This window comes from Christiangramia qingdaonensis, from assembly GCF_048381525.1.
Taxonomy (GTDB): Bacteria; Bacteroidota; Bacteroidia; order Flavobacteriales; family Flavobacteriaceae; genus Christiangramia.
Genome location: NZ_JBLWIM010000012.1, coordinates 550250 through 598462, shown reverse-complemented (window position 1 = coordinate 598462; position 48213 = coordinate 550250). Strand labels below are relative to the sequence as shown.

General features: G+C 39.2%; 41 protein-coding genes, 1 tRNA gene and 1 pseudogene. 17 read left to right on the top strand and 26 right to left on the bottom strand.

Annotated features, from left to right (window positions below):
- The 5 genes from ACNI3T_RS07635 to ACNI3T_RS07615 form a co-directional block, all read right to left on the bottom strand.
- On the bottom strand, positions 1–929 hold a 929-nt coding region (locus tag ACNI3T_RS07635; RefSeq protein WP_418227309.1), incomplete at its 3' end, for a PKD domain-containing protein.
- A 14-nt stretch (positions 930–943) separates the two neighbouring features.
- Entirely contained in the window at positions 944–3055 is a 2112-nt protein-coding gene (locus tag ACNI3T_RS07630; protein WP_418227308.1) for a hypothetical protein, read from the bottom strand.
- A gap of 24 nt (positions 3056–3079) precedes the next feature.
- Positions 3080–4552, bottom strand: a complete 1473-nt coding sequence (locus ACNI3T_RS07625; protein WP_418227307.1) for a RagB/SusD family nutrient uptake outer membrane protein — start codon at positions 4550–4552, stop codon at positions 3080–3082.
- 4 nt (positions 4553–4556) lie between these two features.
- On the bottom strand, positions 4557–7577 hold the full coding sequence (locus tag ACNI3T_RS07620) for a SusC/RagA family TonB-linked outer membrane protein (RefSeq protein ID WP_418227306.1): 3021 nt from the start codon (positions 7575–7577) through the stop codon (positions 4557–4559).
- A 240-nt stretch (positions 7578–7817) separates the two neighbouring features.
- The gene (locus ACNI3T_RS07615) at positions 7818–10607 is read right to left on the bottom strand and encodes a helix-turn-helix and ligand-binding sensor domain-containing protein (protein ID WP_418227305.1); all 2790 of its coding nucleotides are present in this window, start codon (positions 10605–10607) and stop codon (positions 7818–7820) included.
- A gap of 199 nt (positions 10608–10806) precedes the next feature.
- Between ACNI3T_RS07615 and ACNI3T_RS07610 the strand changes: the two genes are divergently transcribed.
- Positions 10807–14421 (top strand): metallophosphatase, encoded by a 3615-nt coding sequence (locus ACNI3T_RS07610; protein ID WP_418227304.1) that lies wholly within the window; start codon positions 10807–10809, stop codon positions 14419–14421.
- Positions 14422–14470: 49 nt separating this feature from the next.
- Here ACNI3T_RS07610 and ACNI3T_RS07605 read toward each other — a convergent pair whose 3' ends face one another.
- The 3 genes from ACNI3T_RS07605 to ACNI3T_RS07595 all read right to left on the bottom strand — a co-directional run bounded on the left by ACNI3T_RS07605 (position 14471) and on the right by ACNI3T_RS07595 (position 15903).
- A complete protein-coding gene (locus ACNI3T_RS07605) occupies positions 14471–15136 on the bottom strand; it encodes a haloacid dehalogenase type II (protein ID WP_418227303.1) in 666 nt (221 codons plus the stop codon).
- A 75-nt stretch (positions 15137–15211) separates the two neighbouring features.
- Positions 15212–15439 (bottom strand): hypothetical protein, encoded by a 228-nt coding sequence (locus tag ACNI3T_RS07600; protein ID WP_418227302.1) that lies wholly within the window; start codon positions 15437–15439, stop codon positions 15212–15214.
- Between the two features lie 392 nt (positions 15440–15831).
- A tRNA-Arg gene (locus tag ACNI3T_RS07595) sits at positions 15832–15903 on the bottom strand.
- 98 nt (positions 15904–16001) lie between these two features.
- Here ACNI3T_RS07595 and ACNI3T_RS07590 point away from each other — a divergent pair.
- Genes ACNI3T_RS07590 through ACNI3T_RS07580 form a run of 3 tightly spaced genes read left to right on the top strand, consistent with a single transcriptional unit; the run spans position 16002 to position 18554 of the window.
- Positions 16002–16985, top strand: coding sequence for a DUF1028 domain-containing protein (locus ACNI3T_RS07590; protein WP_418227301.1), 984 nt, complete (start codon positions 16002–16004; stop codon positions 16983–16985).
- 9 nt (positions 16986–16994) lie between these two features.
- Positions 16995–17354, top strand: coding sequence for a hypothetical protein (locus ACNI3T_RS07585; RefSeq protein ID WP_418227300.1), 360 nt, complete (start codon positions 16995–16997; stop codon positions 17352–17354).
- 45 nt (positions 17355–17399) lie between these two features.
- Entirely contained in the window at positions 17400–18554 is a 1155-nt protein-coding gene (locus ACNI3T_RS07580; protein ID WP_418227299.1) for a DUF3095 family protein, read from the top strand.
- Positions 18555–18577: 23 nt separating this feature from the next.
- Here the strand turns inward: ACNI3T_RS07580 and ACNI3T_RS07575 are convergent, their stop codons facing one another.
- Entirely contained in the window at positions 18578–20134 is a 1557-nt protein-coding gene (locus ACNI3T_RS07575; RefSeq protein WP_418227298.1) for a M20/M25/M40 family metallo-hydrolase, read from the bottom strand.
- A 143-nt stretch (positions 20135–20277) separates the two neighbouring features.
- Here ACNI3T_RS07575 and ACNI3T_RS07570 point away from each other — a divergent pair, with 143 nt between their 5' ends.
- Together ACNI3T_RS07570 and ACNI3T_RS07565 are read left to right on the top strand one after the other, a co-directional pair.
- Complete coding sequence (locus tag ACNI3T_RS07570; RefSeq protein WP_418227297.1) at positions 20278–22647, top strand: S9 family peptidase; 2370 nt, start codon at positions 20278–20280, stop codon at positions 22645–22647.
- Positions 22644–23876 carry a cysteine desulfurase-like protein gene (locus ACNI3T_RS07565; protein ID WP_418227296.1) on the top strand — a complete coding sequence of 411 codons (1233 nt, stop codon included), beginning with the start codon at positions 22644–22646 and terminating at the stop codon, positions 23874–23876. Before ACNI3T_RS07570 ends, ACNI3T_RS07565 begins: the two co-directional genes overlap by 4 nt.
- On the opposite strand, the gene ACNI3T_RS07560 is transcribed toward ACNI3T_RS07565, so the two are convergent.
- The 3 genes from ACNI3T_RS07560 to ACNI3T_RS07550 are packed head-to-tail and all read right to left on the bottom strand — an operon-like array spanning position 23873 to position 27873.
- Entirely contained in the window at positions 23873–24475 is a 603-nt protein-coding gene (locus ACNI3T_RS07560) for an outer membrane beta-barrel protein (RefSeq protein ID WP_418227295.1), read from the bottom strand. The genes ACNI3T_RS07565 and ACNI3T_RS07560 overlap by 4 nt on opposite strands.
- 54 nt (positions 24476–24529) lie before the next feature.
- Complete coding sequence (locus ACNI3T_RS07555) at positions 24530–26671, bottom strand: glycoside hydrolase family 97 protein (protein ID WP_418227294.1); 2142 nt, start codon at positions 26669–26671, stop codon at positions 24530–24532.
- A 59-nt stretch (positions 26672–26730) separates the two neighbouring features.
- Positions 26731–27873: a cystathionine gamma-synthase gene (locus ACNI3T_RS07550; protein ID WP_418227293.1), complete on the bottom strand. Its 1143-nt coding sequence runs from the start codon at positions 27871–27873 to the stop codon at positions 26731–26733.
- A gap of 153 nt (positions 27874–28026) precedes the next feature.
- Between ACNI3T_RS07550 and ACNI3T_RS07545 the strand changes: the two genes are divergently transcribed.
- A complete protein-coding gene (locus ACNI3T_RS07545; protein WP_418227292.1) occupies positions 28027–28806 on the top strand; it encodes a DUF3298 and DUF4163 domain-containing protein in 780 nt (259 codons plus the stop codon).
- A gap of 33 nt (positions 28807–28839) precedes the next feature.
- Here ACNI3T_RS07545 and ACNI3T_RS07540 read toward each other — a convergent pair whose 3' ends face one another.
- A complete protein-coding gene (locus tag ACNI3T_RS07540) occupies positions 28840–29451 on the bottom strand; it encodes a DUF998 domain-containing protein (protein WP_418227291.1) in 612 nt (203 codons plus the stop codon).
- A gap of 187 nt (positions 29452–29638) precedes the next feature.
- Here ACNI3T_RS07540 and ACNI3T_RS07535 point away from each other — a divergent pair, with 187 nt between their 5' ends.
- Positions 29639–29992, top strand: coding sequence for an arsenate reductase family protein (locus ACNI3T_RS07535; RefSeq protein ID WP_418227290.1), 354 nt, complete (start codon positions 29639–29641; stop codon positions 29990–29992).
- Positions 29985–30884, top strand: coding sequence for a DMT family transporter (locus ACNI3T_RS07530; RefSeq protein ID WP_418227289.1), 900 nt, complete (start codon positions 29985–29987; stop codon positions 30882–30884). The genes ACNI3T_RS07535 and ACNI3T_RS07530 overlap by 8 nt, the downstream gene beginning before the upstream one ends.
- A 51-nt stretch (positions 30885–30935) precedes the next feature.
- On the opposite strand, the gene ACNI3T_RS07525 is transcribed toward ACNI3T_RS07530, so the two are convergent.
- Positions 30936–31433, bottom strand: coding sequence for an acyl-CoA thioesterase (locus ACNI3T_RS07525; RefSeq protein WP_418227870.1), 498 nt, complete (start codon positions 31431–31433; stop codon positions 30936–30938).
- Positions 31434–31514: 81 nt separating this feature from the next.
- Between ACNI3T_RS07525 and ACNI3T_RS07520 the strand changes: the two genes are divergently transcribed.
- From ACNI3T_RS07520 to nadD, 4 genes are all read left to right on the top strand, one after another.
- Positions 31515–32477 (top strand): YheT family hydrolase, encoded by a 963-nt coding sequence (locus ACNI3T_RS07520; RefSeq protein WP_418227288.1) that lies wholly within the window; start codon positions 31515–31517, stop codon positions 32475–32477.
- Between the two features lie 74 nt (positions 32478–32551).
- The gene (locus ACNI3T_RS07515; RefSeq protein ID WP_418227287.1) at positions 32552–33409 is read left to right on the top strand and encodes a YicC/YloC family endoribonuclease; all 858 of its coding nucleotides are present in this window, start codon (positions 32552–32554) and stop codon (positions 33407–33409) included.
- On the top strand, positions 33409–33996 hold the full coding sequence (gene gmk / locus ACNI3T_RS07510; protein WP_418227286.1) for a guanylate kinase: 588 nt from the start codon (positions 33409–33411) through the stop codon (positions 33994–33996). Before ACNI3T_RS07515 ends, gmk begins: the two co-directional genes overlap by 1 nt.
- Positions 33993–34577: a nicotinate (nicotinamide) nucleotide adenylyltransferase gene (gene nadD, locus ACNI3T_RS07505; RefSeq protein ID WP_418227285.1), complete on the top strand. Its 585-nt coding sequence runs from the start codon at positions 33993–33995 to the stop codon at positions 34575–34577. The genes gmk and nadD overlap by 4 nt, the downstream gene beginning before the upstream one ends.
- 140 nt (positions 34578–34717) lie before the next feature.
- On the opposite strand, the gene lysM is transcribed toward nadD, so the two are convergent.
- Complete coding sequence (gene lysM / locus ACNI3T_RS07500; RefSeq protein ID WP_418227284.1) at positions 34718–35218, bottom strand: peptidoglycan-binding protein LysM; 501 nt, start codon at positions 35216–35218, stop codon at positions 34718–34720.
- Between the two features lie 352 nt (positions 35219–35570).
- On the opposite strand from lysM, the gene ACNI3T_RS07495 reads away from it, so the two are divergent.
- From ACNI3T_RS07495 to ACNI3T_RS07485, 3 genes are all read left to right on the top strand, one after another.
- The gene (locus tag ACNI3T_RS07495; RefSeq protein ID WP_418227283.1) at positions 35571–36566 is read left to right on the top strand and encodes an NAD(P)H-dependent glycerol-3-phosphate dehydrogenase; all 996 of its coding nucleotides are present in this window, start codon (positions 35571–35573) and stop codon (positions 36564–36566) included.
- A 129-nt stretch (positions 36567–36695) separates the two neighbouring features.
- Positions 36696–37346, top strand: coding sequence for a hypothetical protein (locus ACNI3T_RS07490; RefSeq protein WP_418227282.1), 651 nt, complete (start codon positions 36696–36698; stop codon positions 37344–37346).
- A gap of 185 nt (positions 37347–37531) precedes the next feature.
- Positions 37532–39226, top strand: a complete 1695-nt coding sequence (locus ACNI3T_RS07485) for an LVIVD repeat-containing protein (protein WP_418227281.1) — start codon at positions 37532–37534, stop codon at positions 39224–39226.
- A gap of 69 nt (positions 39227–39295) precedes the next feature.
- Here ACNI3T_RS07485 and ACNI3T_RS07480 read toward each other — a convergent pair whose 3' ends face one another.
- The 5 genes from ACNI3T_RS07480 to ACNI3T_RS07460 form a co-directional block, all read right to left on the bottom strand.
- Complete coding sequence (locus ACNI3T_RS07480; RefSeq protein ID WP_418227280.1) at positions 39296–39691, bottom strand: hypothetical protein; 396 nt, start codon at positions 39689–39691, stop codon at positions 39296–39298.
- Entirely contained in the window at positions 39688–39864 is a 177-nt protein-coding gene (locus ACNI3T_RS07475; RefSeq protein WP_185739439.1) for a hypothetical protein, read from the bottom strand. The genes ACNI3T_RS07480 and ACNI3T_RS07475 overlap by 4 nt, the downstream gene beginning before the upstream one ends.
- Positions 39864–40883 (bottom strand): phenylalanine--tRNA ligase subunit alpha, encoded by a 1020-nt coding sequence (gene pheS, locus ACNI3T_RS07470; protein ID WP_298528633.1) that lies wholly within the window; start codon positions 40881–40883, stop codon positions 39864–39866. The genes ACNI3T_RS07475 and pheS overlap by 1 nt, the downstream gene beginning before the upstream one ends.
- A 66-nt stretch (positions 40884–40949) precedes the next feature.
- A complete protein-coding gene (locus tag ACNI3T_RS07465) occupies positions 40950–41657 on the bottom strand; it encodes a hypothetical protein (RefSeq protein WP_322301458.1) in 708 nt (235 codons plus the stop codon).
- Complete coding sequence (locus ACNI3T_RS07460) at positions 41658–42014, bottom strand: hypothetical protein (protein ID WP_322301459.1); 357 nt, start codon at positions 42012–42014, stop codon at positions 41658–41660.
- 46 nt (positions 42015–42060) lie between these two features.
- Here ACNI3T_RS07460 and ACNI3T_RS07455 point away from each other — a divergent pair, with 46 nt between their 5' ends.
- Entirely contained in the window at positions 42061–42585 is a 525-nt protein-coding gene (locus tag ACNI3T_RS07455) for a CvpA family protein (RefSeq protein WP_418227279.1), read from the top strand.
- Between the two features lie 60 nt (positions 42586–42645).
- On the opposite strand, the gene ACNI3T_RS07450 is transcribed toward ACNI3T_RS07455, so the two are convergent.
- The 6 genes and pseudogenes from ACNI3T_RS07450 to ACNI3T_RS07425 form a co-directional block, all read right to left on the bottom strand.
- A complete protein-coding gene (locus ACNI3T_RS07450) occupies positions 42646–43269 on the bottom strand; it encodes a carbonic anhydrase family protein (RefSeq protein WP_418227278.1) in 624 nt (207 codons plus the stop codon).
- 45 nt (positions 43270–43314) lie between these two features.
- Complete coding sequence (locus tag ACNI3T_RS07445; protein ID WP_322301462.1) at positions 43315–44889, bottom strand: SulP family inorganic anion transporter; 1575 nt, start codon at positions 44887–44889, stop codon at positions 43315–43317.
- A 95-nt stretch (positions 44890–44984) separates the two neighbouring features.
- Positions 44985–45275, bottom strand: coding sequence for a hypothetical protein (locus ACNI3T_RS07440; RefSeq protein ID WP_322301463.1), 291 nt, complete (start codon positions 45273–45275; stop codon positions 44985–44987).
- A gap of 77 nt (positions 45276–45352) precedes the next feature.
- Complete coding sequence (locus ACNI3T_RS07435) at positions 45353–46102, bottom strand: tetratricopeptide repeat protein (protein WP_418227277.1); 750 nt, start codon at positions 46100–46102, stop codon at positions 45353–45355.
- A 1-nt stretch (position 46103) separates the two neighbouring features.
- Positions 46104–47861 (bottom strand): BatD family protein, encoded by a 1758-nt coding sequence (locus ACNI3T_RS07430; RefSeq protein WP_418227869.1) that lies wholly within the window; start codon positions 47859–47861, stop codon positions 46104–46106.
- A gap of 46 nt (positions 47862–47907) precedes the next feature.
- Positions 47908–48213, bottom strand: a pseudogene (locus ACNI3T_RS07425) (tetratricopeptide repeat protein); the annotation flags it as partial.

Below are 48213 nucleotides of genomic sequence, written 5' to 3'. Positions count from 1 at the left end.
CCACCTGTACCAGCTTGTTGCTGCTCAAAGGGAGTTGTGGTGAATTTCAAGTACCAGGCAAGATCAGGATTGCTTCCTGGAATTGCTCTTACATACATGGTATTTTCAGTAATACTAAGAACCTCGTAATTGCTGGCTCCAATATAGTAGCTCATAAAACCACCGCCACCTAACTGGATTTCAGTTCCGGTCGTAGCATCTGCAGGAACTCCATTTTCTGCAGGAGCCAAAGTAACGGACTTGTCGCCAGAAGTATCGTAATCGATACATTCATCCTGGCCACCGCCACCACCAAATTCAGCAACATAGTCTACATTAAAGAATGTTCGACCCATATTATCCTGATTGTAGGTGATGTTCTCCCCACTTTCAGTAAAAGTCAGCTCATCTGTGTAAAAACATGAAGATATTTCATCACCTGCTTTTTCAAAAGGTGCTGCTTGATAATATTCTGGAAAAGCACTTGCAACTCCGTCTGCTACGAAATTAGGTCCTACTCCAAGATGTCCAGCTTCAACTGCTGCAACATACCAGGTTTTAGAACTTCCTCCAGTAAGAAATTGCTTAGTTTCAGGATCATTGAAATCACTCTCAACTTCGACTTCCAGAGACATCGAGCTACTAACACCACCTTTTCCATAGGCTACTACGGTTACGAGGTAGGTATTGAGTCCTGTTCTGGTGAAACGTTTCGTATAGTTTCCACTTGGAGCAACAGCAGAGGAGCCATCGCTAAAGTTATACTCGTAAGTAATAGCATCGTTGGCGGTAGCATTAAATTCTACCATTCCAGAGCCATCGTCACTAATATTTGTACTCACCTGAAGATCTGTAGGAACTACGATCGTATCGAGGGTGAGATCATCTTCCTGGCAACTCATCATAAAGAGAGTTGCAAACAGGAAGCTTATTAATTTAATATATCTCATAGTTTTTCTTTTTTCTAATTGTGGAAATACACATTGTCTATGTACACAGTAGCTTCAGCTGTAGGGTTTGCAGAGAATATGTACTGTGCAATATTTGATGTATTACTTAAGCCTGTAAAATCTGAAATTGGAATATCAAGCTTCACCCAGGTATTAGGAGTTACTGTAAACTCTATCTCGTGTTCGGTATCATCCCCACCATCAAAAGCGGCATCAGGACCAAAATCAACCAGTTTAACCCTGAACGCAGTAGCATTTCCGGTCCAATAATCTACATGAAAGTGAGTCATTGCCGACGCATCCACCTGATTGGCAACCGTTTCAATACCCACAAAATTAAGTTGGTCATACAATTTTATATTATTCCCTTCTACCGTAGTTTCAGAGTAAACAGCATCAGACCAATCTGTTCTCCAGGTATCTACAGTTACATTTGTGTATGCATCACTAAAAAGTGAAATTACATTTGCTTCAGGTTCTGTAGGTGTTGCTGCTGCAGAAACAGGTTCTGTTGGTGGTACAAGTACTTCATTAGAAAAATACAGGTTATCTATATAGAAGCTTCCTCCATTATCTGGCTGTACGTCAAACTTGAATTGGAATACATCGCTAATATCTAATCCCTGACTTGTAAATTCTGATAATGGGATTTGTATAATATTCCACTGGTTTGGCATAACCTCTAGATTAACCGCATTCTCACCTGTAGAAGAAATTAGAAAGAAAGGAATTGAAGTATAATCTCCAGACCATACAGCAATATTTACGAATTCAAAAGCTGTAGCATCGACACTTTCTCCAATATCAATTCCCTGGTAATTTGCGTTATCGTATTTAATAACGTTGTCTCCATCCAAGGAGATCATCTCGTAAGTAGTAGACTGACCCCAATTTGGGAAATAGTTAATATTTGCAGGATCTGTATAAACATCGCTGAAAATAGAGAATACATTTTCCTGAGCGGCTGTTGGTGCATCAGGTGCTACAGTAGGATCCTTTTGTGCCTCTTCTCCTTTTTTGATATCATCTATGTAAAAAGTACCAGCAGTTGTGCCAGGACCATCGATGAAAATTACGATTGTTGAATATTGACCAGTTGGAACAAATGGCTCACCAACACCTTGAGATCCATCGATAAAGCTTTTAATCGCGTCTGTAGCAAAATCGAAACTCAATACTTCCCATCCTGTACCACCGTGATCTGTGGAAACTTCCGTTTGTCTTTCACCATTAACACCACCTTCAAATTTTAGAAGTACCGGTAAAGCCACATCAGACCAAACCTTCATAGTAATAGTTTTAGAATCTGCACTAAAATCTACTGGTTCACCGAGCGTATAAGCAATACCCTCGAACTGCGCTCCAGAATTTGTTACGGCAGCAACATTAGTTTCTGAAGTATTAGCACCTGAAAGATCAGGATTAACAACAACTTCATAACTAGTACCATTAAATGTTCCAGCAGCATAGTTTACTGTTCCCATATCAAATGTAATAGGAAGCTTTAAAGGATCTGTTGCTTCTGGAACAATGATGATTTCATCTTCTTCCAAAGTAGCCGCGCCAGCTCCACGTGCAATAACTGTCAATTCATATACTCCAGGTTCGTAAGTATGTTCGATAGATTCTCCTGGCATAAGTTGAGCAGGCTCCTCATCATCCATGTCTCCAAAATATACATCGAAAACCGTAGCATTATCTGCAGTAGCAGAAACCGTAATCGTTTTTGGATCAGTGTCCGGTTGATCTACGTTGATCACCAAGTTTTCAGGAGCTTTAAATGAGATATTCAGCATTTGATTGTATTCGCTAGTAAGCCCCGTAGAGCCAACTGCTACAATTTCCACCATATATTCTCCTTCATCATAAACGGTAGTAACCGACTCACCATTTGCGATTTCGGTAGTCTCACCATTTCCAAGATCAATTTGAAAAGTCTGAGCACCAACACCGCTTGGGGTAATTGTTACTGTTCCAGTATCATCCTGGCTAATATCAAAGTCTGCTGTTACATCTGTTGGAGCAGAGATTTCCTGGAACGCGTAGTTCGTAATTTCATCATCTTCACATCCTGTAAAAAGCAGAAGCGAGATGGTAAGCATTGCTAAAATTCTGAATATTTTCATTTTTATTCGTTTTAATGGTAGTTTTTAGTATCCTGGATTTTGCTCCCAATTGTTTCCTGCAAGCTCAATTTCGATAGCCGGGATAGGGAATAATTCGTGTTTTCCTGTAACGAAACCGTCGATTTCATCTGCTGCTCTTCCTGTTCTTACCAGGTCGAAGAAACGATGCCCTTCTCCTACAAGTTCCAGTCTGCGATCTTCATAGATCTGATTTAGCAGATTATTTCCAGAAAATGATACATCTTCCAGTCCGGCTCTGTCTCTTACTCTGTTCAAATAAGTTCTTGCACGATCTTCATTACCAGATTTGAAATTAGCTTCCGAAGCCATTAGTAGCACATCTGCGAAACGAATTGCGCGGTAGTTATTTGGATTTGTAAGGTTTTGATCACCGGTATTCAAATCCCCAGCTCTCGCGATATATTTTCTGTTATAATATCCAGTATGTTCGTATCCTATAGCATAGCTTGCTCCAGTTGCAGCAGCATGTGCTTCGATATCAAGAATAGCTACGTCTTTACGAATGTCATCGTCTGAAAACTCATCGACTACTTCCTGTACCGGAACATTGAAACTAAATCCAGAATCAAATACAGCATTTTCTGGATTTGGATAAGAAATGTTTCTTACACCATTAAATCCAACAGCCACATTTCCTTCTGAACATTGAAGACACCCAAAACCAGCACCTTCTTTATCTGTATACTGAACTTCGAAAACTGACTCCGCATTATTTTCGCCTTCTGGTTCAAATATGAAGTTATAATCCTGCACGAGGGAGTAAGGTCCGCTAATTACAGGTTCGAAAGCAGTAGCCGCTTCAGCAAATTTGTTCTGAAACAAATAAGCTTTTCCTAGCAAAGCCTGAGCTGCTCCCGAAGTTACACGACCTTTTACGCTTTGGACAGCCGGAAGGTTTGCCGCAGCGAACATAAGATCCTGCTCGATCTGAGCATAAACTTCAGCCTTTGGAGTTCTAGGAATATCGAATTGCTCTCCAAACTGGATTCTATTGTCTACCGCTAATGGCACATCTCCAAACCATTTTACCAGTTCGAAATAATAATAAGCTCTTAGAAATCTTGCCTGCGCAATAATTTCAGTCTTACCTTCAAAATTCAGAGCGTCCTGAAATTCAAGCACATAATTTGCACGATTTACACCCGCAAACATCCAGCTCCAGATATCTCTTAGTTGCTGGTTTACAGGAGTATGCTCCATATTGTCAATTTCCTGAATTCCAGGCGTATCGTTCGCACTCTCACCACCCGCAAGGGTATTGTCTGAAGCGATCTCGCCCAGCATCACATTAAGGTAAGTAGATTGAAGCAGGTCATAAGCTCCTACCAGTGCAAGATCATAATCTTCGGGTGTATTAAAGAAATCCTCAGAATTTTCATCCTGGCTATCTACATCCACGAAGTCATCACTACATCCAGATAGCGCCAGAAATGCGAAGGCGAGTATCCAATTGATTGTATATAATTTCGTTCTCATCTAATTAAAATTTCATATTAATTCCTAGCATATAAATTCTTGGCACTGGATAGAATCCCTGGTCTATACCACCACCAATTGGAGCTCCATTAGAAGCTGAAGGATCATACCCGCTGTATTCTGTAAGCGTAAATGCATTATTTACTGAAGCATATACTCTAAACTTCTCTACACCAGTATTCGCAATAAGATCTGAATCCAGGGTGTACCCAACCTGTACATTTTGTAATCTCAGGTAAGAACCGTCTTCTACGAAGAAATCTGAAAACTGGTTATTGCTGGTAGCACCAACGGTCACCCTTGGAAAGCTATCTGTAGTTCCTGGTCCAGTCCATCTACCTAAGAAAGCATTCGTTCTGTTCGTATTAGGCTGATTTCTTTCAAAGTTTCTTACGATATCATTTCCGAGGGAAGCGAAAGCATATGCATTAAAATCCCAGTTCTTGAAGGTGAACCCAATATTTGCGCCCATGGTAAGGTCTGGAATTGGATCTCCAATATCTGTTCTATCATCACTATCTATAACTCCATCACCGTTTTGATCTACAAAACGAATATCTCCCGGTGCAGCGTTTGCCTGCGTTGCAGCAGCATCAACTTCAGCTTGCGTCTGGAAAATTCCATTGGTTTCTAATCCATAGAAATATCCAATAGGTTTTCCAGGCTCCATTCTGGATGGTGGTTCCTGTCCTATTCCAAAAACTCCTCCGGGAATGAATCCACTTTCACTATTTACGTAAAGCACTTCATTTCTAAGAGCTGTAAGGTTATAGTTTACATTAAACTTAAAATTATCATTTACAACCTGATTATATCCAATAGAGAATTCAAGTCCCTCGTTTTCAACTCCACCACCATTTACAAACGGTGCAGAAGATCCAGGAGCAGCAACTCCTAAAATTCCTGATACCTGCGGAATCACAAGAAGGTCTTCGGTTTTCTTTTTAAAATAATCGATAGTAACATCAATACTGGAATTGAAGAACCTGGCGTCAAGTCCAATATCAAGTGTCTTCTGTTTTTCCCATTTAATTTCTGGGTTTCCCAGAGCACCACTTGCTTTTCCGAAGATAATTTCATCATTAAATACATAAGCACCTTCACCGTTCAGTAGAGAGGCATATCTAAAAGCAGGAATTCTATCATTTCCAATGATCCCATAACTACCTCTTAATTTTAAGAAATTTAAAGCTCCGTTGTCATTAATAAAATCTTCATCTGAAATCACCCAACCTACAGAAGCAGATGGGAACCATCCAAATTTGTTTTCAGGACCAAAAGCAGTCGAGCCATCGCGTCTTATTAAACCAGAGAATAGATATTTTCCCTGATAGTCATATTGAACACGTGTGAAGTACGACAATAATCGGGTATCGAAAGTATCTCCACCGTTCTGATAGTTATCTACAACTTCCGCAGCATTTGAAACTCTCGCTGAGCCATATTCATTGGATGGAAGTTCAAATCCTGTTAAGGAAGCAAGATCTCCGGTAGTTTTAAAAACAGACATACCCAATAACCACTTAAGATTATGATCGCCAAAGCTGTCATTATAGGTTAAGAAGTTATCCCAGGTATAATCTCTGTAGATCTCAAAGTTCTCGGTAACATTATTACGGTCTACGTTGAAAACCTTTCCAGATCCGTAGAAAACCTCTGGAGAGAAATATCTTCCATCAACTTCAGAATAGTTAAACTGGAATTGAGTTTTCGCAGTTAATTTATCCCAAATAGTATATTCCAATCCACCAACACCACTAATTTTATCTACACGTGTATCATTGAAAGCGTTGTTGATTTGAGCAAGTGGATTGACAACTTCATTTCCAAGCCCTTCAGCCAGAGAGAAATTTCCATCAGCATCACGCACAGGAATATTTGGATTCATGTTCACCGCATTGAAAAGTACAGACCCAAGGGCATTTTCAGCTAAAGTCTTACGGTTACTATTAGTATAGATTCCGGATAAATTAAGTTTCAGGTTATCTATGATTTCAAGATTATAATTTACACGCCCTGTAAAACGATCATAATTAGACTTGCTTCCACCAACAATACCATCCTGGTTAAAGTAGGAAGCTCCAAAAGAATACTTGGATCGATCTCCACCACCAGAAATATTCAGGTTCATATCAGACATTGGCGCTGTTGTAAAAACCTCATCCTGATAATCTGTCCCTTCACCAAGGTTTCTATAATTTGGATAAGGAGGATTTTGACCAGCGGCTGCGTAAGCTTCGTTAACGATTACTGCATATTCGGTTGCATTCAAAGCAGGTAATCTTCGTGTAGTTTGCTGAACACCTGTATAAGCATCAAATTCAACCTGAAGATCTGCATTGTATGAACCTGTTTTAGTAGTAATAAGAATTACCCCGTTGGCAGCTCTAACACCATAAATACCAGCAGTTGCATCTTTCAACACATTAATGCTTTCAATATCATTTGGGTTAATAACACTAAGGTCTTCGATCACGTTACCATCAACCAGGATTAGAGGTCGGTTATCACCATTGGTACTTATACCTCTAATATTAATTGTGGAAGCACTTCCTGGAGAACCTGAAGTAGAGGTGATATTCACCCCTGCTACTCTACCCTGTAAGGCTTGCTCAACTCGTGCCGGGTTCAAATCCTCTATGGTTTCTGAACCTACTACACTTACCGCACCGGTTATTTCCTTTCTTGACTGAGTACCATACCCAATCACTACTACTTCATTTAATGCTTCTGAATCTGTTTGAAGCGTTACATTGATCGTTTGTTGATCATTCACTGTAATTTCCTGGGTTTGAAAACCTAAATAACTGAACTGAAGTACATCTCCAGAGGAGATATTCTGTATCGTATAATTTCCGTCAAAATCTGTAGTAGTACCTCTTGACTCATTTTTTACGATCACATTTACTCCCAGTAAAGGCATTTTGTTCTCATCGGTGATAGTTCCGCTAACCGAAAACGATTGCGCGTAAGCACCGAAAAACCCGCTTAGAAATAAAATCAAAAGACAGGTAAATTTCCTCATGTGTTTTAAAATTAAATTTGCTTTTACAATATATTAACATGAAGTGCGTAGAGAGGATTTTCAACCTTTACAAAATATCTACAATTATAGATTTATCAATTTTAAGCGCCTCAAATTACAGAAATCGCAATAAGGATAGGCGTTAGATGCCATTTTCAAGAACAGTAGCTAAGGTGTTAAAATTTAGGAATTTAAGCGAATGTAGAGGTAATGTAGAGTTATTTTCTACAGTTGTAAAGGTTATAGAGAAAGAATATATTCGGTTAAATTTGTTTCCCGGTCAAGATCCATCTTCTTACGCAAACGATATCGTTTAATTTCTACACTTTTCACCGAAATATTTAAAAGAGGAGCAATTTCTTTAGAGCTAAGATTTAGTCTCAAATAGGCACATAATTTGAGATCGTTGGAAGTAAGTTCCGGATGTTTTGATTTAATCTTTTTGAAAAAGTCTTTATCAGCATTGCTAAATGCTTTTTTGAAGAATTTCCAGGTGTCTTCTTCGCTAATGTCCTTATCGATGGTATTAATTACCGATTGTACTTTTCCAGTTTTTTCGTATTCCTTCAGTTGATCTTTAATCTTGGTTAGAAACTCGTTCTTCTTGATCAGGCTCATGGTAGTTACCGCAAGTTCCCGGTTTTTACCTGCCATATCCTGTTCCAGTTTCTCATTTTGCAACTTGATGATTTCCTTTTCGGCCTCAAGATTCTTCAGTTTGAGTGCGCGTTCATTTTCTGCCAGGTATTTTCGATGATGTCTCCTGTTCATTAAATGTACCGCATAAAGAATAAGCAGAAAGATCAGGACATATAAAATGATGGCGCCAGTACTTAAATAGAAAGGTCTCTCTACGGTAAATGATATGATTGCAGGTTCAGTTTCAGAATTACCAACCCGGGCTTTAACCTCAAAAATATAATCTCCAAAATTCAGATTTTCGTATGACACTTCATGCTCCTCACTCCATGTACTCCAGTTTGAAGATAGACCAACGAGACGGTAACTGTATTTGGTGTTGGTATATTTCTTAAAAACCGGCGCGCTAAACTCAAATTTAAGGTTATTACGACGGAATGGAAGTTCTATCTCTTCCGAAGAATTTAAAGAAACTCCGAGTGAATCTACAGAGCTTGCTGTAATTCGATCTACGCTGATCTCGAAATCCTCAAAATCCAAATCTGCCGCTGTATCATCAAAGCTTACATAACCATTGGCAACTCCTAGTAAATACCTGTCATTATTTAATTTATTAATGTTCTCATACCCTACCGCAATATTCCTATAGTCCTGGTCAATAAAAATATAGTCAAGCTGGTAATCACTGCCAATTCCCTCAGGCTCAATTGAAAAAATCCCTTCTTCGGAAAACCCCCAAAGAACATCATCTTCCTCCACGATCATTCTACCGGAAACCCTTTCCACATCGCTTACCAGATGATTTAAAGAATTATCCAGATCGAATCGATCTTCAACCTGATCAAATTTGTAAATATTGGTGAGGCTACTATAATATAAACTATCATTGAACTGAAATACTCCGGAAGTTATTCCAGATTCCTCTTCAAACTTGTAGTTGATGGTATTAGAAGCAGCACTTAGCGAATCGTTAAGCTGAAGATTAAAAACTCCTTTATGCTCATTACCTATCCAGATACTGAGATTCTTATCAACCACAATACTTTTGGAGGAATGTGGAAAGTTATTCAGCATAGGCAGATCTTCAAACCCAGAATCCTCTTTCCGTAGAAAACTGATTCCATTATAATGTCCCTGTATATAGAGGTCCTCCTTATACTTCTTAACGATCCAGGTTCCTAGCCGCTCGCTGATCTTATTTGCAGTGGCGCCTTCAACCAGGAACGTCCCACTATTGTGGCCACAAAACAGATTACCGTCGATCTCGTTTAGAAACCAGACCTGTCCATTAGTTCCCGGTATCAGCTGAAATTCTTCGGAATCATCCTCTTTCACATATAGTCCCTGGTTTGTGCCCAGGTATAACAAATCGTCTTTTTTATATGAATCGTAGACTGAGCCAATTTTACCCCTGTTATCCTGAAAAGATCTAAATGTAGACCCAAGGTCAATGACGCTAATTCCGTAATCTAGTCCTGTCCATACATTCCCAGACTGATCAAGGTGCAAATCCAGGGTTGTATTATTTTGCAAAATATTATTCTGATCAAATCTACCAATGATCCTGCCATCCTGCGCGATCTCAATCACACCACTTCCTACTGTTCCCAGTACTAGATTTCCATTATCAAGATCCAGTGCATCGAGCGCATTTGGTTTTCCAATACTTTCACTAAGCTGTCCATAAAACTGTTCCAGCAAACCTGATCGAATTTTATAAAATTCTGAATTCCCGGTAATCATGGAAAGCCCATCCTCGTCGAGATCGTATAAATGCATGATCGCAATATCTCCTAATTGCTCCCCGCTAATAATTTGCCTCGGCTGACCTTTTTCAAATTTGTACAATCCTTCGCCAACAAGCTGAAAGTAAAGTTCTTCTTCAAAATTAAAAATATTGGAAACGGGTTTCCCTGTTGGATTAGCCATTTTCGTAACCTCATCACGTTCCAGGTCGTATAGATATATGCCTGCAAAACTTCTAAAAACAACCTGTGCATCTATATATTCAATATCCCAGAATTGTTCGCCATCATTAAGATCAGGGAACTTTGAGATAAGACTTTGAAAAACCAGCTCTCCGTTATTTGTTGGAGTCCAATATCCCGCTTCCATGTAAGCTCCCGTGAAGATTTTTTCTTTTACAACTTTTACAGATCTAACTATAGATTTATTGGGTACCGGGTATAATCTCCAACGCTCGCCATTATATTCAAGCAAACCTGTGCTATTTGCGAAATACAAGTTCTTGTTATCAGCCTGGGAAATCATCCAGTTCTGATTGCCTGCGGAATAGTCATTGGGGCTGAAATTGGTAACCGGAGGGAGTTCCTGCGCATATGTTTGCAGATCACATACTAAAAGTCCGCTAAGAATAAGCATGAACAGCATTCTTGAATGCTGGATCTCAAAAACATTAAACTTAAACTGAATCCTGAACAATTGCAGATATACCTTAATTAGTAAAAATTTTAGGAGTGGTTGTTAAAGTATTATAAAGAGCTATGACATCCTAAATTAAATGAATTTTTTTGAAGGTTATTAGCAGAATACTACTACTATACTGAATTCAATCAAACTCCTACCTTCAATGAGCATAATTACTAAACTAACCCTACAAACACAAGTCGGCAGCAAAACTTTATTTCTTGGAATTCTATTCGCATTTCTTGGAAATATGACCGGATATTCTCAAACGAATTCGAAAGAGGTCGTGCATTCTGTTTATGTCACTTCCAATACAGGACTTCGTTCTAATGAAGATAATAAGCAAGTACTCGATCAAATCGTAAAGTCCTCTCAGGCAGGTGAATCTAACAGTTTGGTAATGGTCGGAAATATCGTACCACAAAGTGGGTTTCCAGATAAGGATAACGGACGTTCTCGGGTGGAAACAGATTTAAAGAAAAATCTGCTGGATAAGATTAAAGATTTTAACGGAAAGATCATTTATACCCCTGGCTATAATGAATGGCAGGAAGACGCTCCAGATAACATCGATGACCTGGAATCCTTATTACAGGATACCCTGGAATCTGATTTCTGGCCAAATGATGGTTGCCCAATTGAGAGTGAAAGCCTTAGTGACGATGTGCAGCTTATAATGATAGATTCTCAATGGTATATCGAAAACTGGGATGATCATCCTTATATCAATAACAAATGTGAGATCAAAACAAGGCTTCAGTTTCTGGATGAATTTAATGATGAATTAGAGGATAGCCAGAGAAAAACAGTTCTTGTAGCTGTTCATCATCCTGCGATGACGCAAACCAAAATTGGATTTTTAGAAAAGATGTTAGGTCATGGTACCCAAACAAGTCGCAATCCGCAGCTAAAAAAACTGATGGGTAGTCTCGAAGCGCTTGCCAGACAATATAATGATGTCATTTTCCTTTCAGGTAAAGATAAAAATCTTCAGTTCGTACATGATGACGGGATCGAACAGATCATTACTGGGGTCACTAAAGAAATTGAGAAGGCGAGACCAGATAAAGAAGAAGGTGATTTTGTAAGTTATGAACTCGGTTATGCCAAGATCAATATCTACAAGAACGGGGCATCAAACGTAGAATATTTCTCGGTTTCCCCAGAAGGTGAAAAACAGATCTACAGTTACGAAATGGCGAGGGAACGACCAACTCTAGACGAAGTAGAATGGCCAGATACCAAATTAGGTAAAACTACTACCACTTCTGTTTACACTGAAGAAGAAACCAATAAGGACGGACTTTACAAAGCACTGTGGGGAGAACATTACAGATCTTTATACAGTAAAAAATTTGAATTCCCTGTTCTTTATTTAGACACTATTCCGGGGAATATGAAAGTACTGGGTGCCGGAGGTGGACATCAATCAAGATCGCTGGGATTCATTGATGACGATGGACACGAATATACTTTGAGAGCTTTGAAGAAAAGTGCACTTCAGTTTTTGCAGACTACCGTGATCACAAATCACTATGTTGAAGATTATTTAGAAAACACGGTAGCTGAACGATATGTACAGGATTTTTACACTACAGCTTTTCCTTACGGTACTTTCCCGGCAGGAAAATTTATGGACGAACTTAATATTTTCCACCCGAATTCTGAACTTTACTATGTTCCGAAACAGGAAGCATTAGGAGTTTATAATGAGGAATATGGTGACGAACTCTATATGTTCGAAGCACATATTGGAGGAGAAAACAAGGATCTACCAATTTTTGATGGAGCTGAAGATATCCTGAACTCATCAGATCTACTTCTGGAAATGCAGGAATCAAAAGATGCTTATGTAGATGAAGAGATCTACATTAGAGCAAGGCTTCTCGACATGTTCCTGGGTGACTGGGATAGACATGAAGGACAATACGAATGGGCAGAATTCGAGGATAAGGAAGGTATGAAAAGATATGTGCCCATTGCAAAAGACCGTGACCAGGTATTTTCTAAAACTGATGGTTTTATACTATCCTTACTTCGTGTAGGTTTCCCTCAAATTAGAGCGATGGAACCATTTACAGAAACTGTAAAAAGACCAAAATGGTTCAACCATGCTGGATACCCATTAGACAAAGCAGTAATTCGAGACAACAACTGGAATACCTGGAAGGAACAGGCTGAATATCTACAGAATACACTTACAGATGAAATTATTCAGGAAGCTTTCGATGTATTACCTGCAGATATAGCAGATAATGAATACGTAAAGGACATCAAAAGCACTCTTGAGGTAAGAAGAGGGAATATGATGGAGATCGCACGTGAATACTACGATTACCTGGTGAAATTTGATATCTTCCTTGGAACCGAAGATGATGATGCTTTTCTTATTACTCGCAAACCTAACGGTGTTACGCAAATAGAGCTAACCAATGAAGATGGAAAAGTAGTTGCTCAAAAAACTTACGATAGTGATGAAACCAAAGAAGTATGGATCTATGGACTTGATGGTGATGATGAATTTAAGATCGTAGGTGAAGGTTCTTCTCTAGTAAAACTAAAAGTTATTGGTGGCGAAGAGAATGATATTTATGACTTTCAGAATACAAAAAAGGCGAAACTTTACGATTACAAGAGCAAGGATAACACCATAAAAACTTCAGGTGCCAATAAAATGCTTGTAGACTCTTACGATATCAATAACTACGATCCTAAAAAGAGAAAAAGTAACCAATTCACCTTTTTCCCTAGTGCCGACTTTAACTCAGACCAGGGATTCAGCTTAGGGGTTAAAAATACATTTACTACCTATGGTTTGGTTCGTAATCCATTTACATCTCAACATAATCTCTCTGCAAACTACTATTTTGCGACCCAGGGATTTGATGTTGGCTACTATGGCGAATTCGCAAACGTATTCTATAAATGGAATTTAGGAGTAGATGCCTATTATTCAAGTCCGAATTTTGTGATTAACTATTTTGGAACAGGAAATGATACAGAGTATGATGACGACGATGTTTCCAGAGATTTCAACAGGGTGAAAATTGAACAATGGAGACTTGCACCTTCACTTATATATAGAAAGAATAATAATGTATTCTTCAGTATTAAACCAATGATCGAATCGAAACAGGTTTCTTACGATGCAAATAGAATTGTAGCCGAAACTTTTGATCAGGATAATGATGTTTTTGAAGAACAACTTTACGCTGGTGCAGAGGTGAATTACAACTATTATAATAAGGATAGAGTTGCATTTCCATCAAGAGGAATTGAAGTGGATCTAACCGCGGGTTATAAAAGCAATATTGATGAGTTTGACAATAAATTCGCTTACGTAAGACCTATGCTTTCTTTAAATTATCCATTACACGAAAGTGGTTTTGCGGCTATTGCGACAAAAATAGGTGGTGAAGCGATCCTGGGAGATGAGTACGAATTCTATCATGCGGCGACACTTGGCGGCGGAAATAGAAATACGCTTAGAGGTTATCGTAATGAACGTTTTAATGGTAAATACGCATTCTATCAGAATATTGATATTCGAAGTGGGATCGCCCAATTCAGAACTAATTTTATCCCAATTCGTATGGGAGCCAGCATTGGTTATGACTACGGTAGAGTTTGGGTAGATGATGATGATAGTAACGAATGGCATTCCAACGTGGGTGGATCGATCTTCATCAACGCGTTCAAAGCCTTTACCGGAAACATTGGATACTATGTTGGGGACGAAGGAGGTCGTTTGAACTTCACCGTCAACTTTGACTTCTAGTTCTCGATACTATAAATTTAAGCCACACCTTACAGTGTGGCTTTTTTGGTTATAATTCTTTTGCCAGTTCGTCTATAGATTCTACCAATAGATCGGGTTCTTTCGCCAATCGAAACGGAAATTTTCCCGGTCTGCGTACAAAAGCTGTTTGCATTCCAGCCCTTCCTGCTCCGGTTATATCCCATCCATGAGCTGCAACCATCATACAATCGCTTTTATTTACTTCGGAAGCATCTACAATGTATTTATAACTATCAAGATGAGGTTTGTATTTCTTTACGTTCTCAACGCTTACAATATGATCGAAGAAATGATCAATTTCAGCAAATTCCAATTGTTTTTGAAGTACATCTGGCTTACCGTTACTGTAAGCTATCAATTTGAACCCTGAATTTTTCAAACGTTTTAAACCTGGCATCACATCTGGATACGCTTCTAGACTGGTGATTGGTTTCAAAGTTTCTTGTAATTCTTCTTCGGAAAGTTCTAAATCATATTTCAGAGCATTCATTCTTAGTACCTCCTGCGCTATTTGACTAAAGTTGTGATAGGAATCACTTACAGATTCTACAAGGGAATATTGTAAAAGTTCGGCAAACCAGATATCAGCTGCATATTCCTTACCCAGGGTTTTATTGATGCTTTCCTTCAGCGGAGACAGATCGAGAAGAGTTTCGTTCACATCGAAGATGAGTACTTTAGGAGTAGATTTCATTTCGTTTTTTAGATAAAATTACAAATCTTAATCCCGATAGTTAGACCCGGTAACAATAAAGCTAAAGAGTTCTAACTAATAAGGTGCTGGCGGATTCAAAGCCGAAGTATTACTCAACTGCTCTCCCGTGAATTCCTCTTCCTCAATTATGGTAACTGAATCTGAATAGGTACTGGAAGTAATTAAAAATACAAGAAGACTGATAGCGATTAGAAATAGAGCTTTAGTGAGAACAGATAAATACTGAACCTGTCTATCGATTTTAACTTCGTCCTGAAGACTTGCAACTATGGTTGGTTTCATAGCATAAATACTATGTAGCAGATAGGGCACTACAGGTTAATAATAAGTTCTTTCCAGGTAGGGTTAATTTGGATAATTTAAGATAGGAATCTAATTAACTGACTGCAAGTCTATTATCAAATAAAATAAGTAGGATATCAACAGGCAGAAAACTCCAAATTGCTGATGTTTACTGTATTAAACCGACTTATAAACAATTTAAAACTTTACGGGTAAATCGATTAAGTGCAAATTAGACCGATTAAATACACTAGTAGCCAGGTAATTAGAGGAACATAAATCATCAAACAGTATCCTGTTTTCAAACATAAGATTAAGAAGTGCAACTTCGCAATGAAATAACTTAATTAATGAATTTCATAACAATTGAATCCTATTATGAGGAGAAATTGAAGCCTCACCAGGAATCGAACCTGGATCTAAAGTTTAGGAAACTTCTATTCTATCCATTGAACTATGAGGCCGTTGGACGAATTTATAAAAATCGGTGTAGACTTCGATACTACATAATTCTAAAATTTACAGTCTTATTCTATATCTTTAGACTTTAAGTTCGTTAAGTATGAAAAAATTAGTTTTAGCAGTTTTCTGTTTATCAATATTCAGCACTCACGCACAGAATATTGGACATGAAAAGAGCGCATTTGCACATACCTTTTCAATTGTTGCCAGAGATACAGTGACCGGTGAAATGGCTGTAGGAGTTCAAAGTCACTGGTTTTCGGTGGGTTCCATCGTTTCCTGGGGAAAATCTGGTGTAGGAGTGGTTGCTACTCAATCTTTCGTAAATCCGGCATACGGTCCTCAGGGTCTTGAATTAATGGAAAATGGAATGCCTGCCGATATTGCGCTGGCTAAAATGGTAGATGAGGATGAAGGCCGTGCTTTCCGTCAGGTTGCATTTCTGGATGTAAACGGTAACGTTTCTGCCTATACAGGTGATAAATGCGTTCAGGCTGCGGAAGATATACAGGGTAATAATTTTTCTGTACAGGCAAATATGATGCTGAATGAGAATGTAGTTCCTGCCATGGCGAATGCCTATGCTACGAATTCAGATCTCCCTTTAGCTGAAAGAGTAGTTGCAGTGATGCTGGCCGCGCAGGAAGCAGGTGGTGACATACGAGGAAAACAATCTGCTGCTCTTATTGTGGTAGGTCCTGAAAAAACTAACAAAAGCTGGGAGGATAAAAAAGTAGATCTTAGAGTGGATGATCACGAAACACCAATCAAGGAACTTGGAAGACTACTGAAGGTTCATCGTGCTTACGAGCATATGAATAAAGGAGATCTTGCTGTGGAAGCAAACGACATGGAAAAAGCACTTCAGGAATATGGTACAGCAGAAAAAATGTTTCCTGAAAACCTGGAAATGAAATACTGGAAAGCAGTAGCTCTCGCTAATAGTGGAAGGATGGAAGAAGCACGACCAATTTTTGAAAAAGTTTTTGCTGCAGATGAAAACTGGAAAGAAATGACCACAAGATTACCAGCTTCCGGACTACTGAGTATTTCAGAAGAAGAATTAGAGACACTTACTAAATAAGATAGATATATGATGAAATTGATGAAAATTAGTTTTTTAAGCCTTCTGTTTATAGCATTCGTTGCTTGTGAAGAAACTAAAAAAGAAGAAGAGAAAACTTCCGAAGAAAAAGAAACCGTTAGCACTGCCAATTCGATGAAAACGAATATGGAAGCAGATAGTGAGCTAAAATATAATCCTGCTCATGGCGTAGAAGGACATCGTTGTGAACTACCGGTAGGAGCTCCTCTTACAAGTGAGGGAAATACCGCGGCTCAACCTATGACCACGAGTCCTGTTAGAATGCAGAGCGCCACTCCAACGATTAATCCTCCACACGGGCAACCCGGACATGACTGTTCAGTAGCTGTGGGTGCTGAGCTCAATTAGCATTAAAATCCGAAATTTTTATATATCCATTTCGACAGAAGTTCTATGATGGACAAGCATCGTAATTTCTATACCCAAGTCCCGATTAGTGATCTGGCTATTCATGAACTTTTTCGGGATAGAAATAATTTTCAGGAGGTTCCACCAACATGGCATGTCCTGGTTGCAGATATTCGGGATTCTACCCAAGCAGTCAACGATGGCAGGCATGAAGAAGTGAACCTGGTAGCTACCGGCTGTGTGATCGCGATACTTAATTTGTCCATTTCTGAAGGGATCACTGTTCCTTTCTTTTTTGGAGGCGATGGAGCTACATTTTTAATACCTGATAGTCTTACAACTAAAGCTTTATCTGTACTCGAAAAACACAACAGGAACGTTCAGAAGAATTTTAAATTCGAACTTTCATTGGGAACTTATCCCGTAAAAGATCTTTACCGGGATGGGATCGAATTAAAGATAGCCCGAGTAAGTACTACAGAATCTCTGGTGATCCCAATTATCATGGGTCAGGGATTACTAATTGCTGAAAAACTTATCAAAGAAAGACCTAACAGTTCAACTATCGAGGTCGATGAAGTACCTGTTAATCTATCCGGGATGGATTGTAAATGGGACAAGATCAAACCACCTTTGGAAAACCAGGAAGTTTTAAGCCTTCTTATAGCCGGATGCGGCGATGCTAACTATCCTGAAGTTTACTCAGATATTCTCGAAAAGCTCAACGAAATCTACGGTTCCACGCAGCGCAGAAGACCAATCTCTACAGACAAGCTTAAAATGTCCACCAGTTTTGACCGTATTAGCAATGACGTAAAGATGAAGTGGGGTGATACTAATATTCCGGAATTTCTGAAAGGAGTATTGATTAGCCTGTTCGGGGAATTTTATCTTAGAAACACTAATCTTGGTAAAACATACCTAAAGCGAATGGTCGAATTATCTGATAATCTAAGCCTCGATGGCAGAATTAATACAGTGATCACCGGAAGCGCAGACCAAAGAAAAGAACTTTTCAAATACTTAGATAGTATTGAAGATCAAGGCCTCATCAAATATGGTTTTCATATTAGTGAAGAAAGTATTATGTCCTGCTATGTTAGAAACATGAAGACAGATGAACATATCCACTTTATAGATGGTGGAAATGGTGGATATACAAAAGCGGCCAATGTGCTCAAAAAGAAATTGGCAAATTGACCGCTTCCATAATTATTTAATTTTTAATCTTCGTCAAGACCTCCTCTACGAGTTGCATCGCGTGGCTCTGGCCAGGTCATCTGCTCTCCGGTTCTTCGACTTTTTGGTAAGCTAATCTGTTCTCTGGAAGTCTTTTCAGGATCTTCACTAGCCATGTAAGCAAGTACCGCTGTTAGAATTACGTTATTTCTAACATCATCGAAAACGATCTTATCATAAGTATCCCTGTTGGTATGCCATGTGTAATTCCAATAATCCCAGCTCAATGAACTTAGGTTGAATGCTGGTGCTCCAGCCGCTACAAAAGAAGCATAATCAGATCCTCCTCTTCCTGGAGATCCAGGGAAATTGGTTTCAATATGTGTAGTAACGTTTTCTGGTACTTCGTACAACCAACGTCCTAAATAGTCATATGCATGCAGGAATCCATTTCCAGAAATATTCACTACCCTTCCAGTTCCGTTATCCTGGTTAAATAATGCCTGTGTATTTTCAACGATTTCCGGATGATCTTTTACGAATGCTCTGGATCCGTTTAATCCCTGTTCTTCACTTCCCCAGTGTCCTACCAGGATCGTTCTTTTTGGGTTTGGATACAACTTTTTAAGAATCCTCATCGCTTCCATCATTACGATAGTCCCTGTTCCATTATCAGTTGCACCGGTTGCTCCATCCCAGCTATCAAAGTGTGCTGAAAGAATTACATATTCTTCAGGCTTTTCTGAACCTTTGATCTCTGCAATTGTATTGAAAGTTGGAACTTCTCCCAGCTCCTGAGATTCAGCTACTACTTTTAGTTCGGGTTTATCACCATATTCTGCAAGTCGGTATAGCATCCCATAATCCTCCAGTGAAATATCGATGGTTGGAATTTCTTCGGTATATGAAGAAAACACTTTGTTTACGCCAAATCCTCGAGACCAGTACGATGAAATGATCCCGGCTGCTCCTGCTTTTTCCAGTGCCTGCGGTAATTCTCTTCTGGATAATCCGCTAGCTGAAGTACGTTCTCTCCATGCCTCACTCAAACTATCACGATCCCTTTTCATTTTTTCGAATGACTCTTCTGTAGCCCATTCTTCCCAGTTATCATCTGGTCTTCCTGTTGGCTGTGGCATTGAGATCATCACAAATTTCCCTTTAACCGACTTCAATTTATTTACAAAGTCCATGGAGTCTTTTGCTGCCGGAAGAATCATAACTTCTGCCTGTACTCCTTTTTTACCCGTAGAAGGACTCCAGGCCAGCTGTCGTGCTTCAAGGCTCTGAATCCTTGGAGAGATAAGATCAACATGTGTGATACCGCGTTCCCAGCCTTTCCATTTACCCCATTCTTCGTTTCTGGCATCAATATCCCAGCTTTTATATTTGTTTACCGCCCAGTCGTTAGCCTGTTTCATTTGAGGCGTCCCAACAAGTCTTGGACCTACAACGTCCAGTAATTCATGCGCAAGATTTTCAAGTTCTGAATTGCCTTCTGCTTCTTTTACGATCTTCTCCACCATTTCCTGGGTGCTTTGCGCAAAAGCAGCCGAAAAGGAGATAAAAAATAAAAAGGCTAAGGATAATTTTTTTGTCATAATGTAAAGATTGGTTGATGTGTTTTACAATATCGTTCTTTTTAGAACAATTGCTCTGAAATTAGACCGCAGTGGTACGAAAACGTTTAATACGGAGTTAAAATTTAGCTATATTGGCGTTCCAAAATCGTAAATTTTCACCAATGCTTCAAAGATTCGCGTTTCTCGCCATCCTATGCCTACCCTTTTTACAGCTAAATGCCCAGACTTCAGAACTTAGTGTCCAGAAGATCATGCAGGATCCGCAATGGATGGGTAATTTTCCAGATAGAGTTCGCTGGGGAATTCATAGTGAAAATGTCTATTTTCAGTATAATCCTGAAGGGAATCCCGCAGACAGTCTTTATAAAATCGCTATAAATGATCCTCAAAAGATCCTGAAAGTTTCTTCGGAAGAATCGAAAGCAATGATCCCAACGTATGGCGACTTCAGTAGTGACCGAAAGAAAATGCTGTATACAGATGACGGAAGACTTATCATCTATGATATGAATGATCGATCAAAAAAGGAATTGGTCAGTTTACCCTTCAGAATAAGTAATCCTGAATTTTCAGCTTCAGAAGATGAGATCCTATTCCATGCTGAAGACAATGCATTCATCTATCATCTTGAAAACGGAACGCTTCAGCAACTTACCAATATCAAATCTGGAACAAAAAAAGCTTCCGCAGATAAAAAACTAAACGAAAAGGATCAATGGCTTCAGGATGAAAATCTTGATCTTTTACAGGTTGTGAGAGAAAGAAAGGAGAACAGGGAAGCATCTAAAAAGTACCGTGAATCCACCAGCGAGCCGGAAGAGTTTATATTTTACCTGGACAACAAGAGCATGAGCAATTTCGTTATCTCGCCAAATGCTAAATATGCTGCATTCAGCCTTATCGATCGGGAAAGCGGAAAAAACACAGGCGTTCCTAATTATGTGGATGAAAGTGGGTATACCGAAGATCTTTCAGCCAGAAGCAAGGTTGGAGATCTAAAATATTCTGCAGAACTGGCACTTTATCAAATTGAAAAGGATACGGTACTAAAGTTTGATTTTACCAGTCTACCAGGAATTTCGAAACTGCCTGATTATACTGCAGATTATCCTGAAAAAGAATGGAAAGAAGAGCCGCGACCGGTAATTCCTTCCTCCATTAAATTTAGTCCTGAAGGAGACAAAGCTGTAGTAAACATACGCTCTACAGATAACAAGGACCGTTGGATCGTTGCTGTAGATCTTGAAACCGGAGAATTTGAAACGCTCGACCATCAACGCGATGAAGCATGGCTCGCAGGACCAGGAATTGGCTATACTTATTATGGGTATGAAACTATGGGATGGTTGCCAGACAACAAGCATATTTATTTTCAGACTGAAGAATCAGGCTATTCTCATTTAGTGATCCTGAATACGAAAACAGGGAAAAAGAAAGATCTTACTCCCGGAAATTATGAAGTTTTTGATCCTAAGATCTCGAATGATGGAAAGCACTGGTATTTCACTTCTTCGAAAGTACATGCCGGGGAAAGACATTTCTATAAAATGCCATTAATGGGCGGAGATATGGAGCAACTTACTTCCATGACCGGTAATAACGATGTTCGGTTATCTCCAGATGAATCGCAAATGGCGATCACCTATTCCTATATGAACAAACCGGAAGAACTATTTCTAAAAGAAACCTCATCTAAAGCTCAAACGATCCAGGTAACCGATGGCAGATCTGAAGCCTTTAAAGCTTATGACTGGCGTGAACCTCAACTTATTAAATTTACGGCGCAGGATGGAGCGAAAGTTCCAGCCAGACTATACCTTCCTGAAGAGGATGTGAAAAACGATGCCGCAATCGTTTTTGTTCATGGTGCTGGTTATTTGCAAAATGCTCACAAATGGTGGTCAAGTTATTTTCGCGAGTACATGTTCCATAACCTTTTAACTGATCTTGGTTACACCGTGATCGATATCGATTATCGCGGTAGCGCCGGTTATGGAAGGGATTGGAGAACTGGTATTTACCGACATATGGGCGGGAAAGACCTAAGTGACCAGGTAGACGGCGTGAAATATCTTATAGATGAGCATAATATCAATTCTGAAAAAGTGGGAATTTATGGTGGTAGTTACGGCGGATTTATAACCTTAATGGCTTTATTTACTGAAGCTGATACTTTCCAGGCAGGGGCTGCTTTAAGGTCTGTTACAGACTGGGCGCATTACAATCATGGATACACCAGCAATATTCTTAACGAACCTTCCCAGGATCCAATCGCTTACAAACGCTCATCACCCATTTATTTTGCTGAAGGCCTTGAAGGTGATTTGTTGATCGCTCACGGAATGGTAGATGTAAATGTGCATTTTCAGGATGTGGTGAGACTAAGTCAGCGTTTGATTGAATTAGGAAAAGAGAACTGGGAGCTTGCCGTTTATCCAGTGGAGGATCACGGATTCGTGGAGCCTAGTAGCTGGACAGATGAATATCGAAGAATACTGGAATTATTTAATGAAAACCTATTGGAAAAATGATGGATATCAATTTTGTAAGAGAACAATTTCCTGCTCTTGAACGGGATTTCGTTTTTATGGATAATGCCGGAGGATCACAGGTTTTAAAGCAGGTTACTAACAAGATAACAGATTACTTGCATCATTCCAATGTACAACTTGGTGCTTCTTACGCTGTTTCCAAGGAAGCCGGAGACAGGTTAAAGGCTTCTACAGAAGTTGTTTCAGAGCTTATCAATGCTTCCAGACCTGAAGAGATCGTGATTGGTTCCAGTACGACCATGCTTATGCGAATTCTTAGCCTGAGCATTAGTAAGAACTGGGAAAAAGGAGATGAGATCATTGTGACCAATACAGACCATGAGGCGAATGTTTCTCCCTGGACAGATCGTGAAAAGTCTGGCTTCAAAGTTAAGATATGGCAGGTAAATCCAGAATCTCTGGAACTTGATATAAAAGATCTTGAAAATTTATTGACAGAAAAGACGAGACTCGTTGCGGTTACTCACGCATCGAACGTGCTGGGAACGATCAATCCTGTTAAGAAATATGCTGAAATAGCACATAAAGCAGGTGCTTTGATCTGTGTAGACGGTGTCGCCTATGCACCGCATAGAAAAGTGGACGTTCAGGACCTGGATGCCGACTTCTATACGTTTAGCTGGTACAAGACTTATGGACCACACCTGGCCATGATGTATGGTAAATATGATCTATTGAGAGAGCTGGAAAGTATCAACCATTATTTTATAGACAAAGATGCTGTTCCATATAAACTGCAACCCGGAAATTTCAATTTCGAACTTACCTATGCGGTTTCCGGAATTACCGATTATTATACTGAATTGCACGATCATCATTTCGACGGAAAAGATCTTCAGTTTAAGGAAAAATTGAATAAAACCTACGAGCTTATTTCTGCCCATGAAGAAAAACTGGCCACAAGACTTCTGGATTATTTGAATTCAATTTCAGAAATAAAGATCATCGGGCAAACAAGTGCTGCTGCTGAAAAAAGAGTTCCTACTATTTCCTTTGTGCACAACAACTTCCGAAGTAATGAAATTGTAGAAGCAGTAGATCCTCATAATATTGGCATCAGATTTGGCGATTTCTATGCTAAAAAATTAATTCATGACCTTCAGCTGGAAGATAAGAACGGCGTGGTAAGAGTAAGCCTGGTTCATTATAATACCCTGGAAGAAGTTGATAAACTGATCGAAGTTTTTAAAACGATTTTTAAGTCTTAACGGTAATTTCCGAAGACACGATTAAAAGGTATTTTGAAGCCCAGTAAAATGGAATTTCTACGCACCTGATCCCGAACTACTTCCAGTACCTCTGCCTGTGCGGAGATTTCGAAAGTAAATTGATTACGAACCCGGTATGATACAGATAATTTTGCCGGGATTGTGATCACCCGAATGTCCTCTTCCAGCACATTCCCGTAATTTGGAGCATTTTGAATAAACGAAGCTCCAATCCCCGCACCAAAAAGTACATTTTCGATCTGGTTAAAGGGGTCGAAATTAACATAGGGCATAAAAGTCAACGAGTTGTAATGTTCGTTGTCACTAAGATCTGAAGCTGAAGTTCGCTGCCAGTATAGCTCGGCTCCAAAACCCGCTTTAGGCAACAGGTAGTAGATCGCGTAGATTCCCACCGCGTAATTAGGCTCAAAGCCTGAATTGGTAAAACTGTCGCTCTCCCCGCTACCAAAAACATCTTGAGAAAGATATAAGGAAGTATGGGCATAACTAATGCTTGGACCAACCTCAAAATCCTGGTATCTCTGGCTGAATGACTTAACCGAGATAAATAGCAGAACTATTACTAAAAGTTTTTTCACCTATGAAAATTTAATGACCGGGAACTTTTCTACAAAATTCCCGGCCATTTGAAATTATAGCTTTTTAAGATCTTTTACCTCAGATTTTTCGGCTTCCATAATGCTAATGGCAAAACCACCACCCGGAGCAGATTCTTGTGATAACCTGGATTTACTATTTACTCTGTACTTTTTAATTTCATAAGCCTGAGGATTCGTTTTATAATGAGCATCTTCGGCATCAGCATAGATCGTTGCGATGTATGTTTTATCCTTATCCAGGAAGTCAAATTCAATTTTTGAAGTACGCGTTTCTTCTCCGTTCACGTTCCCAACAAACCAATTATTCGTTCCCTTTGCTTTTCTCGCTACAGTGATATATTCGCCAGGTTCTGCTTCCAGGTATTCACTCTCATCCCAATCCAGTGCTACATCTTTAATGAACTGAAAAGCATCCGGGAATCTCATATAATTTTCCGGAAGATCAGCAGCCATTTGCAAAGGGCTATACATCGTTACATACATTGCCAGTTGATTAGACAGCGTACTATTTACATGGGAATTGTTATCAGGATTCAGCTTAGAAATATCCATTTCAAAGATTCCGGGAGTATAGTCCATAGGACCGCCAATGAGTCTTGTAAATGGTAATACGGTCACATGATTTGGTTTAGAACCTCCAAAAGCCTGGAATTCGGTTCCACGAGCAGATTCGTTACCTATAAGGTTTGGGTAGGTTCTTCTCAATCCAGTTGGTCTAACCGCTTCATGAGCATTTACCATGATCTTATAATCTGCAGCTTTGGTTACAGCATATAAAAAATGGTTGATCGCCCACTGCCCGTAGTGATGTTCACCACGCGGAATAATATCCCCAACATAACCGCTTTTTACAGCAGGGTAATCATACTTATTCATGAACTGGTAGGCAGTATCCATATGACGTTCATAATTCCTGATCGCTCCGGAAGTCTCATGGTGCATCATCATTTTCACACCTTTACTTTGTGCGTACTCATGAATTGCTTCCACATCGAAATCTGGATACGGAGTTACAAAATCAAATACATAATCTTTTGATTTCCCGAACCAGTCTTCCCAACCTTCGTTCCAGCCCTCCACAAGAACGGCGTCAAAACCATGCTCTGAGGCGAAGTCTATATATTCCTTTACATGCTCTGTATTGGCAGCATGTTTACCATTTGGAGTTGTTTTAGAATAGTCGGTTTTCCCGAGTTGTACTGAAGGTAGCTCATCTGTATACGCCCAGGAGCTTTTACCTGTGATCATTTCCCACCATACCCCAATGTATTTAACAGGCTTGATCCAGCTGGTATCTTCCAGTTTATTTGGTTCATTAAGGTTCAGGTTCATATTGGAGGCCAAAATCTCTGTAGCCTCGTCACTTACCATAATCGTTCTCCATGGAGAAACGGCCGGAGTCTGGATATATCCTTTATTTCCAACTGCATCTGGAGTTAACCAGGATTCAAAAACCAGGTTCTCTTCATCAAGATTAAGATTCATTAGCGAATAATCTACCAGCGCAGCTTCGTGCAGATTAATATATAAACCGTCCTTAGATTTCATCATAAGAGAAGTCTGCACTCCGGTGTTAGAGAACTGTTTCTGGGAAGCGTTCCCGGTAACCGCAGTATCAAATTTTGAACTGATCTCTGAAAGTTTTGATGTGGTATAATCATACTCCTGAGAATCATAATCGCCGGGCAGCCAGAAAGCTGTATGATCTCCGGCCATCGCAAATTGAGAATGCTCTTCTTCAATAACAAAATAGGTTAGATTCTTTTGCTCCGGAAATTCATATCGAAACCCCAGACCTTCATTGAAAAGTCTGAAGTTAAGGATCAATTTACGATCTGTGCCTTTCTGAATTAGTTCAACCTGAAGTTCATTATAGTTATTTCTTATTTCTTTAGTTTCTCCCCAAACTGGATTCCAAGTATTGTCGAAACTGGTCTTACTACTATTCTCTACTTCAAAATTCTCAAGCAGATCTTCTGAATCTTTCAAAGCCAGGCCGAGCTTGCTTTGTTTGATCACAGACTTACCTTTATAAGTCAATTCGTAAGTTGGTTCACCTGCATCGGTCAGGCTGAAGTTCATCTCAAGTTCAGCATTTGGAGAACTTAGATTCTGGGCAATAGTTAAGCCTGAAACTAGCAGGAGTAAGAGTGAGAAAATTGAAGTTTTAATCATCGTTTTATATGTAAAGTGACCCGTATAATAGGGATTTCAGAAATTAAAATTAATATTATTTATCCAATAGCCTGTCGAAGATCTTCGATTAAGTCTTCTTCATCTTCGATTCCCACGCTGAGTCTAATAAGTGAATCCACCACACCGGTTTTTTCTCTTTCTTCCTTCGGAATTGAGGCATGGGTCATACTGGCGGGATGTCCTGCAAGCGATTCTACACCACCCAGAGATTCAGCCAGTGTGAAAACTTTCAATTTTTCGACGATCTTACGGGCGCTTTCCAGCGTGTTTTCTTTTGTATTAAAGGAGATCATTCCTCCAAAACCAGACATTTGCCTTTTTGCGATCTCGTGATTGGGATGCTCTTCAAAACCTGGCCAATAGACGTCTTTCACTTTGTCATGAGACTTTAGAAAACCTGCAATTGCTCGACCATTCTCGCAGTGTCTCTGCATCCTGATATGCAGGGTTTTGATTCCTCGCAAAACAAGGAAACTATCCTGTGGACCGCAAATCGCACCACTCGCATTCTGGATGAAATAGAGTTTACTGGCGAGTTCCTTATCCTTTACAACCAACCCACCCATCACTACATCACTGTGACCTCCCAGATATTTGGTAGCACTGTGCATTACGATATCGGCTCCGAGTTCCAAAGGCCTTTGTAAATAAGGCGTGGCAAAAGTATTATCAACAGCTAAAAGCAGTTCGTGCTGCTTCGCAACTTTTGAAACTGCCTCGATATCAATAATGTTCATCATTGGATTGGTAGGAGTTTCTACCCAAATGAGCTTTGTTTTTTCATTGATATGTTGCTCAATATCTTCTGCAGCTTGCATTCCCACAAATTTGAATTTGATTCCAAGACCTTCAAAAATCTTTGTAAATAAGCGGTAGGAACCCCCGTATAGATCATTTGTGGAAATGATCTCATCACCTGGTTTAAACAATTTAAGCACTGCATCTATCGCTGCAAGCCCGGAACCAAATGCCAAACCATATTCACCATTTTCAAGACTGGCGAGTGATTTCTCCAGTGCGGTTCTGGTTGGGTTTGCACTTCGGGAGTATTCATAGCCCTGGTGTTCACCGGGTGAACTTTGGGAATAGGTCGTGGTTTGGTAGATAGGTGGCATGACAGATCCATAAGCTGGATCAACATTGTCCTGTCCTCCATGTATAGTCTTGGTATTGAACTTCAAATTAGCGGTATTTTAATCATTAGAAGGGCTTGAGTTCGCTCTCGAACATTAGCCTTCCAATGCATGAAAATCGTAGTAAACAAATGTAATCAGCTCGTAGAGCATTCACAAAATTCAATTTACCTTTATCCTCTAATTTAACACCTTATAGCCTTGAAAAAAGCAATCCTTCCAGCTTTAATGATCCTTATTCTATTCTCCTGTGCAGATGAAGAGAAAAAAAAGGAAATAGAGATCCTGGAATTTAAGCAGGGAACCGTTGAGAACAGTTATAAAGATTGTGATCCTGAAAATGGCGATTGCACTTTTATAAGTCTCAGCTACCCGGTCGCAAAAAATACTGGAAAGATTTCGAAAAGGATCAATCTAGAAGTGGAAAGCTTCCTCCAGAACACGGTGGATTTCACAGAGGCTGATAGTATACAATCTCCCCGTAAATTGGTAGATCAATTTTTACAGAATTATGAAAGAACTGCGACCGACTTTCCCGATTACGAAATTCCGTGGGAAGCCACGATTCTTGGAAAAGTAATTCAGCAGAACGAAGAGCTGGTTTCCATGGAATTTACTACAGATATGTTTACCGGTGGAGCACATGGTTATAATAGTGTGAGTTACCTCAATTTCGATGCTGAAACGGGCAAGTTATTAGTCGTAGAAGACCTCTTTTCTTCGGAATTTACCAAAAAAGCAGAGCAGGATTTTCGCGTTAAACAGAACATTCCTGAAGGTGCGAGTATTAATAACACCGGTTTCTTTTTTGAGAATGAAAAGTTCCACCTTCCAGCCAATATCGGGATCTATCCAGAAAAGATCGTATTGCATTATAATGCTTATGAGATTGCTCCTTATTCCGCAGGAAGCTTCAGAATGACTTATTCCAGAGCAGAAATTTCACAATATTTAAAAACTGAAGAAACTTTAGTGGAGTAAAATACAAGTTCATTGAGGTAGCTTCAGTTTAAGTTACTCGTGACTTGCATTTTCTAAATTAGCAGATTTCCACAAATTATAGGAAACCACTGCAGGCCAGATCACCAGCAGGCTACAAATAAATCGCTCGTAGGCTCCGTTAATATTATCGGGCATCAATGGCAAAAGTGGCGCCAGGAAGAGCCATAATCCTCCAACCCATATCGTGAACTTTTCAAGAAAAGGTTTTAAGAATTTTAGATAGGGATAGACAAGAATATGAAGTGTCAAAAATAGTCCGGCAAGGATGTACACCAGTTTTCGATGAATCTTTTCTCCAGGACGTCCCGCGTATTGATTATGTTCTGCGATCATTACCAGGTCTGCACCTATAAGAACCAGCACCGCCAGACCGATCAACCACCTTATATTATTCTTTTTCCAGGTGAAAAGTCCGATTGCCAGTGCAACATAGCCCATCGCAAGAAAGTCAAGACCCAGATCCTGTATCCAGCCATATTTGCCAATGGCCAGCATACTTATGGTGTTCTTAAAAGGATTGTGCTCTTCGTGAAGAATTATGCCAATAATATCTGCTGCTATGACCGCGAAGCAACCAAAAAGGCATAGTACTGCCGAGAGTTTATAGATCGTAGATATCTTCAAGCTTTATGAATTTTTACTCTATTAAATGATAGTTCGGGGTTTAAATTAAGATTTTTCGATGATTTCAATCTGTGAATCCTCGAAATCTCAATCACGTTTCTATTTTTTCTGAAGATTAAGGATAGCGTAGAATATATGTTTTCCCGACAAAATATTCGTTCTTTGCATTTTCCGAAAACTCTCAGTTATGAAAAAAGTCTACCATCTTTCCACCTGTGATACCTGTAAACGAATCTTGAAGGAGCTGGATCTTCCAGATGATTTTGAACTTCAGGACATCAAGACTGAAGCTATTTCTAAGGAACAATTGGAACAAATGCATAAGTTGGCTGGATCTTATGAGAGTCTTTTCAGTAAAAGAGCCAGGCTATATAAAGAGCGTGATCTAAAAAACAAATCCCTAGAAGAAACTGATTATAAGGAACTTATTCTGGAGCATTATACATTCCTGAAGCGACCGGTTATCATTAACGGAGACGAGATTTTTATTGGTAATTCTAAAAAGACCGTGGAAGCTGCAAAAAGTTCTGTACATGGATAATACCAGAATATTAGCCATTCTGGCAGCCATTGGAGCGAGCACCATTTACGGGATCAATCATACCCTTGCCAAAGGTTTAATGCCTTTGTATATCGAGCCTTTCGGTTTTATATTACTTCGAGTGACCGGTGCAGCACTCCTATTCTGGTCCATAAGTTTTATTGCTCCAAAGGAAAAGATCGCTACTTCCGACTGGCCACGTATTATTGGCTGTGCTATTTTTGGAATGGTTATTAATATGCTTTTCTTTTTTAAGGGGCTCAGTCTTTCAACACCTATCAATAGTTCGGTCATCATCACATTATCGCCAGTAATGGTTTTGATCCTTGCATCTATCCTTATAAAAGAACGCATCACTTTACTAAAAACTATTGGGATCATTATAGGAATGGCAGGTGCGCTGGTGTTGGTGCTTTTTAGCTCAGACCAGAACCAGAATGCTCCGAACATCCCTATGGGAAATGTTCTTTTTATCGTCAACGCCTTTTCTTATGGTCTATATCTCATTCTCGTAAAACCACTGACGAAAAAATATCATGCGATTACTTTGATGAAGTGGTTGTTCTTAATTGCAGTATTTATCAATCTCCCCATCACTTATACAGAATTTGTTGCTGTAGATTGGAGCAATTTACCATTTGATGCAGTCTGGAAAATGGCCTACGTGGTTCTTGGAACAACTTTTATGACCTATTTACTAAATATTTATGCACTGAAGCAGCTTTCGGCATCTACAATAAGTGCATTTATATACCTGCAACCACTTATTGCGATCACTTTTGCGATCATAGTTGGTGCAGATTCCCTGAACTGGACTAAAGGAATTGCGGCAACACTGGTATTCGTTGGCGTGTATATGGTAAGTATGAAAAAGACAAAAGTAAAGGCCTGATATTATAGATTAAATCTACAATACAGACCTTTCTATTAAATTTGATGCTGCTTAAAGTTTCGCCAGCTCTTCGCTGCTTAAATTATCTGGTCGTTTCCCGTATTTACGGGTATCTTCCTTGGTTAGAATTCTAAATTCCTTAGTTTTTGGTGTACTATCCAACTGTTTGAAAAGCTCTTCTGGCAGGGTGGTAAGTTTACGTTCTTCAAGGTCTATCCACGATCCCATCATCTCACAGGTTGCACAGTTCCTACCCTTGTGATCATAGATCTTATGAATAAATTCAAAGTACATCCCATCTTCAGAAAGTCCGTTTAACTCGAGGCTTACAGTAACCGGTTCACCAGCAAAGATCTCTTTGAAATAATATATATGCTCATAAAAAACAATAGGTCCCAGATTGTAATGAGCGAGTTGCTTTTGCCCAAAACCATTTTCCATCAAAAAGCCCATTCTTGTATGGCTCATAAAATTTATATAGGCAGAATTGGCCAGGTGCCTGTTCGCATCAAGGTCGCTCCATCTTATCTCGAATTTCTTGGTATACATGATCTTACTTTTATTCAAAACTACCAATAAATAGTATGCACGCATAACAAATTTTACCTAAGTTTATATTAAAATAGATACATGCCGCTTCTCTCAAGCAATTATCATCCTACTGGAATTTTCAAGAATGCAGACGCTTCAACGATTTATGCCGGGAAACTCAGGAAGGTCGATCTAAGCTATACCAGGGAACGTATTACTATTAGTGACGGAGATTTTATAGATCTCGACTGGAGCAGATGCGAAAAAAATTCGGAAATGCTAGTGATCCTGCTTCATGGACTAGCGGGAAGTGCAAACAGGCCCTATATGCAAGGTATGGCGCTTGCCTTTAATAATATGCAATGGGATGCCGTAGCCATGAACTTTCGAGGATGTAGTGAAGAAATGAACAGGTTTTTCCAAAGTTATCATGCCGGTGCAAGCGATGATCTGGCGGAAGTGGCAACCCACATATTGTCACTGAAAAAATATAAGAAAATTGCTCTGGTAGGATTTAGCCTTGGTGGAAATCTTCTACTAAAGTATCTTGGTGAACAGCGCAGTAGACCTAAGGAGATCATTGGAGCCGCAGGAGTTTCTGTTCCATGTGACCTGGCAGGATCACTGGGAGCGATCAACAGAATGCGAAATTTTATCTATAGTAAGAGATTCGAGATCAATTTAAAGCAACACCTGAACAAACGTGCAGAAATTTTTCCAGATCATCTCGATAAAAATAAGATCGCCTCGTGTAATTCTCTCCGGGATATCGATGAACTCTATACTTCCAGGGCTCATGGCTACAAAAATGCCGATGATTACTACGCTCAGGCGAGTGCGCAGAACTTTCTGAATGATATAGAAGTCCCCACTTTATTGATAAGTGCTAAGAATGATAGTTTTCTATCTCCAGGTTGTTATCCTGAAGAAGTCGCAGAAAATTCAGAAAATATACATCTCGAGATGCCTGCCTTCGGGGGCCATGTAGGCTTTGTAACCAGGTCTAATGTTTATTATCATGAAAAAAGGATCACCAAATTTATTAATTCCCTTTTAGATTAGACTGCATCTACCGGGCATACAATTGTTCATGCTATAGAATTGATTATCTTTGCGCAAGCTTTTAAAATTCAGGCATGATCCAATCGATGACAGGCTTTGGGAAGAGCGTTACACAAATTCCCACCAAGAAAATCACTGTTGAACTCAAATCTCTCAACAGTAAGAATTTTGACCTGAATGCCCGCATTCCGTCGCAATACCGTGAAAAGGAACTGGAGCTTCGAAATATTATCTCCGATTCTCTTGGTCGCGGTAAAGTAGATCTTTCTATTTATGTGGAATCTACCGCAGAACAAACTTCTACAAATGTCAATACTGAAGCAGTGAAGATCTACATGGATCAACTTCGGAAGATTGTAGATGCCAGTGAAATTGAGCTCTTGAAGATGGCCATTAAAATGCCAGATGCTCTTAAAACTGAACGTGAGGAGATCGATGAAGAGGAATTCATTGTGATCGAAACTGCAGTAAAAGATGCTTTGAAAGAGATCAATAAATTTAGAACAGATGAAGGTGAAGCGCTCGAAAAGGATCTTCAACTTCGTATCAATAATATAAAATCCTTACTGGAAGATGTGATCAGGATCGATCCAGACCGTGTGGAAGCCGTTAGAGAAAGACTTCGGAAGGGTATAGAGGAGATAAAGGAGCAGGCAGATGAAAATCGTTTTGAGCAGGAGATCGTATACTATATCGAAAAATTTGACATTACTGAAGAGAAGGTAAGACTGGATAACCATCTTGATTATTTTCAGAAGACGCTGGATTCTTCAGATTCCAATGGACGTAAGCTTGCGTTCATCTCCCAGGAAATAGGAAGAGAGATCAATACCATAGGCAGCAAATCCAATTATGCACCAATGCAACAAATGGTGGTGCAAATGAAGGATGAACTTGAAAAGATTAAAGAACAGATCTTAAACGTATTGTAATGGACGACGGTAAATTGATCGTATTTTCAGCTCCTTCAGGATCAGGTAAAACTACCATAGTTAGACATTTACTGAAACATGAGGAATTGAAACTTGATTTTTCAATTTCAGCTACCTCGAGAGAAGCCAGAGGTGAAGAAAAACATGGGCAGGACTATTATTTCCTTTCTCTATCAGATTTTAAACAAAAAATTAAAAACGACGAATTCCTGGAATGGGAAGAAGTCTATCGCGATAATTTCTACGGAACCTTAAAAAGCGAAGTGGAACGAATCTGGGCAAAAGGAAAGCACGTCATTTTTGATATTGACGTGGTTGGTGGATTGGATATCAAACATATTTATCCAGACAGAACGCTCGCAGTATTCGTGAAACCTCCAAGTATCGAAGAATTAAAGATCAGGTTAAAAAAGCGTAAGACTGAAAGTGATGATAAAATAAATATGCGTGTAGCAAAAGCTTCCATTGAGCTTGCAACCGCACCTCAATTTGATTTTATTATCGAGAACAATCACCTGGGAACTGCTTTAAAGGAAGCTTATAATTTGGTTTCCAATTATGTTGGCGCAGATAACATAAAAGTATGAACAGGAAAGTAGGTTTATTCTTTGGGTCTTTTAATCCTATCCATATAGGTCATTTGATCATTGCAAATCATATGGTAGAACATTCAGATCTTGATGAGGTCTGGCTCGTCGTGACTCCGCACAATCCGCACAAAAAGAAAAGCAGCTTACTTGATAATCATCACAGACTCGAAATGGTGTATAGGGCTTGTGAACATTTCGAAAACCTCAAACCCAGTAATATTGAATTTGGTCTGGAGCAACCAAATTATACCGTAAATACGCTTGCACACTTACAAGAAAAGTTTCCTACGAATGAGTTCTGCCTAATTATGGGTGAAGATAATTTAAAGAGCTTGCACCGCTGGAAGAATTATGAGGTTATACTTGAAAATCATCAGTTATATGTTTATCCTCGAATAGCTGAAGGTATGGTGGTTGAAAGATTTAGAAATCATTCAAAAATAACCAGAGTTGAAGCTCCAATCATAGAGATCTCAGCAACCTTTATAAGAAAATCTATTTCCGAAGGAAAGAACGTAACACCTTTATTGCCAGATGATGTCTGGAAGTATATTGATGAAATGAATTTTTATAAATAAGTAAAGACTGTTTAAAAATCCGTTTTTGAATATTCAAGTTTGCTGATTGAACCTACTTTTTTCATTGTGGAACTACAAGCATAAGAACGTCGACTGCTCTCAATTTAATATTCTCAGGACTCTTAAACAGTCTTTGGAATCTATCTTTTACTATCCATTGGAGGTATTCTTAGAACCTGCCCGGGATAAATTTTATCTGGATCATCCAGCATAGGTTTATTTGCTTCGAAGATCAATGGATACTGGTTTGGATCCCCATAATGCTTTTTAGAGATCTTACTCAAAGTATCGCCTCTTTCTACAGTATGGAATACAGCTTCAGGCTCTTTGCTTTCAACATCCATTCTATCGTCTACCTGCGCAATTCCTTCAGAATTACCTACAACCAGTACGATCTTTTCACGAGTTGCCTGATCTAAAGCGGTTCCTGTGATCGTAGCCATATCGTCTTCAATATTGATATGAAGATTATCAGCTTTTAGGTTCAGGTCGCGAACAGTTTCTTCCAGATTTCTTGAAACCCTCTCATTTTCCTTCTTCTCTTTTAACTGATTATCTGTTGTACTTACCTCATTATCCTTTGGCTTATCAGCACCAAAGATCTTTTTTCCTGCATTCTTAATGAACGAAAATAATCCCATTATTTTGATTTATAGTTAGTTATTTAAATGTACAAAAGCCTTGCAGATTCGCTCCACTTGTGCATCCTAAAGTTTTCTCAAAATTGAAAACAAAAAAAACCGCTCCTTCCGAAACGGTTTTTTTCAACTAAATAACCAACCAAAAAAACTAAGAATGTAAACTTTACAAAAGTATATGTAAAGCACAGTATTAGAACGACTACAGATTTATCAAATTGTACAGCTTCTAAACTTTAACTGTTAACCTTTTGCGTAGTAGAATTACAGCATTCTCAATAATTATACTGAAATACCGAACAATTCTTTCAATACCTCTAAAATTGACTATTTTTGGAGAAGAGAATGTAATTATATGGATAAAGCTCCGAGTTTTGGTGTCATTGGTGGAGGTAGCTGGGCAACAGCTATCGTGAAAATGCTATGTGAAAATCTTGATAATGTGAATTGGTATATGCGCAGTGTTTATGCCGTGGAACACATTAAGAAACAGGATCATAATCCTAATTATTTAAGTTCAGTAGAATTTAATAATGATCAGCTTACACTTAGTAATGATATTAATGAAGTTGTCGAGGCTTCAGAATTTATCATTTTCGCCATTCCTTCTGCTTTTCTGAAAAGAGAACTGGATGCACTAACGATCCCACTCCATAACAAAGTTGTTTTCTCTGCAATTAAAGGGATCGTTCCGGAAACCAGTCTAATAGTTGGAGAACATTTCAACCAGTACTTTGAGGTTCCTATGGAATGCATTGGAGTTTTAACCGGACCATGTCATGCTGAAGAAGTTGCATTAGAGAGACTTTCCTATTTAACAGTTGCCTGCCAGGATGAACAAAAGGCTCAGCTGGTTGCAGGCTATCTTGGTAGCGATTATATCACCTGTAAAACTACAGATGATGTTATTGGTACTGAATATGCAGCCGTTTTGAAGAACATATACGCGATCGCCGCAGGAATTGCTCATGGTTTGGGCTATGGTGATAATTTCCAAAGTGTACTTATGAGTAATGCTATCAGGGAAATGAAGAAGTTCATCAAGAAAGTACACAAAATGAAGCGTAACATCAACGATAGCGCCTATCTGGGAGACCTTTTGGTTACCGGTTACTCTGTATTTAGTCGTAACCGAATGTTCGGGAATATGATAGGAAAAGGATATACAGTTAAAAGCGCTCAAATGGAGATGAGCATGGTTGCTGAAGGTTATTACGCTACCGAAAGTGCTTATAAGATCAACCAGGAAAAGGGAGCTAAAACGCCGATTATCAATGCCGTATACGCCATTCTTTATGAAGGTAAAAATCCTAAAAAAGTTTTTAATAAACTAGTGGACAAATTAGATTAAAATATAAGTATTTTCTTACTTATTATCTTATAAATCGCTGTTAGACAAACTTTTCAGCGATTTATTTGTGCTATTAACATCATATATAGTACTTTTACCCTACCAAATCATTTTAAACCAAAAATTATCATGAACAAAAAATTACTTTTTCTCGGCTTAGGACTTGGCCTATTCCTAACCGGGTGTGAGACTGATACTGTTTCTGAAGATATTACGACAGAAACTTCATCAGTAGTAAAAGAATCTAAAAATTCTGCGACGAAGATCCATGAACCTGTATTTCTACAGGGAATCCACGAACCGGTATTCTTAAAGAACGGATTCGAAGATTGCGATATATTTCCTATCTATGATGGTCCTAAGGACCTGAATGTTGGTAAAGGTGAAGCTATGGACTTTAGTGAGCATACTCATCTGGAAAACCTGCGTGTTGCTGGTGAACTGAATATTTGTGGTGAAATCGAGACAGAAAAAAATACGGTTATTAGACGTAACGGTGAGATGACTACGGTAGGTCTGGCAATTATAGGCTCTGAGGAAGAACCTAAAGACCTAATCATCAATTACGGTGGTCACTTCAATATCAACGGAGTCCTGATCGTAACTGGAGATTTGATCCTAAACACTGGAGCTACCCTACAGTTCCTAAATGATGACCTTGAAAACAACTGGTTATGGGTAATGGGAGATATTAGAACTGCCGATTATTCTTTTGTTTACGGTATGTACAACACCTATGAAGGCGAGGAAGATCATGACCACGACGGTCACGAACACTAGAAAATTCATTATTTCGTTATACTTAAAAAGCCGGCAATATGCCGGCTTTTTTCGTTTTCAGTATTTTCTTATCGGTAGTTTCTTACACTTAATCGAAAAAGCCTGTCGTTCAACCAGTTTCATTTTGAACATAGAGATTAATTGCTATTTTTACCTGCCCAAATACTTTAACTAACCTATTTACCATGAATAAAAGATTATTCGGATTCAGCCTAAGTGCGATCCTATTATTTGCATCCTGCGAAAAGAACAGTATTTCAGACGAACCTTCTCAGGAATCTGATTTCAGTATTGCAGATGCTTCAGAACTTTCCTCTGCGATCGATTTTAACGAAACTGGAGTTATTGGTTTTGCCTCGATTAGCAACAATAGAAATTCAGATGCTTCTACCGTTTTTGGTATCGAGCAGATCGCTTCGCTTGAAGCTCCTGAAGTTGATGGAGTAAAACTTAGAGCTACACATGTAGACGTAAAAGGTGATTTCGCTTATGTTTCTTATAATAAAGAAGGCGCCACTTATCTTGGAGCTATCGATGTTGTAGACATCAGCGATAAATATGAACCTATCTTAATTAATAGAATAAAAACTAATGTCGCAGACATTAACTCTTTATTTGCAGATGATAACGGCTACCTGGTTTTCACCGGTGCTTCAGCAAAAAATAATCGAGGTGCAGGAATGCGCTCGCTAATGGGATATTTTAACCTTGAAAGAGGAAATCTTCCATCTACTATAGTTAGAGATGTGACTGAATCACGTATTGATTCAAATTACTATCTAGACTTTGGTAATACCGGAAATGCCGGCGTACATATCTTACCATTCGATGGACACGCAGTTTCTGTTACCGGAGATGCTGGATCTATCACTCAATTCATGTATCCTGGTGATCTTACTGCATTTGATGGAATCACCACGGAAGAAATTGGAGACCTTAGATATGCTGCAATTCATAATAATACCCTTGCCGTTTTAAGTGGCGTAGACGGACTTATGAATTTTGATTTGACCGATGGTTTTAATCTTACATCTCAAATTAGCACTGCTGCACTAACTGCTGAATCAAAAAGAACAATTGCCTGGTATGGTGATAATATTCTTGTTTCTGAAGGTACAGAAGGTGCCGGGATCTATAGTTTTGAAAATAATTCTAAAGTAAGCAGTCTGCCACTTAAAATGCATCCCGATGCTGCAACTATCTCTACTGAAGATGCTGTGACTAACGCAGTTTCTACTGATGGGAATTATGTATATATGGCTAATGGAGGTGCAGGACTTGATATCTTGAAGCTTGGTGAAGATCTTACTCCACTTGCTGAAGGTATTGCAGAAATTGAAGGTAGTGCAAACTTCGTACAGGCTAAAGGTGAATATATCTACGTTGCTTCTGGAAAAGGTTTGAAAATACTTAGAATCATTTCTGCGGAAGACGCTCCAAATAATAGCCCGGAAGAATTTCTGAATTGCTCAGAGTACGAAACGTTCGATGGGAATAAAAACCTAACCATTACACCTTCTTCTACTGAGTCTTACTCTGGTGTTATGAACGTGAAGAATCTTAATGTAAATGGAACGCTTAATTTCTGCGGAACCCTAATGATCGAGAAAAGCGCAAATCTTTCCAGCGGCGGAGAAATGAATGTTTCAGGAGCTATGTATCTTGGTAATAACAGATCTGCTGAAAATCTTACGATCACCTCTGGAAGCACACTTAGAGTAAACGGATTGGTTGAAATTCACGGAGACCTGAATATTCAGAGTAACGGAAAGCTGGAATTCGTTGGTGAAGGTTCAAAAATATATGTTGGAGGAACAGTAAAAGTTCATGATGGTGGTGCTCTTGAAGGAGAGTTTGAAGATCTTAATGACAGGTTTTAAGAAGAAAAAGAATATACAGAACTAAAAAGCCTCCAAATGGAGGCTTTTTTTTGTGCTATAATCGAGTTATCATTTTGCAAGAATTCCTTTTTCGGGAATTACCGGGATCTCCACCCGTGCATTTTCCCGAATGCTATTCGCCTTAAAAACAAAAGTCTTCTCGTACATCTTATTATTCTTGAAGAAAGTTACCTTAAACTCATTATTCAGCTTTAGAACATCTTCCTGAAGGAATTCGATCTTGGCGAAATTCTTTGCCGGCAGTACTTCAATTTTGTGTCGCATAGTAGAAGTTTCCTTCTTCTTATCAAAACCTCTTGATACAATAAGCGCCATCTCCAAAGCTTCCGAAGAAGCATTGATCAAATAGGCATTCCATTCGTAGGACTCGAATTGTTCGTTCAATACATAGACCGCAGCGAGGTATACCTCTTCTACTTCTGGTATTTCAATATCTTTCCTCAAAATGTATCCTCAGCTTTGTGTTTGATCTTTATCCACAACCAGTACAGGAGTGCTGCTGCAACTGCAAGCAGGATCAATCCTAAAGTCAGTTTGATAACCGCGATCACAAAGGTCACATAAATGATGATTCCCAGGATAATTGCCCCAATAATGAGGATAGCGTATTTTTTCATTATAGTGCAGATTTAAATTGCTCGAGAAATCTCAGGTCATTCTCGTAAAACATCCTGATATCTTCTATCTGGTAAAGCAGCATGGCAATTCTTTCAATTCCCATCCCAAAAGCAAATCCTGAATATTCCTGTGGGTCTATATTACAATTTCTTAGAACGTTCGGGTCTACCATTCCGCAGCCCATAATTTCAAGCCAACCCGTTCCTTTGGTGATTCTATAATCGGTTTCAGTTTCAAGACCCCAATAAACATCCACTTCAGCACTTGGCTCGGTAAACGGGAAATAAGAAGGTCTAAGGCGTATTTTTGATTTTCCGAAGAGTTGCTCTGTAAAATATAGGATCGTTTGTTTCATATCGGCAAAAGACACGTCCTTATCGATATACAATCCTTCAACCTGGTGAAATATACAATGTGATCTTGCCGAAATTGCTTCATTTCTGAAAACTCTTCCCGGAGAGATCGTTCTAATTGGCGGTTTATTCTCTTCCATGTAACGAACCTGAACTGAAGAAGTATGTGTTCTCAACAAAATATCAGGATCGGTTTGGATAAAGAACGTATCCTGCATGTCTCTTGCCGGGTGGTACTCTGGAAGGTTCAGCGCAGTAAAATTATGCCAGTCATCTTCCATCTCCGGTCCTTCAGAAACATTGAATCCAATATTGCTGAAGATCTCGGTGATCTGGTTCTTAACAATGGAAATGGGATGCCTGGAACCTATTTCAACCGGTTCTCCCGGTCTGCTAAGGTCACCATACACACCTTTTTCTTCCTGACTGTTCTCAAGACTTTCCTTTAAAGAATTTACACGCTGGGTTGCAGCATTCTTAAGCTGATTGATCACCTGGCCAAATTCCTTCTTCTGTTCATTTGGAACATTCTTGAACTCAGCAAAATAGTCGTTCAGAATCCCTTTTTTACCAAGGTATTTGATTCGGAAAGTTTCTATTTCTTCATTCGTAGCGGCATTAAAGCTTTCAACTTCAGCAATATGCCCTTTAATCTTATCAATCATTGGTGTAGTCTTTTCAGAAGCGCAAATTTAGTAAAATTAATACCGAAAATCGTGCGCTTTAAATGCTTATTCTGAAGTTGCCACTTCCGAAGAAAGAGACTTTACTAGCAACCTGTCCCGGTAAATAAAGCTCATAAGAAAAAATACTGAAAGTGCCCCGAAGCTGTGCCATAACCAGTGTGTGCCCATAGGAATTACATACATAAATCCATCCAGCACCCTGAAGCTGATGGCGAATCCAAAACTGAGAAATGCCAGTAAAATATAAACCCAGTTCGCAGATCGTGTGGTAAGGAAATAGGTGATCACAGGAAGTAAAAGTCCCAGCGCTGTTCCCACGTAGCCTACAGAGGTTTGTACACTATCATCCCAGGGGAGCATACGTACTCCAAACACCAGAATCAAAATTAGTACGATAAGCCAGATCCTATTCCGGTTGGTGATTTCAAGTTTTATCGTATAATATACTGAAACTGCAAGGCATAGAAATATAATTGGAAGCCAGTCCAGGTACATCCAGAAATCATGACTTCGGGTTGCGTGATAAACGGTACCTCCAACAAACCCCATAAAAAGAATAGGAAGGCTCCAGGCTAAAAATCTATGATTGCGATAGTCGCTATAGACCTTTAGCGAAAAGTAGATAATGATGAGTAAAAAGAAGATATTGCTAAAAGTATTGAACGGTTCCACCGGTAATCTTCCGGGGATTGTTTCCTGGTAGATAGGACCACTATCATTTGGAAACGAGTCAAAACTTAGCAAAAGATTCATTTATGAAATATACTTTTTTTCGATAAAATAATTGACGATCGCTTCCTTCATCAAAACTGACTGCTCGCCGGCTTTTAGACTTGGTAACTCCTCCTTTACTTTAAAATGTGGCCAGCTGTCTTCATCAAAATAATCGAACTCATAATAACCGTAAGGCTCCAGCAATGTACAAATTGCGATATGCATTAAATCGAGTTTATGATCCTTCTTAAACTTTCGGTGAACCTGACCCAGTTCCTGTACGCCGATTAAGTATATAATAGCATCCAGCTCCAAAATTTCTCCATCTGCAAATTGATTGGATAATTTGGTTTGTAATTCCTGCCAGCGCTCTTTTAATTGTTCATCTCTTGCCATACTGCAAAGATATCATCTAAGATTTTATAATTATTATATTTGACGCATGAATACAGTGGATATTATCCTGGGTATTTTCCTGCTTTACGGATTGGTACGTGGTTTCTTCAGAGGATTTTTAACTGAGCTTGCCTCTTTGGTAGGACTAGTAGCCGGTATATACGGTGCCATTCATTTCTCCTATTACGCTGGTGAATTTCTTTCGCAACATGTAGATTGGGATATCGAAATCATCAACCTTGCGAGCCTGGCCATTACCTTTTTGATTATCATTTTCGTGGTACCCTTAGTTGGTAAGATGCTTACTAAAGTAGCAGACTTTGCAGCGCTTGGAATCGTAAATAAACTATTAGGAGCTGTATTTGGATTACTGAAATCTGCGTTTGTTGCCAGTGTAATCATCATGTTCTTCATGACCAGCAATAAAACCCTTGAATTTGTAGAAACTGAAACACTTGAGGATTCTGTCCTTTATGAACCGGTAGCTGTGATCGCCCCTATCATTTTACCATCGATCATCAAACAGGTGAAAGAAAAAGACCTTTGGGATACTGAAGCGGAAGCTAAATAAAAAAAAACCGGAACCACATTAAAGTGATCCCGGATCCTTAATATTTCTGTGATTAATATCTTATAGCAAGCTTACTTTCCCATTTGAGATAGAATACACGCCTCCAACGATTTTAATCTCACCATTATCTTCCATTTCCTTAAGAATCGGACTTTTCTCTCTGACCCTGTTCATGGTAAGTTTTACGTTATTTTCAACCACACCAGCAACAAAATCAGAATTGCTGGAATTCCTTTCGCCACTAGTTTCAGTTGCTTTTACGGCAGGTTTAATATTGCTTAATAAATGTGTAATGTTACCTAGTTCAACATCATCACAGGCAGCTTTAACTGCGCCGCAAGCTTCATGTCCCAGTACCATCACCAGTTTACTGCCTGCAACTTTACAGGAGTATTCCAGACTTCCAAGAATATCAGTATTTTCAAAGTTTCCTGCTACCCTGGCAGAGAAGATATCTCCAACTCCCTGGTCGAAAATAGTTTCTAAAGGCACTCGCGAATCGATACAACCAAGAACTACTGCCTGTGGCCATTGTCCTCCTTTTGTCTGTTCCACCTGGGATGCATAATCTCTCTGATGCATCTTAGCATTGGAAAAACGCTCGTTTCCTTCCATTAGATCCTTCAGCACGGCATCAGGACTCAAATTTGTTTGCTTGTCTTTATTGATTATATCTTTAATCATAATTCATTTTTATTATTAGATTTAGGTTAATGCTGATCTACTAAATTAGCTGATCTTCTTCTGTGCGAAAAATTCCTGGTAACTATCTGGATTCTCAATAGTTCCTCTTTCTGAAATAATCTTAATGTCAATATTCTTTTCCGCAGCCTTTACTCTGAAATCGTCAAGAATTTCTATAATATCGTTATCAAGATACCTGCTCTTTCGCACATCCATGATAAGATAAGAATTCTCTTTTAATTTATTCAGTTCTTTAATGATCGCACCCTTATTGATAAAAGTCACTTCTTCAGCAAGAGTCATTTTTACAGTCTTGTTTTCATCAGTTTCATTTTCAATGTGAAGGAAGTAAGAATTCTGGTAAGATTTGATAAGAATTACTACGATTCCAACGGCTAGTCCAAGGCCAATTCCAATTAGAAGATCACCGAATACGATTCCAACGATGGTCACAATAAATGGTATGAATTGCTTCCATCCTTTCAAATACATCTCTTTAAATAAAGCTGGTTTCGCCAGTTTGTATCCTACAAGAAATAGAATAGCTGCCAATACTGAAAGTGGGATATAATTTAGAATATTAGGAATTACTACGACCGAGATCAATAGTAAGAAACCATGTAGAATAGCCGCCATTTTAGTTTGTCCTCCAGACTGTATGTTGGCAGAACTTCTTACGATTACCTGTGTAATTGGCAATCCACCAATCATACCTGAAAGCATGTTTCCTGTCCCCTGAGCGAAAAGTTCACGATTGGTAGGAGTGGTTCTCTTGTGCGGATCCAGTTTATCTGTTGCTTCCACACACAATAAAGTTTCCAGACTGGCTACTAATGCAATGGTGAATCCAGTGATCCAGATCTGCAATGAACCAATCATTTCGAAAGAAGGCAAAGTAAACTGACCAACGAATGAATCAAAACTATCGGGCACCGGAACATTTACCAAATGCTCCTGGGAAATTCCAAAAGTCTCATCTCCTTTAGTAAGCAGAAAAAATACAATTCCCGCTCCTACTGCAACCAAAGGCCCCTGTACAAGTTTAAAGAATTTACCCTTATCACTTAAAACAGTTTCCCAAAGCACAAGAATAATCATTGCAATAATAGCGATCAAAGTTGCTCCCGGGCTAATACCATTCGCCATGTTGAAGATTTCTGAGAACGTATTCTCTCCATCTACCTGGAAAAATGCCCAGTCACCTTGAGGATCATCGTCGTAACCAAAGAAGTGAGGGATCTGCTTCAGGATAATGATAATCCCAATACCTGTAAGCATTCCTTTAATCACCGAGTTTGGGAAATAATATCCAATAATACCTGCTTTTAGAAGTCCGAATCCAATCTGGATTGCACCACCAATCACTACGGCTAGCAATAAGTTCTCATAACCAATATTTGTGATCGCTGCAAGGACAATAGCTGCAAGTCCCGCTGCCGGTCCACTAACTCCAAGACTCGAACCACTAATGGCTCCAACCACGATACCACCAATGATACCGGCAATTAAACCAGAGAATAACGGAGCACCACTGGCTAGGGCAATACCAAGACACAAGGGAATGGCAACAAAAAATACGACAATACTTGCCGGAAAATCTTTATTTAAATGCTTAAACATATATAACGTATTATGTCAGGAGAAACTCCTGTAATCTTAAAACTGAATAATAAATGGGTTCACGAATTTACCGTGACTGTATAGGTCTGGAAGTACTATGCCAGTTTCGGAGGAGGAGAGGTAATGGAAAGAAAAACCTTATACCTGCTTTCTCTGTAGTTATGTCCATCCTGCTTCCTAATTTGAAGATAATGGATGCTGTTGTAATTAGAATCCATTTCCTCAATAGTGTACTCGAGACTGATCTGGTTCTTGGAAGAACTTTCCTCTTCATTCACATTATAGGCAATAGAAATATCAACATTTCTGTCGATCAAAGCAATAATGCTGGGAGTGCACAGAAACGCTGTAAATATAAAAGCCAGAATGAAAGTGATGTTTTTCACAATTGTAAAACTAAGTCAAATTTCAGAACTATAAGGAAAACTATAATAATGAATTGCAAAGACTTTATCAAAAATATTTACAACTTCCTGATATTCTGACTTTTAACCCAACCCTGAGCGCCGTTGGAAAGTTCGATTCTAGACCATTCCTGAAAATCTTCGAGAATCTTTGCTTTTGTACCTTCGTGAAGTTCGTAGCTAGGTTCACCGCGCAAATTAGGCTCATCCCGTACCTCTACAACTTCCTGGTATATGATCGCGTACTGGTTATCCTCGACATAGGCTTCCTGCTGGAAGGCAAATATTACAGAAATGATACAGGCAATTACACTTAGAGATGCAAAACCCAGGAATAATCTCTTCTGAAGAGAGCTTCGGGAGAAATAATAGAGCAGGAATAAAATAACAAAGATCACTGAAAATACAATGGCAAAGATTGCCCATCCAGATGCAGTATATTTTGAGATCATGTTCCCAAAAGAAGCTGAAAGACCCGTTTGCTCAACCTCATCTATATCGTCTATCGCCATGTTACTAGCAAACTCTATGTTATTCTTAATATCCTCATCTTTTGGTTGAAGCTGAAGTGCCTTTTCAAAATAATAGATACTCGGCGCGACATTATTCAATTTATAGTGAGCATTTCCAAGATTGTAATAAACCTCTGCTGAAGCTTCACCGTTTTCTATGATCTTCTCGTAACTAGAGATAGATGCTTCAAATTCTCCGTTTTGATAAGCTGCATTTGCTTTGTCAAAAAGTTCCTGGTTCTGGGAAAACCCAAGAACAGAAACAAATAGAAAGATAAGAACGATTACTTTTCTCATGTTATAGTTGTTTATCCAGGGTTGAAATTACTCGAACTGCTTTTTCGTAGTCTTGCTGCATAGCGTCTGATGATGCCGGGGTATAACGTGCATATTCACAACTGGACAAAAGAGCTATAAACTGCGTCGTAGTTTGCTCATCGACCTGCTTCTCGCTAAGTATTTGCTGAATCCTACCCTTACTCATTTCACTGGTGGTAATTCCCAGTTTCGCTTTCAGATAATTGTGCATCGATCTTTCCAGGGCAAGATAGAATTCCTTCTGATCTCCCAAATTCCTTTTTGCTTCTGAAAGATATTTTCTAGCCAGTTTATCTGCTTTTCGAATTCTGTTTCCAGTAACATCTGCGGCTCTTTTATCTCTTTTTCTTCCGAAGAGAATAAACAGTGGAATCGCTGCCAGCGGAAGTATCAAAGCCGTCCAGAAACCAGCGGAACCAAAGAAACCTGAATCGTCAAGAGGTTTCAAATTAGTCTTCAACTTAATGAATCTAAACTGGCTGTCATTGAAAGCAACCGGTTGCTTATTAACTCCGGAATTGCTCATAGTATTAGATCCTGCCAAAGGTCCGCTATCAACACTTATCAGCATCTCATCTGAAGTATGCGTGATATAGGTTTCACTTTTTGGATCGAAATAAGAAAAGGACAATGCCGGAATTGGATATTTCCCTTTTCTAGTTGGTATGATCGTATAAGAATTGGAAATACTTCCCTGCATTCCGTTCAAATTCGTATTTACATTTTCGCGACGTTCAGGATCATACATTTCCAGAGATGAAGGTGCGGTTAGTTCTGGAAGGTCGAATAACTTTAAATTTCCGTTACCTTTTACTTCAACTTTCGCCTGCAGACTTTCACCTGCATTCAATTCGTTTTTACTACTACTTACGCTAAAATCAAATTTCCCTACAGCTCCGGTAAAGTTTTCCGGCGCATTCGTTGGCAAAGCTTTTACCTTAATTTTCTTATTATCTGCCGCCACGGTTTTATTAACCGTTTTGTATATTCTGCTTCCAAAGATATCGCGGCGTTCACTAGGAACATCCACCGCCACAGATAATGTAAGTGGCTCAATATTTAATTCACCCGTTTTCTGCGGATAAAGAATTGCTTTTTTTAGCACTACGTAACGGTAAGGTTCTCCTCTATATTCTTCATTTTCTGCACGCAGCTCTTTGATGTTAATAGTTTGGCTCCAAAAGTCACTATACTTTGGACTGTCCATTTCTTTCCAATTGCTTACGCTAATTCGCGGACTCACATATAGCTTGTAAACTACGGTGATCGCTTCATTTAAATATGGATTTCCCTTAGAAACTTCTGCTACGAGATGCAGATTATCCTCGGCGATCAATTCTGTATTATTCCCATCGGTAGGTTTGTCTACGGCAGCGGTTACCTCAACATCTATGGGCGATGTTTTATAAACCTTATCATCGATAACGATCTCAGCCTGTCCAACGGTGAGTGTACCACGCTTTTTCGGCTGGAGATAAAAACTATAGGTCTTGGAATAAGCCATTTTCCCATTGAGGATACTCGTACTTATTTTCTGATTGGGGCCGCCAACTATGGTAAAATCTGAAAAAGAAGGAGCATTGAAATTGTCTCCATCTTCGTTCATTTCAAAATCAACCCGAAGCCGTTCATTAATTCCCAGCTTCTCCCTGCTAACCTTGGTTTCAAAGCGCACCTGCGCCTGAAGCAAACCTCCGGTGAACATTAAAAAACTTAAAATCAATAATTTTGTTCTCATCATTATCTATATCAACGCAATTTTTAGTCAGAAATTTTAAAAATTCTTACCAGTCCTTTTCAGCCTTAACCTTCACGCCCTTGGCCTTCTGCGCATTAATTTTATCCTGTACTTTCTTTTCTTCATTATTCATGGCTTCCAGCAAACTTTGGATTTGTTGCGGAGATAGTTGACCCTGTGCTGGTTTTGGCTTTTGCTGCTGTTTTTCATCTCCCTGGCCATTATCCTCTTTTTTCTCGTCGCCTTCCTGCTTTTCCTTATCCTCGTTTTGATCGCCTTCTTTCTTATCCTTTTCGTTCTCTCCCTCGTCCTTAGGCTTTTGATCCTGCTTTTCGTCTTCTCCACCTTCACC

Coding starts and splice junctions, on each gene's coding strand:
- ACNI3T_RS07630 (WP_418227308.1), bottom strand. CDS start 3,055: ATGAAAATATTCAGAATTTTAGCAATGCTTACCATCTCGCTTCTGCTT.
- ACNI3T_RS07625 (WP_418227307.1), bottom strand. CDS start 4,552: ATGAGAACGAAATTATATACAATCAATTGGATACTCGCCTTCGCATTT.
- ACNI3T_RS07620 (WP_418227306.1), bottom strand. CDS start 7,577: ATGAGGAAATTTACCTGTCTTTTGATTTTATTTCTAAGCGGGTTTTTC.
- ACNI3T_RS07615 (WP_418227305.1), bottom strand. CDS start 10,607: ATGCTGTTCATGCTTATTCTTAGCGGACTTTTAGTATGTGATCTGCAA.
- ACNI3T_RS07610 (WP_418227304.1), top strand. CDS start 10,807: ATGAGCATAATTACTAAACTAACCCTACAAACACAAGTCGGCAGCAAA.
- ACNI3T_RS07605 (WP_418227303.1), bottom strand. CDS start 15,136: ATGAAATCTACTCCTAAAGTACTCATCTTCGATGTGAACGAAACTCTT.
- ACNI3T_RS07600 (WP_418227302.1), bottom strand. CDS start 15,439: ATGAAACCAACCATAGTTGCAAGTCTTCAGGACGAAGTTAAAATCGAT.
- ACNI3T_RS07590 (WP_418227301.1), top strand. CDS start 16,002: ATGAAAAAATTAGTTTTAGCAGTTTTCTGTTTATCAATATTCAGCACT.
- ACNI3T_RS07585 (WP_418227300.1), top strand. CDS start 16,995: ATGATGAAATTGATGAAAATTAGTTTTTTAAGCCTTCTGTTTATAGCA.
- ACNI3T_RS07580 (WP_418227299.1), top strand. CDS start 17,400: ATGATGGACAAGCATCGTAATTTCTATACCCAAGTCCCGATTAGTGAT.
- ACNI3T_RS07575 (WP_418227298.1), bottom strand. CDS start 20,134: ATGACAAAAAAATTATCCTTAGCCTTTTTATTTTTTATCTCCTTTTCG.
- ACNI3T_RS07570 (WP_418227297.1), top strand. CDS start 20,278: ATGCTTCAAAGATTCGCGTTTCTCGCCATCCTATGCCTACCCTTTTTA.
- ACNI3T_RS07565 (WP_418227296.1), top strand. CDS start 22,644: ATGATGGATATCAATTTTGTAAGAGAACAATTTCCTGCTCTTGAACGG.
- ACNI3T_RS07555 (WP_418227294.1), bottom strand. CDS start 26,671: ATGATTAAAACTTCAATTTTCTCACTCTTACTCCTGCTAGTTTCAGGC.
- ACNI3T_RS07535 (WP_418227290.1), top strand. CDS start 29,639: ATGAAAAAAGTCTACCATCTTTCCACCTGTGATACCTGTAAACGAATC.
- ACNI3T_RS07530 (WP_418227289.1), top strand. CDS start 29,985: ATGGATAATACCAGAATATTAGCCATTCTGGCAGCCATTGGAGCGAGC.
- ACNI3T_RS07525 (WP_418227870.1), bottom strand. CDS start 31,433: ATGTATACCAAGAAATTCGAGATAAGATGGAGCGACCTTGATGCGAAC.
- ACNI3T_RS07520 (WP_418227288.1), top strand. CDS start 31,515: ATGCCGCTTCTCTCAAGCAATTATCATCCTACTGGAATTTTCAAGAAT.
- ACNI3T_RS07515 (WP_418227287.1), top strand. CDS start 32,552: ATGATCCAATCGATGACAGGCTTTGGGAAGAGCGTTACACAAATTCCC.
- gmk (WP_418227286.1), top strand. CDS start 33,409: ATGGACGACGGTAAATTGATCGTATTTTCAGCTCCTTCAGGATCAGGT.
- nadD (WP_418227285.1), top strand. CDS start 33,993: ATGAACAGGAAAGTAGGTTTATTCTTTGGGTCTTTTAATCCTATCCAT.
- lysM (WP_418227284.1), bottom strand. CDS start 35,218: ATGGGATTATTTTCGTTCATTAAGAATGCAGGAAAAAAGATCTTTGGT.
- ACNI3T_RS07495 (WP_418227283.1), top strand. CDS start 35,571: ATGGATAAAGCTCCGAGTTTTGGTGTCATTGGTGGAGGTAGCTGGGCA.
- ACNI3T_RS07490 (WP_418227282.1), top strand. CDS start 36,696: ATGAACAAAAAATTACTTTTTCTCGGCTTAGGACTTGGCCTATTCCTA.
- ACNI3T_RS07485 (WP_418227281.1), top strand. CDS start 37,532: ATGAATAAAAGATTATTCGGATTCAGCCTAAGTGCGATCCTATTATTT.
- ACNI3T_RS07475 (WP_185739439.1), bottom strand. CDS start 39,864: ATGAAAAAATACGCTATCCTCATTATTGGGGCAATTATCCTGGGAATC.
- pheS (WP_298528633.1), bottom strand. CDS start 40,883: ATGATTGATAAGATTAAAGGGCATATTGCTGAAGTTGAAAGCTTTAAT.
- ACNI3T_RS07465 (WP_322301458.1), bottom strand. CDS start 41,657: ATGAATCTTTTGCTAAGTTTTGACTCGTTTCCAAATGATAGTGGTCCT.
- ACNI3T_RS07460 (WP_322301459.1), bottom strand. CDS start 42,014: ATGGCAAGAGATGAACAATTAAAAGAGCGCTGGCAGGAATTACAAACC.
- ACNI3T_RS07455 (WP_418227279.1), top strand. CDS start 42,061: ATGAATACAGTGGATATTATCCTGGGTATTTTCCTGCTTTACGGATTG.
- ACNI3T_RS07450 (WP_418227278.1), bottom strand. CDS start 43,269: ATGATTAAAGATATAATCAATAAAGACAAGCAAACAAATTTGAGTCCT.
- ACNI3T_RS07445 (WP_322301462.1), bottom strand. CDS start 44,889: ATGTTTAAGCATTTAAATAAAGATTTTCCGGCAAGTATTGTCGTATTT.
- ACNI3T_RS07435 (WP_418227277.1), bottom strand. CDS start 46,102: ATGAGAAAAGTAATCGTTCTTATCTTTCTATTTGTTTCTGTTCTTGGG.
- ACNI3T_RS07430 (WP_418227869.1), bottom strand. CDS start 47,861: ATGAGAACAAAATTATTGATTTTAAGTTTTTTAATGTTCACCGGAGGT.